We start from the raw sequence: 56,631 nt of genomic DNA on the forward strand, positions 1-56,631 counted from the left end.
TGAATTAGAGGCAGCAGTTGAAAAGAAACTGAACACTTATGGGGTATCCCCGGGACGGTTGACCATCGGAATGAAGGATCCAAACGATATCCAGCAGCAGCTGTTGGAGGATATTCCGGATCTGTTATGGATCGGGGTGAAAAAACAAGGGACAAGCTACCATTTGTACGGTGTGAAAAAGACCAGGCATGATACGAATCAGGACAACCAGCCCTCCAACCTCGTCGCATCAAAGAAGGGGATGATCGTTCAGACCTTTATAAAAAAAGGCCGGCCGCTTGTGTCTGTCTATGATGTCGTAAAGAAAGGACAGGTCCTCGCCACAGGTGAACTCGTCGAAGAAGGGGAGACGTTTGTCCACACAGAGGGGGATGTCACAGCGGAGACATGGTACAGGGTGGAGCAGGAGCTTCCCCTTCAGCAGATCATAACACTCACTGACGGCACAGTTGAAACCGAGTATCACTTGAAAATTGGAGGCTGGTCTGTTCCGGTATGGGGGTGGTGGCGCGGAACAGATGGAAGCTACAGAGACGAAAATGTAACAACAGACTGGAGGGTTTTTTCTTACTCACTCCCTTTGAACATGAAGCGCGTAGACCATTTCGCCATTGATACAGGAGCGATGGAATCATCCCGTAAGGAAATAGAGAAAATAGGACGGAAGGCTGCGGGGCAGAGCCTGCTGCAGGAGCTTGAACCGGGAGCAGAAATCAAAGACGAAAAAGTTTTGCACCTTAGTGAGGAGCATGGTAAAGTAAAATTAATCCTATTGTACAAAGTTTATGAAAACATTGCAGAGACCAAGTATATTAGTCAAGGAGATTGAGTATGCCGGAAGAGTTGAAAACAATGGACATCCAATTGGATAATACAACAGAAACTCTGGCCCTGTTCGGGACAGAGGACCGTAATTTGAAGCAAATTGAAGAACAGCTGCAGGTGACGATCATCTCCCGCGGCGGCCAGGTCCGGGTGTCCGGGCAGGCGGAACATGTTCAATTAGTTGAGGATATTCTTCTGAGTGTCCTTGCTCTGATCCGTAAAGGACTTTCCGTAACAGAGCGAGACATTGTCTACGCCGTGGAACTGGCTAAAAAAGGAAAAATCAATCAGTTTGAAGCGTTGTTTGAAGACGAAATCACGAAAAACTCTAAAGGTAAGTCCATCAGGGTGAAAACTCTCGGACAGCGGAATTATATTGCTGCCATTAAAAATCATGATCTTGTATTCGGAATCGGCCCGGCCGGAACCGGAAAAACATACTTAGCTGTCATTATGGCCGTCAATGCCCTGAAAAACGGAGACGTAAAAAGGATCATCTTGACACGCCCTGCCGTTGAAGCCGGGGAAAGCCTTGGTTTCCTGCCCGGGGATTTGAAGGAAAAAGTGGATCCTTATCTACGGCCGCTGTATGATTCTCTTCATGACGTTTTCGGAGCAGAACACACAGCAAGACTGATTGACCGGGGAACGATTGAGATCGCCCCGCTTGCCTATATGAGGGGCCGTACCCTGGATGATGCGTTTGCCATTCTGGATGAAGCGCAGAATACCACCCCTGAACAAATGAAAATGTTCCTCACCCGCCTTGGCTTTGGATCGAAGATGATCATCACCGGGGATATTACCCAGGTTGACCTGCCGAAAGGTGTCAAGTCCGGGCTGCGTGTAGCTGAAGAGACGCTTGGCTCTGTCAAAGGTGCATCGTTCATTAAGCTTGATCAGTCGGACGTTGTCCGTCACCCGCTTGTACAGAGAATCATTGATGCATATGAAGGCGATAAACAATAAGACCCTCCCCGGGTCTTATTTCTTTTTGTGTCCGCTTACCATGAACCATTTGCCTTGGAGCATGACACCCTATATGATAGGGGTAGAGGGGAGCTTTTCACTTGGAAAAGCGGGTTTATGGCCGGAAAGAAAAAGATCCATCATAACATCCCCTGCAGCAGACGCAGTTACTTTACATGAGGCTGAAGAAGCCCTTAAATAAGGAGGAAGACAAGTGATCACCATTGATTTTCACGATGAAACGAACTCTGTAGACGAAGCTTTTGTTGATATGATCCAGCGCATACTTGAATTTGCAGGCGGACGGGAAGGCATCACCGGAGATGCTGAAGTATCGGTAAGCTTTGTTGACAATAAAGAAATTCAGGAACTCAACCGCAACTACCGACAAAAGGATGAGCCGACAGACGTCATTTCCTTTGCCATGCAGGAGACAGGGGAAGGCGAAGTGGACATCCTGGATGAAAACCTGCCAATGATGCTCGGTGATATCGTCATCTCTGTGGACAAGGCCAAGGAGCAGGCGGAGGATTATCATCACTCTCTGGAAAGGGAATTCGGCTTCCTTGCTCTTCACGGATTCCTTCACCTGCTGGGATATGATCATCTGAATGAAGAGGATGAAAAGAAGATGTTCACCCGCCAGGAGGACATTCTCCGTGAATTCGGGCTCCAGCGATCCTAAGAAAAAAGGAATAGGATTTGCCTATGCATGGAGGGGCATCAAACTGGTCTGGACATCGGAGCGGAATTTCCGCATTCATGCTGCGGCTGCCATCCTTGCCTTAACAGCAGGCGGAATTCTGCGGTTATCCTTAGTGGAATGGGCTGTACTTACGGTTACAATTGCTTTGGTCCTGACATTAGAGATGGTTAATTCCGCTATTGAAAAACTGCTGGACCACCTCCATCCGGACCGTCACCCTGCCGTGGGTGCTGTCAAGGACGTGGCAGCAGGGGCCGTACTTACGGCTGCCGGTGGATCTGTGGTCGTAGGTGTTTTCCTGTTCGGGCCTAAGCTCCTTGCTTTATTGATGTAACGGTAAACCTTACGGGATGTTATAATAGAATACAGAAGAACCTAAAGGTTAGATTTTATTGGAGGAACATGTATGACAGAGAATTTCAAATCAGGCTTTATTACGATTGTGGGCCGTCCGAACGTTGGTAAATCCACGTTCATGAACCGCGTAATTGGTGAGAAAATTGCCATCATGAGTGATAAGCCGCAGACAACAAGAAACAAAATCCAGGGTGTCTACACCGATGAAGAATCCCAGATGGTCTTTATCGACACCCCTGGTATTCATAAACCAAAGCACAAACTCGGCGATTTTATGGTGAATACAGCTGAAAATACGCTTAATGAAGTGGATGCCGTCCTGTTTATGATCAATGCAGAAGAAGGATACGGGCGCGGGGATCAGTTCATTATCGATCGCCTGCAGCGCGTGAACCAGCCTGTCTTCCTGATCATCAACAAAATCGACCGGGTTCACCCGGACAAGCTGCTGCCGTTGATCGAGCAGTACAAGGACATGTATGATTTTGAAGAAATCATCCCGATCTCCGCTCTCGAGGGTAACAACGTCAACCATCTGCTCGGGGTTTTAAAAAGCCATCTGCCGGAAGGTCCGCAGTTTTATCCGGAAGACCAGATTACCGATCACCCGGAGCGGTTTGTCATCAGTGAATTCATCCGCGAAAAAGTGCTTCACCTGACGAGAGAGGAAATTCCGCATTCCATTGCTGTGGTCATTGAAGGGATAAAGCCCAGGGAAGATGCTCCCGGCGTTTATATCCAGGCGGCCATCATCGTGGAACGCAAATCTCAAAAAGGGATCATTATTGGGAAGCAGGGCAGCATGCTGAAGGAAGTCGGCAAGAGAGCCCGTAAGGATATTGAATCCCTGCTCGGCAGTAAAGTGTATCTTGAACTGTGGGTGAAAGTACAGAAAGACTGGCGGAACAAGCAGATTCAACTCAGCGATTTCGGTTACAGGGACGACGAATATTAAAGGTTGGAAAAAATTAAGCCTTATAGATCAGGCCGGGGAAAGCAAGATAAGCATGTAAATGGTATCAGCGAATAAAAGAAAGGCGGTGTTTCTTGTGCTCGACAACCTTTCATGGAATGTTTTCAGGCAGACGGGAAGTGTGGAAACTTACTTGATGATGAAAGAATTTGAGTCGCAGGATCAACAACAGTCTCAGGAACCATTTGCTTCCTCCCCTGATCCCCTGACAACGAATGATCAAAATTCGTAAACGGAGCAGGTGATACACTTGATGGACAAAGTGGAAGGCCTTGTGATCCGTACTAATAATTATGGGGAAACACATAAGATAGTCACGATGATGACAAGGGAGAAAGGGAAAATAGGTGTCATGGCCAGAGGCGCTAAGAAGCCGAAGAGCCGGATGGCATCTGTATCCCAGCCGTTTATTCACGGAATGTATCTCATACAGTCAGGATCCGGACTTGGATCTATGAGCCAGGGGGAAATGTTATCTTCCCTCCGTTCCATCCGCGAGGATATTGTCAAAACAGCCTATGCTTCCTACATTGCAGAGCTGACCGACAAGCTCATAGAAGAAAAACAACCGGATCCTTTTCTTTTTGAACAGCTTCTGCAGACGATGGTGTGGATGAATGAAGATAAAGATCCGAACATCCTCACTATGATGTATGAATTGAAGCTTTTTAAAAAGGCCGGATTTGCACCGGTGGTCGATCACTGCCTGAACTGCGGCAGTACAGAAGGTCCGTATTCCTTTTCCATGTCCGAAGGCGGTCTTCTCTGTTACCGCTGCAAGCATATCGATCCCGGAGCCTACGGCCTGCCGGATCCGCTGCCAAAGCTGCTGCGTGTATTTTTACATATTGATGTAAAACGACTCGGACAGATTACCATGAAGGAAGAAAATAAAAAGCTGCTCCGTCAGCTGATGGATGAATACTATGACCGTTACGGCGGATATTTTATCAAATCCAAAAAGTTTTTGAAGCAGCTTGATTTATTTTCTGAGTGAGGTTTGACAGCATCCTTGCAACTAGAGTATGATTCTAATATCAAATATACGTACTGCAGTGAAAGAGAGGAGTAGCTGAACTCCGTTCTCCACAAGCGAGCCTGAGCCGGTGAAAGTCAGGCGGGAACCATTCAGTGAAGGCGCTCTGGAGCAGTTTTTTAAAGTGGCTTTTCTACATAGAAGAGCAATTAGGGTGGAACCGCGGAAATCCCGTCCCTATGTCTGATTCAGGCATAGGGGCGGGATTTTCTTTATCCGCTCACTTTCTAGGAGGAGGAAAAGACTTGAATATTCAAGATATGATTTTAACCCTGCAGAATCACTGGTCCAGCCAGGGGTGTCTGCTCATGCAGGCTTATGATACGGAAAAAGGGGCAGGAACGATGTCTCCGATGACGCTGCTTCGAAGCCTTGGTCCGGAACCTTGGAACGTAGCCTATGTAGAACCTTCCCGTCGTCCGGCTGATGGACGCTATGGCCAGAACCCAAACCGTTTGTACCAGCACCATCAGTTCCAGGTCATCATGAAACCATCTCCGGATAACATTCAGGAGCTGTATTTAGAATCCCTGCGTGCCCTTGGCATCGATCCATTGAAGCATGATATCCGCTTCGTTGAAGATAACTGGGAAAACCCGACACTTGGAGCCGCCGGCCTTGGATGGGAAGTATGGTTGGACGGTATGGAAATTACTCAATTCACGTACTTCCAACAGATTGGTGGATTGGAAGCGAAGCCGGTGTCAGCGGAAATCACGTACGGGCTTGAGCGTCTGGCGTCCTATATTCAGGATAAGGAAAATGTTTTTGATCTGGAATGGACCAACGGCGTGACAGTAGGAGACATCTTTACACAGCCGGAATACGAACATTCCGTTTATACGTTCGAAGCGTCCGATGAAAAGATGCTCTTTGATTTGTTTGCAACCTATGAGAAAGAAGCGGAACGCATCATGGAAGAGGGACTCGTGTTCCCTGCGTATGATTACGTGCTGAAGTGTTCGCATACGTTCAACCTTCTGGATGCTAAGGGCGTCATCAGTGTCACAGAGAGGACGGGATACATTTCCCGGGTCCGGAACCTTGCCCGTAAAATTGCGAAAACCTATGTAGAAGAAAGGGAACGCCTCGGATTCCCAATGTTGAAGAAAGAAGGTGGAGCAGATGAGTAAGACTGTATTATTTGAGCTCGGCCTGGAGGAGCTTCCTGCCCGTTTTATTAATGATGCTCTTGCCCAGTTGAAAGATAAGACAGAGAAGTGGCTGACAGATAACCGGATCCCTTTTGGTGATATCCACGGCTTTGCCACACCAAGAAGACTGGCTGTCCAAATCACAGAAGTCGCTGATAAGCAGCCGGACCTTGAGGAAGAGGCGAAGGGTCCTGCTAAAAAGATCGCCCTCGATGAAGAAGGGAACTGGTCGAAGGCAGCCATTGGATTTACAAAAGGGCAGGGCAGAGACGTCGATGATATTTACTTCAAGGAAATCAAAGGTACAGAATATGTGCACGTGCGTAAATTCATTGAAGGAAAGGAAACGGCCGCCCTGCTTGAGCAGTTTGGAGAGGTTTTTCTATCTCTGAATTTCCCAAAGAATATGCGCTGGGGAGACCGTGATCTCCGTTTTGCCCGTCCGATCCGCTGGATGGTGGCTTTATTCGGGGAACAGGTGATTCCTTTCCAAATCGAGAACGTTCATACAGACCGCCGGACATTCGGCCATCGTTTTCTTGGATCAGAAACAACCATCCCGAGTGCGGATCACTACGAACAGACGCTTTCTGATCAATACGTTATGGCTTCTGTGGAAAAGCGTCAGGGTCGAATTGTAAGCCAGCTTAAACAGCTGGAAGAGAAACAGAGCTGGAAGCTTATGATAGATGAGGAGCTTCTCGAAGAAGTGACCCATCTGGTGGAATATCCAGCTGTTTTCAGCGGAGCATTCTCAGAGGAATTCCTGGAGGTGCCTGAAGAAGCATTGATTACATCCATGAAAGAGCACCAGCGTTATTTCCCTGTCCGCTCCCATGATAACAAGCTGCTGCCATATTTCGTCGGTGTGCGTAATGGGGACGACCAGAACATTGATATCGTAGCCCGTGGAAACGAAAAGGTGTTGAAAGCACGCTTGAAAGATGCGCAGTTCTTTTATGAGGAAGACCAGAAGGGAAGCATCGATGAGAAGATGGAGAAGCTTTCCCGTATGGTTTATCAGGAGGAACTTGGTACGCTTGCGGATAAGGTTCAGCGTATAACAGCCATTACTGGTAAACTGAGTGAATGGCTCGGCCTGAGTGAAGAAGAAAAACAAAAAGCTACGCGTGCTGCGGAAATCTGCAAATTTGACCTTGTCACCCAGATGGTCGACGAATTCACCGAGCTTCAAGGAGTGATGGGTGAGAAGTATGCCCGTCTGTTTGGGGAAGATGAGGAAGTGGCTGCGGCTGTCAATGAACACTATATGCCTCGGCAGGCCAATGGTGAAGTGCCATCATCTACGATCGGATCCATTGTGAGCATTGCAGATAAACTCGATACGATCGTCGGAAGTGTTTCTATCGGTCATGTACCAACAGGATCTCAGGACCCATACGGGTTGAGAAGACAGGCCCTTGGTATTCTTCAAACGCTGAACAGCCGTGGCTGGTCCGTGTCCGTTGAAAAACTGATCGATCTTGTTCATCAGTTCTATATCGAACTTGAACTCCCGACAAGATCGGAAGAAGAGGTTCACAAGGATCTTCATGAATTTTTCCGTGTCCGTGCCGCCTATCTGCTACGTGAAAATGAAGTGGATCCAGACATCGTGGAAGCTGTTCTCGCACAGGGTATCGGTCACTTCCCTGTTGCAGGGCGAAAAGCGGATCTGCTTGTTGAAAAACGGAATGAGCCCTCTTTCAAACCTGTGCAGGAAGCCCTCGGCCGTGTATTGAATTTAGCTGAAAAAGCCGATGCAGAGGAAGTCCATCCAGAACTGTTTGAAAGCAAGGAAGAACAGCAGCTTTACGATGTGTTCCAAACGGTCCATGAATCGTACAGCCGTCAGATGTCTGAAGGCCGTGTGGAAGAGGCACTGGAGACCCTGTCCGGACTGGCGGAGCCGATTCACTCCTTCTTTGATGCGGTCATGGTCATGGCAGAGGATGAAAGAGTCAGAGCCAACCGACTCGGCCTGTTGAAGCAGATGGCTGGAGATATTTATCAGTATGCCGATCTGACACGAATCGAGTGGAAACAGCAGTTCTAAGCACCCTTCTTTTGCCCATTCAGGAAAATGAGGTATAATAGTGAATAGTATGTCACATTCAGTGTTCAGGGTGGTGAGAACTTGGAATTATCAAACCGGCAGGAGCAGATTATTCAAATTGTGAAGGATAATGGACCGATTACCGGAGAGAACATCGCAGAAAGACTGGAATTAACACGGGCGACCCTGCGTCCGGATCTTGCTATATTAACGATGGCAGGCTATCTGGATGCGCGGCCCCGGGTGGGTTATTTTTTCACGGGGAAAACAGGTTCTGAACTTTTCACGGAAAAACTGAAAAAGTTCAAAGTGAGGGAATACCAGTCCCTCCCGATAGTTGTAGAGGAAGACGTATCGGCGTATGATGCGATCTGTGCGATGTTTCTTGAAGATGTCGGAACATTGTTTGTCACGAACCATAAATCCCATCTTGTCGGCGTCCTTTCCAGAAAGGACCTGCTGAGGGCAAGCATAGGATCGAAGGACTTAACGTCCATCCCGGTCCATATCATTATGACGCGTATGCCGAATATTACGATATGTGAGCCTGAGGATCTCCTTTTGGACGCCGCCCAGAAGTTAATAGAAAAACAGATCGACGGACTGCCGGTCGTGAATCCTGCAGAGGATGGGCTTGAGGTCGTTGGAAGATTAACGAAAACAAATATAACCAAAGCCCTTGTAGAACTTGCACGCGATCAGCATATTTGATTCAGGATTAGGAGGGGCAGTATGGAGAAACCATTAATTTATGTACTATCCGATTCCGTAGGGGAGACCGCTGAGCTTGTTACAAAGGCTTGCTTGAGTCAGTTTGATGACGGACCTTTTGACCTTCAGCGCATCCCGTATGTAGAAGATAAAGGGACGATTAACGAAGCTGTCCTTCAAGCGAAAGAGCACGATGCCATGATCGGCTTTACCCTTGTCGTTCCTGAATACAGGATTCACCTGAAACAGGAAGCCGAAAAACACGGGGTCCGCTGTGTTGATATTATGGGGCCGATGATGGAAGCGATGGAAAGTCACCTCAAAATACAGCCGAGACTGGAGCCGGGTCTCGTCCACAAGCTTGATGAGGATTATTTCAAGCGGGTGGAAGCCATTGAATTCGCTGTCCGGTATGATGATGGCCGTGACCCGCGGGGCATTTCCAAGGCAGATATCGTTTTGATCGGCGTATCCCGAACGTCCAAAACTCCACTGTCCCAGTATCTTGCTCATAAGAGGCTGAAAGTGGCAAACGTCCCGATTGTTCCGGAAGTCCAGCCACCGTCTGAATTGTTCCGGGTGGACCCGGAGAAATGCATCGGCTTGAAAATCAGTGCAGAAAAGCTGAATGATATCCGGAAGGAACGTTTGAAATCCCTGGGACTCGGTGATCAGGCTACATATGCCAACCTTGAACGGATCAGCCAGGAGCTGGAGCATTTCAACAGAATAGTCGATAAAATCGGCTGTCCGGTTATTGATGTCTCTAATAAAGCTGTAGAGGAAACGGCGAATATCATTATGAATAAGCTGAGGAAAGATGCTCAGGAATAATGCAGAATCTCAAAAAGTCGCGCTTTGATTAAGCGCGGCTTTTGTTGGGAAGAATGAAATTAGGTAAAATTAGACATAGCATTCACAGGAGAAATGTATTATAATATTTTTTTGTGGAAAAATCCTGACAGGTCCGTTTTCATATCTGCAGGATCCTTACTCCTTACGCACATTGTCTATTTTTCAGAAAAATAAAACATTTGCATTTTAGGAGGATTCTACCGCTTGCTGTAGAAATATTGATACTATGCCAAAAATACATCGAACGATCTGGGTAGACGCAGACAGCTGTCCCGTTCAGAAGGAAATCGAGGAAATGAGCGCGGAGTGCGGCGTGACGGCCAGATTCATTGCTACGGTAAATCATTTCAGTACAGAGAAGTCACAGGCATCCTGGACCTTTGTTGATGATGGTTCCCAGTCTGTAGACCTTTACATTTTGAATGCAGCTGCCAGGGGAGATGTGGTCATTACGCAGGACTTGTCGCTGGCTGTTCTTCTGACCTCTAAAGGGGTTTATGTGATGACGCCGCGAGGAAAACTGATAAAGGAAACCGATGCGGATCACATTATGAACCAGAAGTTTATCCGGCAGCAGACGATGAAGCAGAAGCGTAAATGGAAGGGGCCTTCCGCCTTTACGGACAAGCACAGAGAAGAGTTCCGGGAAACTTTCCAATATTTGTTGTCTGATCATGAAGGAATTTAGCCTTTGGAAGAGAATAATTGAGTAGTATGGTGATCATATGGCTGGACACATTCCAGAAGAAAAAGTAGATGAGATTCGGAAATCAGCCGACATTGTGGAAGTGATCGGCGATTATGTTGACCTCAAAAAGCAGGGAAGAAACCATTTTGGCCTTTGTCCATTCCATGGGGAAAACACTCCTTCTTTTTCCGTTTCACAGGATAAGCAGATTTTTCATTGCTTTGGTTGTGGAAAGGGAGGGAATGTCTACACCTTCCTTATGGAAATGGAAGGATACAGTTTTATACAGGCACTCAAGCAGCTTTCTGAAAGCACGGGTGTGGAAATTCCAGAGCAGATTGCTGATGAGAACCACACCGGGGCGGATAACCAGGAATCACAGGCGATGCTTGAAGCACACCAGTGGCTGACAAAATTATACCATCATTTGTTAAAGAATTCCAAGGACGGCCGAAAAGCCTATGAATATCTTTTGGACAGAGGGTTCACAGAAGAAACCATCCAGAAGTATCAGCTCGGTTATTCGCCGGATGATAAGGACTTCGTCGTTACCTTTCTTGAGAAAAAAGGCTTTCATCCCCAGACGATGGTCAAAGCCGGCCTGTTGAGTGTGAATGATCAGGGGAACTATGCCGACCGCTTTCGCGGAAGGGTCATGTTTCCGCTGCGCAACCACCTGGGGAAGACCGTGGCTTTTGCCGGAAGAGCTCTTGGAGATCAGCAGCCCAAGTATTTGAATAGTCCGGAAACGGAACTCTTTCATAAGGGCCGGCTGCTTTATAACTTCGATCTTGCCCGGTCCTCCATACGTAAGGAAAAAACCGTTGTCCTATTCGAAGGGTTCGGGGATGTTATATCCGCTGCCCAGTCGGGTATCCCTTATGCAGTAGGGACCATGGGAACATCGCTTTCCAGTACACAGGCCAACTTGCTGAAAAAGTATACGGATCAGATCATCGTCTGTTATGACGGTGACCGTGCAGGGATTGAGGCGGCTGTCAAGGCTGCCAGACTGACAAAGAGCATCGGTTGTCAGACGTTTGTAGCCCGTGTACCCGACGGTCTGGACCCGGATGACTTCATCCAGCGGCACGGCGGGGACCGTTTCAAAAAGGAAGTGCTTGATACCAGCGACACGTACATCTCCTTTATGATGAGTTATCTCCGCAGGGATTATAACCTGCAGGTGGAAGGAGATCGTATCGCCTATATCGAAAAAGTACTACAGGAGATTGCCACTCTGGATCGTGCGGTCGAGAGAGAGCATTACCTGAATGAGATGTCGTCTGAATTTCAGTTATCTCTGGAAACCTTGAAAGAGGAAATCAGTCAGATAAGAAGTCAGCAGGGTGTGAAGGATAATGAGCCAAAGAACCGATATACTAATCCTAAGAGGGAAACATCGGTTCAGAACAAGCTTCTTCCTGCATTTCATAATGCGGAAAGAAAGCTGATTGCATATATGTTGAAAGATCCCTACATTGCTGATAAAGTTCAGGAGGAAATAGGAGGGGCTTTTAATATAGAAGACCATCAGGTCATTGTCACACATCTTTACGCATATTATGAAGACGGCAATGAATCAGATATCAGTCAGTTCGTTGAAATGATTGAGGATATGTCCATCAAAAACCTCGTGATCGAGCTCGCAATGGCGCCCGTCAGTGAGGAAGTATCCGATCAGGAAATCCATGATTATATGGAGCGGATCCGATTGGAAAACTGGGATCGAACGGATATTAAGAGCCTGGAATCCGAGTTGAAGCGGGCTGAACAGCAGAACGAGCCGATCAAGGCCGCGGAAATTGCGATGGAGATTATAAAACGGAAAAAAGAATTAAAAGCGTAATCAGGTAGAGTTTGGATAGATTGTTGGAAGGAGGGGGACTTATGGCAGAGAAGAAACAACAGCCATCACGTTCTAAAGAAACTGAAAATCAGACGGAATTGACACTGGAGCAGGCCAAAGAGCAGGTCGTAGAGTTAGGGAAAAAGCGCGGAATCCTCGCGTATGAAGAGGTGGCTGAGAAATTATCCAGCTTCGAACTCGACTCCGATCAAATGGATGAATTTTACGAGCACCTGAATGAACAGGGTGTAGAGGTCATCGGTGATTCTGAATCGGACCCTAGTATCAAGCAGCTTGATAAGGAAGAGGAATTCGACCTCAATGACCTGAGTGTGCCTCCAGGTGTGAAAATCAATGACCCGGTCCGTATGTATTTGAAAGAAATCGGCCGCGTCAATCTATTATCAGCCAAAGACGAAATCAGTCTTGCCCAGCGTATAGAAAATGGGGATGAGGAAGCGAAAAGGGATCTGGCAGAAGCCAACCTTCGTCTTGTTGTAAGTATTGCCAAGCGTTACGTCGGCCGTGGTATGCTTTTCCTTGATCTTATCCAGGAAGGGAACATGGGTCTGATTAAAGCGGTTGAAAAATTCGATTACCGCAAAGGTTACAAATTCAGTACCTATGCTACATGGTGGATCAGACAGGCGATTACCCGTGCGATTGCCGACCAGGCACGTACCATCCGTATTCCGGTTCACATGGTGGAAACGATTAACAAACTAATCCGTGTTCAGCGGCAGCTTCTTCAGGACCTCGGCCGCGAACCAACACCAGAGGAAATTGCTCAGGATATGGATCTTACACCGGATAAAGTCCGTGAAATCCTTAAGATTGCCCAGGAGCCCGTATCACTGGAAACACCGATCGGGGAAGAAGACGACTCCCATCTTGGTGATTTCATTGAGGACCAGGAAGCAACCTCCCCATCTGACCATGCCGCCTATGAACTATTGAAGGAACAGCTTGAAGACGTCCTGGACACACTGACAGATAGAGAAGAAAATGTCCTGCGCCTCCGTTTTGGACTTGATGACGGACGTACGCGAACACTCGAAGAGGTCGGAAAAGTGTTCGGAGTAACCCGGGAAAGAATCCGGCAGATTGAAGCGAAAGCTCTTCGTAAGCTGAGACACCCGAGCCGCAGCAAACGCCTGAAAGACTTTATGGAATAAGAACAGCCGTAGACTCAGGGTTCTTTTACAACGCCTATGTAGGAGGATCTTGAGTTTATCTGTGTTTTGGAGGAAAGTATGCAGGATGAGCGTACGAAAACCATCATTCATGAGATTCAGTATTGGAAAGAAAGCAGGCTTCTCCCCGCGGAATACTGTGACTTTCTTTTGGCGTTGTACACCAAAGGCGAGGAAGAAAAACCCGGCCATGCTCCTGTACAGACCGTACAGCTGCTGGTCCCGGCCTTTGTTCTGCTCAGCCTGTTTATGATACCCCTTACATTACTTGTCATTTATTTTACTCAAATGGGGTTCATAATGCAAACAGGGCTTTTGTCGTTTTTTGTAGGGTCGGTATGGTTTATAAGTGGATGGTTACACTATAAACGGACCGACTGGTATTTGATCCCTTTTGTCAACGGTCTGTTGATCCTTCTAACGATGTCCATCTTCGTAGTGGATCACTGGACAACATCCGTCCAGGCTGTCTACATAACGATGCTGTTTCATTTTCTTATCTGGATCAGCCTCGGAATGTTCATGAAAATCAGGTTTTTGTTATGGAGTGGCGTAACCGCTGTCATTTTATGGATCATTTTCATTGTTTTATAAGTTTTCGGTGGTTAAGCCTTTAATAAGTAACGGTTTTCATATAAAATAAAAATAGTCGAATAGACGCGAAAAATTCATATAGGGAATACATAAGGAGGTTGCCATTCATGAGAAAGAACCCTGTGATCCCATTTGCAATTATCGCTGTACTGGGGATCGTAGCCATGATCATTGTTTCTTCTGCCGGTATCAACCAACGTGAAGCGATTCAAAGCGAGGAAGAAGGCGGCGGAGAACAGACGGAAGAAACTGCATCCGCTGATCCGGAAGAAATGTACCAGAACAAGTGTTCAAGCTGCCATGGCGGTGACTTGAGTGGAGGCGCAGGTCCGAATCTTCAGGAAGTCGGCTCCCGTTATTCAGCAGAAGAGATCCAGGACATTATCATCAATGGTAAAGGATCACAGATGCCTGCAGGTCTTTATACCGGTGAGCAGGCCACTCAGCTGGCAGAATGGCTCGCTGAGAAAAAATAAGAAGTACGTGAGAAGCTTTCTGCTGCTGTCAGAAAGCTTTTCTTTATGAGAGGAACGATTTTTTATGAATGTACACCAACTATCCGAACGGCTGGCAAAGGTAGCGGAATACCTGCCTGCTAGAGCTGTATTCGCTGATATTGGGTCTGATCATGCCTATCTGCCTTGTTATGTCTGTTTAAAGGATCCACAGGCACAAGCGATAGCCGGAGAGGTTAATCAAGGCCCTTATGACAGCGCCCTGAATGAAGTGAAAGCCCATGATCTTCAATCCAGGATTGATGTCAGATTGGGAGACGGTCTGGAAGTGATCCAGCCTGGAGAAGTAAAGCAGATCACCATCGCTGGTATGGGAGGGCCGTTAATCCGGGATATCCTGGACAGAGGCAGGGATAAATTAACAGCCGTTAACCGCATCATCGCCCAGCCGAACATTGACGCACGCTCGATCCGTCAATGGTTTTACACGCATGGATACAGCCTGATTGACGAACAGATTATGGAAGAAGGTGGGCACATCTATGAAATCCTCGCAGCGGAAAAAGGGGACCCTGCCACTGCTTATGAATCCGCTGACTTGGAAAAAGAGCTTTGGCTCGGCCCTTACCTTATGAAGGAAAAGTCAGCAGCGTTTAGGAAGAAGTGGCGTGAGGAAATGATCAAGAAGGAATATATCCTGGATCAAATGCAGAAGGCTGCCACTGTCGATGCAGTAAAAGTGGACACGCTTCAAAAGGAAATAAAATCGCTGCAGGAGGTTTTATCATAATGAATAAAGTAACAGCCCGGGAAATCATAAAAACATTGGAAACGTGGGCTCCCAAAAGCTTTGCTTATGACTGGGACAACGTAGGGCTGCAGGTAGGCAGTCTGAACAAGCCGGTGCAGAATGTCATGGTAACGCTTGATGTTGTTGAAAGTGTAGTGGATGAGGCGGTTGAAAAAAAGGTGGATCTTATCATTGCCCATCACCCTCTGTTATTTGTGAAACTTCATCAAATCAATGTGGATACGCCAAAAGGACGGATAGTGCAGAAGCTTCTTAAACACGACATTACGGTTTATGCGGCGCACACGAACCTGGATGTTGCAGAAGGCGGAGTGAATGATGTGATGGCAGACCTTCTCGATGTTAAAAACCGCCGGCCTTTGATTCCGACAGAAACGGAAAAGCTTGTGAAACTGGCTGTTTTTGTCCCTGATTCCCATCTGGAAGCTGTACGGGATGCGGTGAGCGAAGCAGGGGCCGGCTTTATCGGTGATTACAGCCACTGCACCTATCAGGTTTCCGGTGAAGGGACGTTCAAACCACAAGAGGGTACAAATCCTTTTATTGGGGAGCAGGGCCGGTTGGAGCAGGTCCAGGAGAAACGTTTGGAAACCATCGTTCCGCAGAGTAAGCTGTCTAAAGTTCTTCAAGCGATGGAAAAAGCCCATCCATATGAAGAAGTGGCTTATGATCTTTATCCTCTTCTCAATGAAGGCAGGAGCCTCGGAATTGGAAGAGTGGGCCTGCTGGACGAGCCAATTTCTCTTCAGGACTTTGCTGACAAAGTGAAGGAGCGTTTTGATGTCCCTCATGTGCGTGTGGCAGGGAAAATGGGAAAAACCGTACAAACGGTCGCCCTTCTGGGTGGAAGCGGAGAAAAATATATCCATAAGGCGAAGAGCAGCGGAGCGGATGTATATGTGACTGGAGATATGACCTTCCATATGACCCAGGATGCTGTGGAGATGGGCTTACATGTGATTGATCCCGGTCACCATGTTGAGAAAGTGGTCTGCGTAAAAGTACAGCAGTATCTTGAGGAGCGCTGCAATAAAGATGGAGCATTGAACATCCTGGTGTCCGAAGTAGATACAGAACCCTTTACAATCCAGTAAAAAAAGGATGAAAGCGGGAAGCTTTCATCCTTTTTATTATCGTTTCACTTTTTTGCGTGCTCTTACAGGAGGGAGAATTTTCTTCTGTTCGACCTTGGATTCACGAATCCAAGTAGCATCGTCCTCATGGTCAAACTGCTCAATGAATTTGATCACTTCTTTTGTGATCGGCGTAGGAGTTGAAGCACCGGCGGTTACGGCTACTTTATGGACACCTTCCAGCCATTCCAGCTGAATTTCGGTTACATCAGCAATCCGGTAGGCGGTGGTTCCAGCTTTTTCTTTGGATACCTGGGCAAGCCTGTTGGAGTTATTGCTCATCGGGTCACCAACAACGAGCGTCAAATCGGCTTCACCTGCCTGTTCTGAAACAGCTTCCTGGCGTACCTGTGTTGCCATGCAGATTTCCTGCTGCTTCTCAAGCTGAGGGAACTTTTCCTTGGCTTTTTCCATGACATCATAGACGTCCCATTGACTCATCGTCGTCTGGTTGGTAATCATAAGCTTATCATGATCCAGCTCCAGATTCTCAACATCCTCTTCAGTCTGTACAAGGTGGACCTTTCCGGGAGCGACGCCCATCGCCCCTTCCGGCTCAGGATGTCCTTTTTTACCGACGTAGATGACTTCAAATCCTTCCGCAACTTTTTTGCGGATCAAGTTGTGGGTGTTGGTAACATCCGGACATGTGGCATCAAGAACAGTCAGTCCTTTATCGCGCGCCCTTTCCTTTACCTGCGGGGAAACGCCGTGGGCCGTGAAAATAACCGTACCTTCATGAATACCTTCCAGCATATCGCTGCGGTTTTTACCATCGACAGTGATGATGCCTTCTTCTTTGAAGGCTTCAGTCACATGGGAATTATGGACAATCATACCTAATATATAAATCGGGCGCGGCAGATTCTGGTCTTTTGAGGCATTTCTCGCAATGACCATGGCATCTACGACTCCGTAACAATAACCGCGAGGGGCGATTTTAATAACTTCCATTGATTAACGTCCTCCTCTTTATCCAATCGAACAACTTTTAAGATACCATCTTCATTATAAAGGGTAAAGCGTAAGTTGACAAAGAAAGCGGTGGTCAGACAACGTTATCGTGCAATTTAGGGCGCACTCTATTATAATAGGGAAGGAACATTTTACATTAAAGGAGAACGGACATGAGTAAGCATACTTTTGAACAATACGCAATTTCCTCTACAGTAAGCAGAATTGTAGAAGGGTTGGGCTTTAAACAGCCGACGCCGATCCAGCAGCAGGTGCTGCCGCCGGCATTAAGAGGGGAAAGTTTGATCGGACAATCCCACACTGGATCCGGTAAGACACATGCCTATCTGCTGGCATTATTCAGCCGCATGGATGAAAACGCTGATGCCGTACAGTTTGTCATTACAGCACCGACACGTGAACTGGCCATCCAGATTCATGAAGAAGTAAAAAAAGCAGTGAAGCACGCAGGTAAACAAGAGATCTGGCGGTCCAAGCTGTTGATCGGTGGAACGGATAAACAGAAGATGGTGGAGAAACTGGCTTCCAATCCGCCACACATTGTTGTAGGAACACCGGGCCGTATACTCGATATGGTCAAAGAGGAAGCCGTAGACCTTTATCAAGCAAAATCGTTCGTTCTGGACGAAGCGGATTTAATGCTGGACCTCGGATTTATCGAAGAAGTGGATCAGATTCTTGTTCGCATGGCCGAAGACGTACAGATGCTTGTTTTCTCTGCAACTATTCCTGAACGGCTGCAGCCATTCCTGAAGAAATACTTGACCAATCCGGTCCATATTCAAATCGAGGACGATAAGCCATCTCCGGAAACGATGGAGCACCGGCTGATTCCTCTCCGACATAAACAGCCTGGAGAAGTAATCATGGATATCACGAAGGCGATTCAGCCTTATCTCGCCATTATTTTCACGAATGGAAAAGGTCTTGCAGACGAACTGGCGGAGGACTTGATGAGCCGTGGATTAGAAACAGGCGTCCTTCACGGAGGCTTGTCCCCGCGTGAGCGTAAAAGAGTCCTGAAAGAAATCCAAAACCTTCGTTATCAATACATCGTAGCGACCGACCTTGCTGCGCGTGGCATTGATATCCAGGGTGTGAGCCACGTAATCAATGCCCAGATGCCGAAGGAAGAGGAATTTTATATACACCGTGTCGGCCGGACAGCAAGGGCCGGGTTGGAAGGTACAGCGATCAACCTTTATCAGGAAGCCGATCTTCCATTGATCCAGAAACTTGAGAAGAAGGGGTTGTCTTTCCAATTCTATGAAGTGAAACAAGGAGAATGGAAAGAAGTCAATGCCTATAATGAGCGGCAGATCCGTGAAAAGAAAGAAACGGATCTGGATAAACAGGCGAAACAGCTCGTCCGTCGTCCGAAAAAGGTGAAGCCGGGCTATAAGAAAAAGATGAAAAAGCAGGCGGAACAAAATAAACGCAGATTGAAGCAGAACCGCTTTAAAAAGAAATAAGAAAGGGTCGAGATCGTCATGGTTAAAATTGGTTCACACGTATCAATGAAAGGGAAGAAAATGCTTCTTGGGGCAAGTGAAGAGGCAGCTTCCTACGGATCCGGCACATTTATGATTTATACAGGCGCCCCTCAAAATACGCGCCGTCGTCCAATTGAAGAATTGAATATCGATGCGGGACAGGAGCATATGAAGGCTAACGGTATTCAGGATATCATTGTGCATGCCCCCTATATCATTAATGTAGGTAATACGACCAAGCCGGAAACCTTTCAGCTGGGTGTTGATTTCCTGCGCAGCGAAATTGAGCGTACAGAAGCGCTGGGAGCAAGACAAATCGTTCTTCACCCGGGGTCCCATGTAGGTCAGGGAGTGGAAAAGGGTCTTCCGAAAATCATTGAAGGGCTGAATGAAGTCCTTCATAAAGATCAAAATGTCCAGATTGCCCTGGAAACAATGGCCGGCAAAGGCTCTGAAATTGGAAGGAGCTTTGATGAGCTTGCGCAGATTATTGACGGAGTGACCTTGAACGAAAAGCTTTCCGTCTGCATGGATACGTGCCACATTCATGATGCGGGCTACAATGTAGTGGAAGATTTTGATGGCGTGTTGAACGAGTTTGATAAAATTGTCGGACTGGACCGCCTGAAGGTCATTCACGTCAATGATAGTAAGAACATTCAGGGAGCAGCCAAGGACCGCCATGAAAATATCGGCTTCGGTCATATCGGCTTTGATGCCCTTCATCAGGTGATTCATCACCCGCAGTTGAAGGATCTGCCTAAAATTTTGGAAACCCCGTACGTCGGGGAAGATAAGAAGAACAAAAAGCCCCCGTATCGATTTGAAATCGATATGGTTAAACAAGGGACGTTTGATCCGGGCCTAAAAGAAAAAATTCTACAACAGTCATAAGAAAAAGGCGGGGGTCTTGTACCTTCCGCCTTTTTTTATTTCAGCCAGTCCTCGACCCCGTACTCCTTCGCCAGTTTATGAAGCAGTTTATTTACAGAGCGAGCCGTGTCTGCGGAGGTCAGCCCGGCCAGTTTCTTCAACATTTTCTTCCGGCCGTCCTTTTCAAAAGGGTTTTCCTTATTCTTTTTCAACGCTTGAACAATAGCCTGTGCCTCTCCCTCGGTAATCGGTATCCGATACTTCCTGCTGTATTGAAGCAGTTCTTTGACGGTTAACTGCTTCAATTTCTGGGTAATGAACTGTTGGGCCATCTTCTTCATCACGTCATCACCTTTTTCCCCTGTTTCATACACCATATGAATTGTGGGAATGATGTGTGTTTTACAAAATATTCACGCGTGAGTAGATAAATTGAAATCAAACATCCATTCGGGTAAGATGGCGCAATGGGTTTCATTGGCTCTTATGTAAAAGGAAGAGTCATGGGAAGGAGTGAACAGAATGAGGGATCAAAAGCCAATCATTCGAACGGTCTTTGCTATGCTGTTAATGAGTCTTGTCTTTATAACTTATCATCAATGGCATCAAAACGAACAGCAGGCACTGGCAGATGAAAATAAAACGCTGGAGCAGAACCAAGAAAAGCTTGAGGGAGATAAGGAAAAGCTGTCTTCTGTCAACGATTATTTGAAGGAGCAGTCTTCAGAGAATAAACAAAAAAATGGATATCTGACTTGGCCGGGGATTGAAGACCAGGCTGATATTCTGGTACAGGAAAGTGAGGGAGCCTTCAAGAAGGCATGGGCCATGTATTTAGTGAAGGAGTCCAAACGCTATGATTTGGATCCATACCTCGTATATGAGTTGTTGAAGGTGGAAACGGGCGGGACATTTGATCCTGAACTTGTAGGACCTGAAACAAAGTATGGTCGTGCCTATGGCATGTCTCAGTTCATGAAGAATACAGCGCCGTGGATTGCGGATATGGCCGGGCTTCCATATGAAGAGGAGCTGTTGTTTGATCCTTATTATTCCATGCAGTTATCCCTGGTTTATCTGGATTATTTAAACAGCCGTTATCAAAACTGGGACGAGGCATTAACCGCTTATCACAGGGGAATGTCAGGTCTTGAACAGTATAAAAGTGAACATGGACATGCGGAGAGCTGGTATGCCGTAGAGATTCAGGAAAACGCTGAAGCTCATACCACACTGGCTTCAGCTGAATAATGATAAAACCGGATGATCTCATCCGGTTTTTTTCTGCCATCAAATCCCTTCGTTAAATACAGAAGAAATGTCACATAATATAGGTGATTCTCCATACAGAAAGTGAGGGAATTCGCATGTACGATCCAAAAGAAACTGTTGAGAATCAAACGGAAAATGCGCCCCATTACGGGGACGCACGGGAACAGGTTCATGAAGATGAGCCGACAACGGAGCAGGTGCTGGATGAAGCGTTTGATGAAATCCAGGACAGCGATTTAAGAAAAGAATCCGGGTATGACAAGGTGGAGTCCGTGGATGACCATGGCCGCGGCCCTTATCAGCCTGTTTATGGCGACAGTTATGAAGAGGAATTTGCCCAGGAGGCCGCTGTCGGTCCCATTGATGAACCAATGAATAATGGTGAGCAGGAAACGACGATGGAGGATGATGTGAAAGTAGGAATGGGCTGGCTAGGGCTGTCAGCCGCTATTCTATCCTTCTTTTTTGCTCCACTTATTCTCGGTGCCGCAGGGATTATTCTTGGGATTGTCGGGAAGAGAAGGGGAGCTGATACTCTTGGAAACACGGCGATCATTATCAGTGTCGTTTCCATTGCCTTTTCTCTTTTCTTCGCTCCGTTTATCAATTTCCTGTAAAAAAAGGGTGGACCATTATGGTCCACCCTTTTTTATCTTAGGATTGCTGCTGTTCAAGCTTTTTCTGACGCTCTTTCTCATAGTGCTCTTCAGCAAGTTTATCTACTTCTTTTTTAAGTTCTTCGACCATGATGTCCTCAGGAACTTTCCGGATAATTTCTCCGTGACGGAAGAGAAGGCCTTCCCCACGGGCACCGGCGATACCGATATCAGCTTCACGGGCCTCGCCTGGTCCATTTACTGCGCAGCCAAGAACAGCTACTTTAATGGGAGCCTTGATGGTCTGGATGTATTCCTCAACCTCGTTGGCGATGGAAATCAAGTCGATTTCAATACGACCGCATGTTGGGCAGGAGATTAGCGTGGCAGCGTTGGACGCAAGTCCGAAAGTCTTCAGAAGTTCCTTCGCTACTTTTACTTCCTCTACAGGGTCAGCACTTAAACTGATACGGACGGTGCTTCCGATTCCTTTGCTTAAAATGGCACCAAGACCGGCAGCACTTTTTACAGTACCTGCGAAAAGCGTCCCGGATTCTGTAATACCAAGGTGAATCGGGTAATTGAAAGCGGCTGCTGCTTTTTCGTAGGCATCAATCGCCAGTTTTACATCAGAAGCTTTCAAGGAAACGATGATGTCGTGGAAGTCGAGATCTTCAAGAATTTTAATGTGGTGAAGGGCACTCTCAACCATTCCATCAGCCGTTGGATAACCGTATTTTTCAAGGATGTGACGCTCAAGGGAACCGGCGTTGACTCCGATACGGATGGGAATCCCTTTTGCTTTTGCTGCTTTTACGACAGCTTCAACTTTTTCGCGCTTCCCAATGTTCCCCGGATTGATCCGGATTTTATCCGCGCCGCCCTCGATCGCTTTCAATGCTTTCTTATAATCGAAGTGAATATCGACAACAAGCGGTATATTGATGCGTTTTTTGATTTCAGGGATGGCGTCAGCAGCACGATCATCAGGGCAGGCCACACGGACGACCTGGCACCCGGCTTCTTCCAGACGTTTGATCTCAGCTACAGTAGCCTCCACATCATGGGTCTTCGTCGTGGTCATGGACTGAATGACAACTTCATCAGAACCACCTATAGTAAGGTCCCCGACTTTCACGGGACGAGTATCTTTTCTGTGCGTAATTGGCATGAATATCGCTCCTTTAAATTAAAAAAAGGGTTGCAGGATGTTTTTCCAATCTTCATTATAAGGCTAATGGCCGGAAATGAGAAGTAAGGACTCTTAAAAGCCCCGGATTTCACGTTAAGTTTGTGTAAACAGATTGGATTTCCTCGACGTGAAAAGTATATCACGAGAGGAAACGGAAGAAAATTGTTATCATTTGAAACATAGCACCACAGTCGTTCGTATGTATAGTAATAGAAGAGAGGGTGAGCGGTTATGCTTCAAACAGACTGGATAGCACTCCTGATTACATTTTTAGGAACAATGTTCCTGATTGGTGAGCTGCTTGTTAACATGCGTGGGGTTTTTGCTGTGCTGGGGCTTGGATTTATTACCGTGTTTTTTTCCAGTTACCTGGCTGTCGATATGTTCATTATCATGATGTTTGTTTACTTTCTAGGTCTTACACTTATGATTATTGATGGAAAGCTGATTAATGATGGAACGCTTGCCACTATAGGTGCAGCAGCGATGATTACAGCTGTCGGTTTCAGTGCGCCCAACTGGACGGCGGGATTATACAGTGTCATCGGTGTCATTGCCGGAGGTTTTTCTGCCCTCATTTTTCTCAAGGTTTTTAAGCGGAGAAACATGTGGAACAAAATGGCGTTGAATGATCAGATGACCTCGGAAATGGGCTACAATTCCATGAATGAATCCTATCAGAAGCTTTTAGGGAAAACAGGGTCTGCACAGACGGATATGCGTCCTTCCGGTACGATAGAGGTAGATGGAGAGGACTACAGCGCTGTTTCGAACGGACAGTGGATTTACAAAGGGGAGCCGGTGACGGTCGCCTCTGTCGACGGTACTAAAATCATGGTTAAAAAGGTTCAGAATTAACAATTGTTCACGTATTCTTCATCATTTCTTAACACTTCATTGTCATCATTTATTTGGATGATTATTCAAATGACAATGGAGTGTTTTCTAATGAACTTTAAAAGAAAGACCGGCTTATTAAGATTCACACGGGGCGGATGGCCTCTTCAGGTAAGGCTGACGCTCCTGATTATTTTACTTGTTCTTCTCTCTGTATCTGCAACTGGTTTTTTTTCCTATACGAAAGCAGAGGAAAACCAGCTGGCTCTTGTGCAGGACCGATTGGAACGTGAACTGCTAGTAGTTCAGGATGTAGCGCAGCAATTGATGTATGCCTTTGTAGGGGATCAGCAGGAATTCAATCAGCGTTTTCAAGGCTATGCAGATGCACAGAAAGCTCAGATGCAGCAGGATGGTCTGACAGCAGATGCATACCTGTTCACTGAACAAGCTGTGTATTCCTATCCAGACTTGACTCCTGTTCCTTCCTTTACCGAAGAGGAAGTAGAGGAGGTTTTAAGTAAGGAAAATGGCACAGAACAGTGGACGACAAATGGAGAATCGTTTGTGTATTCGTTTGCCCCTGTCCAGGAGCTGCAGGGGATCTATGTTCTTGGTGTGGCAGAAGAGGATATTATGAAAGAAGTCGATCAAATGGCCTGGTATACGTTTCTGATAGGAGCTGGGACGGCGGTTGTAGCTGGAGTCATGGTTTCCTATATTATTCGAAAGACTGTCCGTCCCCTTAAACAGCTGGAGGAAATGATGGGGAAGATTGGTGAAGGGGTGATCGGGGAAGCATCGGCTGTAAAAACGAGCCTGCCGGAGGTCCGGTCATTAAAAATCAGTTATGAGAAGTCCATTACCACTATTGTAGATATTCTTTCTACGGTAAAAGCAGCCGTCCAAAACCTTGATCAAGGGGGAAGCCGCATGGATGAATCGGCGCGGGTCCTTGATCAATCCCAGCGGGCGTTAAAGGAAGAGCTTCTTAAAGTAGATAGAGCCGCTGCCGAAACAGAAGGATTTATGGAGGATCAGCAGGAAGTCTTTCGTGAACTTTCTCAAGTTTTCTCCCATTTGAAATCAGCCATGGATAACATGATGGAAAGACAAGGGCAGATGAACCAGTCGGCTGCTTCCGGTAATGCCGGGGTGGAGCGCGTGGAAAGCTCCTATATGAGTATAAGAAGAGAACTGACAGAAATAACATCAAGAGTAGAATCTTTTCAGAGCTATATGCATTCGGTACAGGATTCGGGAGCTAAAATCCAAGAGCTGGCTGAGCAGACGAGGATGCTTGCTTTAAATGCTTCCATTGAGGCAGCGGGAGCCGGAGACCATGGCCGGGGATTTGCTGTTGTAGCCAGGGAAGTGGGTAAGCTGGCCGATCTATCCCGGCACACGGCCTTGAACATCGATCAAAGAATGGCGGATCTCATCGAGCTTGGAGCAGACTTTTCTAAACAGTTCAGGCGCCTTTCTGTTGAAATGCATGATCAGCAGAAGCAAATGGATATTTCAAAAGCGGCTTTCCGAGATCTTTCCTCTGGAATGGAAACGTTCAACGTACAATTAGAATCCGCATACCTTCATTTGGTGGATGGAGAAGAAATGATGCCACGGATGCAGAAGATTATAAGAGGGATGGAACGCCTGACAAGGGACCAGTCCTCGTCCATTGACCATTTAGCACAGGCATCAGAATGGCAGGAGGAAAATGTGAGAATGACGAAGGAATTCATAAGAGAATTGGTCGTTCTGACTCGGGAACTGTCCGACATGATTACAACTAAACAGTTGGTTTATGAAGGTGGGGAGGATTTTTCTGCGCCTCATGCTTCGTAAACATCGAATGTTTTGAAGTACCTGTACATATCGAAGGCTTCCTTGTAAAAGGAGGCCTTTTTTGTTTTAGAAAAGACTGATATGCATGGCACCTAAGGTGGCTTGTACCCCGGGGGCAGTCTTTACAAGAAAAAACGCCAATGTAAATTTAATGTTAAGTTTTCTATTTCATCTTTACAAAAGAATCGTAGTTCGTTAATAATGGATGAGGTGTTTTAAAGAGAGACATACAGAAATTTTGGATGAGGAAAGGGTGGAAAACATGGAAATCGATGTGCAGCAGATGATATTTGAATTCATCGGCGGGCTAGGTATTTTCCTGTTTGGAATTAAATTTATGGGGGACGGCCTCCAAAAAGTAGCCGGAGACCGTTTGAGAGAGCTTTTAGACCGTTTTACCAGTAATCCGTTAATGGGTGTCATTGCTGGTGCCGTAGTAACGATTCTCGTTCAGAGTAGTTCTACAACAACCGTTCTGACTGTTGGATTGGTTAACGCTGGATTTATGACCTTTAGACAAGCCATCGGCGTTATAATGGGTGCCAATATTGGGACGACATTTACCGCATTCATTATTGGTATTGATATTAAAGAGTATGGACTGCCGATCCTGGCTCTAGGTGCCCTTTTGATTTTCTTCTTTAAGAATAAGAAAGTATCCAACATCGGCCAGACCGTTTTTGGACTCGGTGCTTTATTCTTTGGTCTTGAATTAATGAGCGGAGGAATGAAGCCGCTGCGTTCCCTTGAAGCATTCAGGGAACTGACACTCAGTATGAGTGAAAACCCTGTACTTGGTGTTGTGATCGGTACACTGTTCACAGTAATCGTACAAAGTTCCAGTGCTACGATCGGTATTCTGCAAGGGCTGTTTGGAGAAGGCCTTGTAGATATACAGGCAGCTTTGCCGGTGCTTTTTGGAGATAACATTGGAACAACCATCACAGCTGTCATTGCAGCGATTGGAGCAAGTGTAGGGGCGAAGCGTGCCGCTTTTGTACACGTGATTTTCAACGTACTCGGTGCTACCGTTTTCCTCATTCTATTGAAGCCTTTTACCTTATACGTGGAGTGGCTCCAGAACTATATGGACCTTGGGCCGGAGATGACCATCGCTTTCGCGCATGGATCATTCAACATTGCCAACACGGTGGTCCAGTTCCCATTCATCGCTGTTCTGGCGTGGATTGTTGTTAAACTCGTACCAGGAAATGATTCCCTGATTGAGTTCAAGCCTCAGCATCTGGATCCAATCTTTATCGAGCAGTCTCCTTCTCTTGCGCTTGATCAAGCGAAAGAAGAAGTGATCCGCATGGGTGAATATGCCTATAAAGGATTGGAAGAAACGAGTCTGTATTTAAACAATAAGCAGCAGAAGCATTCAGAAATTGCGATGCAGATTGAAGATGCATTGAATAACCTTGATCGGAAAATTACTGATTATCTGGTTGATCTTTCTCAAGCATCCCTTACGGACGAAGAAAGCCGGAAACACTCAGCTCTCATGGATTCTGTCCGTGATCTGGAGCGGATCGGGGATCACTTTGAGAACATCATCGAGCTCATCGATTATAAGAATTCCAACAAAGTAAATCTTACTGCTCAAGCTGTCGACGACTTGAATACAATGTTCGATCTGACATTGATGACAGTGAAGCAGGCAACAAAATCCCTTGAAAACATGAGCCGTGAGGAAGCACTCGCTGTTGTCCAGAAGGAAAATGAACTGGACCGGATGGAACGAAGCTATCGTAAGAAACACATCATCCGTCTGAATGAAGGGGTATGTACAGGACAGGCCGGTATCGTCTTTGTAGATATGATCAGTAATCTCGAACGAATCGGAGACCACGCTGTGAATATCGCAGAAGAAGTACTGGGAGAAAAAGAGAGTCTGTAATGAACGAGGTGAAAGCTTAAAAAAGCTTTCACCTTTTTTTATAAAATCCTTGCCGAGCCGTCAATTGCATGGTATATTATTTTTGTCGCTGAAAACGGGTCGAAAAAATAAATTGACACAGTGATACATAAATGGTATATTAATTAAGTCGCTTACAGAGCGAATATGGCGGTGTAGCTCAGCTGGCTAGAGCGTACGGTTCATACCCGTGAGGTCGTGGGTTCGATTCCCTCCACCGCCACCATACATATGATCTTATCTATAAACATGGCGGTTGTGGCGAAGTGGTTAACGCACCGGATTGTGGTTCCGGCATTCGTGGGTTCGATTCCCATCAGCCGCCCCATGTGGACCCTTAGCTCAGCTGGTTAGAGCTATCGGCTCATAACCGATCGGTCGCAGGTTCGAGTCCTGCAGGGTCCACCATATAGATTCCGGAGGAGTACCCAAGTTTGGCTGAAGGGAGCGGTCTTGAAAACCGCCAGGGGGTTTACGCCCCGCGGGGGTTCGAATCCCTCCTCCTCCGCCATCTTTTCTTTTATTATAAAAGAATATATAAAACAGCATACTTTTATGGCTCGGTAGCTCAGTCGGTAGAGCAACGGACTGAAAATCCGTGTGTCGGCGGTTCGATTCCGTCCCGAGCCACCATTTTGAATGAACAAGCGATGTGCTTGTTTTTTTTATGTTTAAGACCGATACATAAGGGAATTTATAATACCGGAAGATATTCCATTTCTTTGCCTTGCAAATCAGTTGCAACCGGCAGGTCTGTTTGATAATGTAAAACAAGAGGCAGAGGCTTCTTATTTTACATACTATTTTAAAGGAGGAGTTACATTATGGCTAAATTCGAACTACCAGAACTACCTTACGCATACGATGCACTGGAACCAACTATCGATAAGGAAACAATGAACATTCACCATACGAAGCACCACAACGGATATGTAACAAAGCTGAACAACGCACTTGAAGGACATGCTGATCTTCAGGACAAATCATTGGAAGAGCTTCTTTCCAACAACCTTTCAGCTGTACCGGAAGATATCCGCACTGCTGTGCGCCGTAATGGCGGTGGTCATGCCAACCACAGTCTTTTCTGGACGATCATGTCTCCAAATGGCGGCGGTGAGCCGGCAGGGGATCTTGCTACTCAGATCAACGACACATTCGGAAGCTTTGATCAATTCAAAGAAAAATTCGAAACGACAGCAACCGGCCGTTTCGGTTCAGGCTGGGCTTGGCTTGTAGTCAATAATGGCAGCCTGGAAGTGATTGATACACTAAACCAGGATTCTCCGATCATGGAAGGTAAAACACCTATCCTTGGCCTGGACGTATGGGAGCATGCGTACTACTTGAACTACCAGAACCGCCGTCCGGATTATGTTTCTGCATTCTGGAATGTTGTAAACTGGGATGAAGTAGCGAAGCGCTTCGATGCAGCTAAATAATCTTATGAAGAATATGTGAGAGAGGGACGGATATTTCCGTCCCTCTCTTTTTGTATATCTCCATATGTTCTGAAAACACTAAAGGAGAACATAAAGGAGACATGCATATGATGAGTAAGCTGCGCACATGGCTGAGCCGCCAAAACGTTTCTAGAGATTTATTATTGTTACTTCTCATTGGAGGCTTGTACTCCCTCGGAATATTCTTATCCAGTACCTTTGTGAACATATACTTATGGAAGCAGTCCAACAGCTACACGGATATCGCTCTTTACAACCTCAGCATATACATTTTTCAGCCGCTTACCTTTATCGTTGCGGGACGGTGGGCAAAAAAGATGGACCGTGTCATTGTGCTGAGAACAGGAGTAACAGTCCTTTCGTTATTTTTCCTGACTGTGCTGGTTGTGGGGGAACGGGCAGCTTCCTTCAACTTGATGCTCGGTGCCCTGCTCGGAATCGGTTACGGTTTTTACTGGCTTGCTTATAACGTACTGACTTTTGAAATCACAGAGCCGGACACAAGGGATTTTTTTAACGGCTTTCTCGGTGTCCTGCAGTCGCTTGGCGGTATGACAGGACCTCTTTTGGCCGGCTTTATTATTTCACGTCTCAATAACTTTACAGGGTATACTGTGATTTTCAGTGCTTCGTTTGCCTTATTTATTGTAGCGGTACTCGTGAGTTTTGGGTTATCAAGAAGAAAAGCACGGGGGAATTTTTCTTTCCGGCGGATTATAACCGAGCGGAAACATAATGTAGACTGGAAACGTATTTTGAATGCTCATGTAGCCCAGGGGTTCAGAGAGGGGACTTTTTTGTTTGCTGTATCCATTTGGATTTTCCTGCTTACAAAAAATGAACTGTCTCTCGGAGTTTTTAATTTGGTCTATTCCGGTTTTTCATTTATGTTTTATTTTCTTGTCAGCAGATGGGTGAAACCGAAGCGGAGGAAAACATCGATCTTTATCTCAGGACTCTGCTTATATGTCAGTGTCGTCATCCTTCTATTCAGCAGCACGATGCCGCTGCTTTTATTGTACGCAGCTGTTGCCGGAGTCTTCTTTCCGTTGTTGTACGTACCATATGTGTCTCTCACCTATGATGTCATCGGGAGATCGTGGAATGCGGCCGAAATGCGGATCGAGTATATCGTAGTTCGGGAAATTTTTTTGAATATGGGAAGAGTTCTATCCATCCTCGTCTTTTTAGGGGCCATTACATTTATCCCACCGGAAACGGGGATTCCTTACATTCTGCTCCTTGTCGGCGGAGGACACTTCCTGATTTACTTTTTCATTCGAGGTATTGATTCGAAACCTCCCCGTGTCACACATAATTGAAACCAAACACCCATGAGCTTCTTCTATTCTTAGGACCTGAAAAAATGGTATAATAGCAGAAGGATTTTGAAAGAAGGAGAGGAGTTCATGGGGAAAAACAAACGACATAAAGATAATACACACCTTCCCTTTCGGTTGAACGTGGTGTTTTTTATTGTGTTCGTCTTATTTGCCGGGATCATTCTGCAGCTTGGTGTTATTCAAATATTGAACGGCGAAGAAGCACAGGATGAAATTGACCGCACCGAAAATACAACAACGACCATTTCTGTGCCGCGGGGTGAAATGTATGATCGTAATGGCCAGGTGATTGTTGATAATGAACCGTTATACTCGATTACGTATACACCACCCAAAGGGGTGCAGGCCGGGGACAAGCTGGAACTTGCTCAAACATTGTCCTCTTATATAGATATGGACTATGAAAACCTGACAGATCGTGACTTGAAGGAATATTTCTATCTGCAGAATGAGCAGGAGGTTCGTGATCGTGTAGAAGATCAGGTGACAGAAGATATGGATAACGGTGATGTATATCAGCTTCAGCTGGACAGCATTACAGAAGAAGAGATCTCCGGCTACGATAATCAGACGAAAGAAGTCATCGCTGTGAAAAAGGAGCTCGATCAGGCGTATTCCCTGGCGCCGCATGTAATTAAGAATTCAGATATTACAGAAGCGGAATATTCCGCGGTGGCAGAAAATCTGGCGAAGCTTCCCGGCGTGAATGTAACTTCAGACTGGGAACGTACATATCCGTATGAGTCCACATTCCGCAGTTACCTCGGAAGTATCACATCCAGTGAGCAGGGTCTCCCTAAGGATGATCTTGATTATTACATGTCTTTGGATTACAGCCGCAATGATCGTGTAGGTACAAGCGGACTTGAACAGGAGTATGAGGATGTTCTCCGGGGGACGAAGGAAAAGGTCCAGTATGAAACGGACAGCAACAACACCGTGATCAATTCCAAAGTCATCCGTGAAGGACAGGCAGGAAAAGACCTTCAATTGACACTTGATATGGAGCTTCAGGAAGAAGTGAATAAAATCGTCCAGGAAGAGCTTCAGTCAGCAATCGTCAATGCGCCTTCTCTAAACCGTCATCTGGAGAATGCCATTGCTGTCGTTTCCAATCCGCAGACAGGAGAAATTCTGGCGATCAGCGGACAGACCTACAACCGCAGTCCGGAAGAAGGAGAGGACCGTTTCACAGATACCTCCCATCAGGCGTTATACAATGCCTATATGCCGGGGTCAACGGTTAAGGGAGCGACGGTTCTGACAGGCCTCCATGAGGGTGTCGTTACACCGAATACATGGATCAATGACAAACCGATTACCATAGCCGGCAGACAGAAGGCGTCATACACTTCAGGAATTGGATCTGTTAACGATATATCTGCCCTGCAGCAATCCTCCAACGTCTACATGTTTTTCCTTGCCATGTATCTTGGTGGAGAAACAAGCAATCAATATAATATGAATGCTTTAAAACTGGAAGATGGAACGTTGGATAAATTCATTTACAATTTCAACCAGTTTGGGCTGGGCGTTACAACTGGAATTGATTTTCCGTATGAAGCAACTGGAGTCAATGGTACACTTCAAAACCCAGGAGAAATCCTCGACTTTTCCATCGGGCAGTTCAATACGTATACAGCAATGCAGTTGAATCAATACGTCTCGACGATTGCAAATGGCGGCGACCGTATTCGCCCAAGCCTGGTCAACAGTGTCCACGAACCATCCAGCAGCGATGGACTCGGTCCGGTTTATAAAGATTATACGCCGGAGGTGCTGAACCAGCTTGATATGGATTCGTCCTATATTGAGCGGGTACAGGAAGGGTTCAGGCAGGTGGCCCAGACGAGCGAAGGAACGGCGAGCTCAATATTCTCAAAGCAGCCCTATGCCCAGTATGATATGGCTGTGAAGACGGGGACGGCACAGGCGTCTAAAACTGTTTTCAGTGAAGATGGAGAGAGAACCACCTACGATGAGCTTCTGAACAAGACATTGGTCGGCTATGCTCCATCGGATAATCCGGAAATTGCCTTTTCCATCATCTCCCCTTACCTGGGAGAAGGGGCAACAAGTACGTTCAGCATCAGCAATAACATTGGTGCCCGGATCGGTGAGGCGTACTTCGAGTTGAAAAAAGCAAGGGAAAATGGAACCGCTGAAGAAGGACCGGATGAACAAGAGAATAACAATGGAGAAGATGCAGAAACTGAGGAGTGATACACAACGTATCGCTCCTTTTTTTATACAAAGACGGAGGGAATAACGTGAAAACAAGTCAATTCTCAATCTTTTTCGCTAAAAAACCTCAATTTACAAAAGCTTTACGTTTCATTCATATGTTATTAAAACTCCGTCGTTAGTATAGAAAATGTGAGTTGGCCAAGCGGCCGACGGCATTAAATATCCGTAAACAATAGGGGGAGAAAGAAATGAAAAACTTCAAGAGTTTAGCATTAATGCTCGCATTCATCCTTGTAGTAGGAGTGCTTGCAGCATGTGGTGGTTCCGAGGAAGGCAACACAGAAGAACAGGACAGCACAAGCGGTGAAGGTTCTGGAGAAGGAAGCTCCGAAGAAGTATCCGGCCCAATCGACATTGATGGTTCTTCAACTGTGTTCCCGATCATGGAAAACTTAACTTATTCCTATCAGCAGGAACAACCGGAAGTTGACGCGACATTGAACTCTTCTGGTTCCGGCGGTGGATTTAAAAAATCTACAGTTGGTGAAATTGATCTAAGTAACGCTTCCCGTGAGATCAAGGAAGAAGAAAAAGCAATCGCTGAAGAAAATGATGTTACTCTTGAGCCTATAGAGCTGGCTTACGATGGTCTTTCTGTAGTAGTGAGTGCTGAAAATGATTTCGCTGAAGAGCTTACAATCGATCAGCTTAAGCAGATTTTCCTTGATTCTTCTGACGCTCAAATGTGGTCTGACATTAACCCTGACTGGCCTGAAGAAGAAATCAAAATCTTCAGCCCTGGTCATGATTCCGGTACATTCGACTACTTCAACGAAATTGTTCTTGAAGAAGAACCGATGAAAGAAGGCGAAAACACAACTCTTTCTGAGGATGACAACGTTCTTGTACGTGGAATTAAAGACAATCCAAACGCTATCGGATTCTTTGGATATGCCTACTATGCTGAAAACCAGGACAGCCTGAAAGCTCTTGCCATTTCTGAAGGTGAAGGTGAAGCTGTTGAGCCGAATCCGGAAACAATCCAGGATGGTTCCTATACGCCGCTTTCCCGCCCGCTATTCACATATGTAAACGTGAATGCTTATAAAGAAAAAGCACAGGTTCGTGACTTTGTAGAGTACACGTTGAACAATGCTGGTAAAGCAGCTGAAGAAGTTGGTTATGTAGCTCTTCCAGACGAAAAATATCAAGAACAGCTTGATACAGTTCAAGGCTGGGCAGAGTAAGTTACTTTAAAACCTAACAAGGAGGGTGAGGCTGAATCCAGTCTCACCTTGCCTTATGGATGAGAGGAGTTTAATGATGGACAAAGGTTTACAATCAGAGGGGAATATGATTGACGTCCAGCAGATGATTGAGAACAATAAGAAAAAGAAAACGGTCGGTGAAAGAATAGAGAAAATCATCCCGTTTTTCCTGTTACTTTGTGCAGCGGTAAGTGTTCTCACGACACTGGGAATTCTATTTACTTTATTAAGGGAATCCATCGGATTTTTCTCCGATGTTTCAATTGTTAATTTCTATACAGGTACAAACTGGTCTCCGTGGTCCGGCGAATATGGGGTTGCTCCGTTAATCGGTGGTACGCTGCTTGTTACGCTGATTGCAACACTTGTTGCAGTTCCACTTGGACTAATGGCAGCCATTTTCTTGAGTGAGTATGCGAATGATAAAGTTAGAAGGATCATCAAGCCTATCCTGGAAGTACTGGCTGGTATTCCTACAGTCGTCTACGGATATTTTGCTTTGACGTTCATCACTCCAATGTTTCAATCCATTATTCCTGATCTTGGAATTTTCAACGCTTTAAGCGCAGGGGTTGTCGTAGGTATTATGATTATTCCTATGGTTGCATCCCTTTCTGAAGATGCCATGAACTCTGTTCCGAATGCTCTACGCGAAGGTGCGTATGGACTGGGTGCTACGAAATTGGAAGTTGTATTTAAGGTCGTTCTTCCAGCCGCTCTTTCCGGAATCGTTGCGTCTATTGTACTTGCCATTTCCCGTGCGATTGGGGAAACAATGATTGTAACGATTGCGGCCGGCGCTACACCGAATCTTACTTTCAACCCGACGGAGTCCATCCAGACGATGACTGCTTTTATTGTACAGGCTGCAACAGGGGATACGACATTCGGATCCACGATCTATTACAGCCTTTATGCAGTAGGGATGACCTTGTTTGTATTCACCTTGGTCATGAACCTGATTGCCCAGTACATTTCGCGTAAGTTCAGGGAGGAATATTAATGCTTGGACAGAATGAACAAAATATGAAGAAGCGCATGGAAGGCAGAGTAGCCGCGAATAAAATCTCCATGGTTTTATTCGGACTTGCTACAGCTGTCGGCCTGATCGTTCTAGTTTTACTATTTTACCGTGTATTGACTCAAGGGGTTGGATACCTCAGCTTGGATTATATTTTGAACTTTCCTGCACCGTACCCGGAAGAGGCAGGGATATATGCCGGCTTGATCGGATCGATTTTCTTAATGATCATCGTTGCCGTGTTTGCCATCATTATTGGTGTGGCAACAGCCATTTATCTTGAAGAATACGCACCACAGAACCGCTTTACAGACTTTATTCGTGTGAATATCCAAAACCTTGCCGGCGTACCGTCGATTGTTTTTGGACTTCTGGGATTAACTTTCTTTGTCTATATGTTCAGCTTTGGGTACACCCTTCTTGCGGGTGGTTTAACCATGGCGCTTCTTATTCTTCCTGTCATTGTTGTGGCAGCGCAGGAAGCTGTACGGTCTGTACCGTCTGAGATCAAGGAAGCTTCCTATGGAATGGGAGCCTCCAAGTGGCAGACGATTGCCCGCGTTGTACTTCCAGCGGCAATTCCAGGAATATTGACAGGCGCGATCATTGCCTTGTCACGGGCCATTGGGGAAACAGCTCCGTTGATTATTGTAGGAGCAGCAACAGCTATTTATACACTGCCGGATTCACTGCTTGCGAAGTACACAGTGATGCCGATTCAAATTTATAACTGGACGGGCAGACCACAGGAAGAGTGGCAGTATGTAGCCGGTGCGGGAATCATTATTCTACTGGCTGTCCTGCTTTTGATGAACTCGATCGCTGTCTTGATCCGGAACAAATATCAGAGACGCTTTTAATTAGGATGAGGAGGGTTTCATTATGAGTAAAGTAATGGAAGAGAAAACAAACGTGAGAAACGAACAGACAAAAAAACCTGAAGTGAAATCAGAGGTTAAAAAAGAGAAAACCAACAGCATCATCGAAGTGAATGATTTGAATCTATGGTACGGATCCGATCAGGCTCTTTATGAAGTAAGCATGGATATTCCACAGGAGCGGGTAACGGCTATAATCGGACCTTCAGGCTGTGGTAAATCCACGTTCCTAAAAACATTGAACCGTATGGTTGAAATGGTGCCGATTGTTAAAACATCAGGTTCTATTAAATATCGAGAACAGGATATCTTCAGCAGCAAATTCAAGGAAGAATACCTTCGTACAAAAGTAGGGATGGTTTTCCAAAAGCCGAACCCGTTCCCTAAGTCCATCTATGACAACGTTGCTTATGGTCCGCGTATTCACGGTGTGAAGAAGAAAGAAATTCTTGATCAGATTGTTGAAAAGAGTCTGAAAGGGGCAGCTATCTGGGATGAGTTGAAAGACCGTCTTCATGAAAATGCGTATGGATTGTCCGGTGGTCAGCAGCAGCGTGTATGTATCGCTCGTGCCCTCGCTGTAGAACCTGACGTCATTCTTATGGATGAGCCGACTTCAGCCTTAGACCCTATTTCTACAGCAAAAGTAGAGGAATTGGTTCAGGAACTGAAGGAGAAGTACAGCATTGTCATTGTCACACACAACATGCAGCAGGCAGCGCGTATTTCTGATAAAACGGCCTTCTTCCTAAATGGAGAGCTTATTGAATAGCCGATACAGATAACCTGTTCCAAAACCCTCAGGATAAGCGTACAGAGGATTATATTACAGGACGGTTCGGCTAATTCAGGAAGGGGAGATTCTATGTCCATTCGTGTTCACTTTGAGGGAGAACTTGAAAGTATAAAAGAACAAATTAAAGATTTAGCTATCGATGCCAAGTATTCCCTAGATACAGCTATCCATCTGTTGTATCAGGGTGATGTAGAGGCGGCTGAAAAATTAATTGAAAATGATGCGGTAATTGATTCTAAAGAAGAAAAAATCAATGATGATGCTATTTTGATGCTTGCCAAGCAGCAGCCGGTTGCCCGCGATTTACGAAGAATCGTTACAGCTATTAAAATTTCTTCTGATTTGGAGCGGATGGCCGATCACTCTACAAACATTGCCAAGGCGACGATTCACCTTGGAAAGAATCATGGGATAGAGATTGATCCTGAACTGCGTGAAATGGCCATATTAGCGATGGATATGGTGGATTTAGCTGTAAAGGCCTTTGAATACGAAGATATTTCGCTGGCAAATAAGCTTGCTGAAATGGATGATGTCGTTGACCGGAAATGTGGGGATGTAGTGAAGCAGATGCTTGCATTTACAGCCATCAACCCCGAACAGGTGCAGCATGTCATGCAGATGGCTTATGTTGCAAGGTATATAGAACGTTATGCTGATCACATCACAAACATTGGTGAAAATATATTTTACCAGGTCAAAGGGAGAACGTATGATTTAAACTGATAAAAAGCGTCTGGATACCTACATCCAGACGCTTTTTTGTAGTAGCTGTAAAAAACTAAAGAGACCGTTAAAGCGTGAGCTCTAACGGTCTCTTTATAGACGTTTATTTTGAAGTAATGGCTCCGGCAATTTCCTCCAACGACATTGTTGACTTGACCGTGGCCTGGCCGATTTGAATGTACCGGCTGTAATCGCCATCTTCCATAAATGCAGTAAAATCATCCGCATCCTCAATAATGCCGGCATCCACTAATTTCCCGCCGATTTCGGGAGTTGTCGTCCCTTCGGCAATATCAATGGTATACGTTGTATCCCCGGAACTGGATGGTTCTGCTTTTTGGGTTGAGGGATTTTCTGCTTTTACCGCTGCCCATTCCTCATTGGAGAGTACCCGGTATCCGGACTGCTCCAGATCGTCCATCATATCCTGTTCACTCATAGATTCTGTAATCACTTCCGCTTCAGGGGATTCCGTATTCCAGTATGTTATTCCTAGAACAGCGGTTGATGTCAGTAATCCTATGGAAAAGGCCTGTATCCACTGCTTCATGATTGAACTCCCTGCTTCGGTCGATGGACCATGGCAAGAACCTCATCTTCACTCAAATTCGTCTGCTTCGCTATGTAATGGGTTTTATAACCCTTTTGATACATGGTAAGCACCGTATCTGCTGCATTCTGTGGTGAAGGCCTGCTTGTTTGCTTTTGATTGTGCTGATCGACAATTTCCTGTGTTAAATCGCCAGCAAGCAATTCTTCTTCAAGGACTTTCATTTTTTTCTTCATTTGATAATCGTTCTGCATCATTGTCAAGTTCATCTGTTCCATTTGATTCTCCAACTGTTTGATGCGGTCTTTAGCAAAGAAGGAAAGAATGAAAAAAACAATAGCTGCGCCCGCCAGCGCTGCAACTGCATAAAGCATAATATCACTCCTAAACGAATCCCTGTTTATTTATATCATACAAATCCCGGCATGGCTATGGGATATTCAGCCGTTTTTACTGGAATATTCACTTGAAAGAAGGGAAGGTTTTTGTTATTATGAGTAAGTCTGATAATGTGAATAAGTCAGTGATTAGATACCTAGGAGGAATGAACATGCGTGTAAACATTACACTTGCCTGCACTGAAACAGGTGACCGCAACTATATTAGCACTAAAAACAAACGTAAAAACCCTGAGCGCATCGAGCTTATGAAATACAGCCCGCGCGTTGGTAAGCACACACTTCACCGCGAAACAAAGTAAGCAGTAGGATTTATTCCTACTGTTTTTTTTATACATATCGGAGGTGACGGGATGGATAAAACAGCGTACCGCTTTAAAGGGAAAAGCATCCTTCATAACATATCATTAAGAGAGAAACAGTCCATTGAATCATCCATGTATCAGAGCTTGTTCTCCAGTGAAGAATGGAAAAAAGCCAAGATTATCGGAGTCACTCTTTCGCAGGACCATGAATGGTCTACAGAGCCGATTATAGAAGAAGGCTGGAAAGCAGGGAAGACCATTGCGGCGCCCCGGTGTCTGCCTAAGGAAAAGCAGCTGGAATTTTATCAGCTGGACAGCTACAATCAGTTGGAGCGCGTTTACTTTGGATTGAGGGAGCCGGTGCGCGATAAAGATTGGTTCGTTGAAAAAAATGCCATTGATCTGCTGCTTGTTCCCGGACTGCTGTTTGATTCCAAAGGATACAGAATTGGTTATGGTGGTGGGTACTATGACCGTTTTATTGAAGGCTTCCGAGGGAAAACGATGATGATTGCTTCAGAAAAACAGCGGGAGGATATCCTTCCATTTGAGGACTATGATCAGCGTGTGGAATATGTACTCACAGAAAAAGGGATTCATTCCACCTATACTCTGTAATACAATGCTGGTTTAAAAATCAAAAGAAGCTTGTATAAGGGAAGGGAGCTGAACAGAAACTAGGCGTATCCAATCACAAATGAGGTGGCTTACATGCGTCTATTCTTTCGGTGGATCTTCATTATCGGGTCTTTGACTACAGCGTTATACAAGTATCGTTACCAAGCCCTGGATATAGTCACGAGATTTCCTGCCCTGCGCCGGATGCTTGTACGTTTTTCTATGAATATCCCTTGGGTGCGGCAGAAATTTCTATCCCAGATGTTTCGGGGGCACTCTTGAAGCGGTCAGGTTATCCTGGCCGTTTTTTATATTTACAGTCAGGTAGTGTGAATGGCTGTGCAGGTGGGAAGCGTGGTAATATGAAAGGTGCAGGGAGGGACCGCCATTGTTTATTGAACAGGAATATTACCTCTGGAAAATGGCTGACTATATGGTCCAGGTTCATCATTTCCAGGTACTCCATGTGAATACGAGTCATGGGGAGATATGGCTGGAGAAAAAAGTGAATAAAAAAAACCATGTGTTCAGGCTTTCTCATAAACAGCTGAATTGGAGAAATGAGCTGGCGAGGGAATTGGAAACCGGGTATCGGCAGCTCAATCAAAACCGGTCTCTTTTTCGCGGAGGGAAGCTTGAGTTTCACATGGTATTCGTATCTGAACATCCTCCTGTTGACGAGTGGGAAGATACTGTAAAGGATTATAAAGGTCGAAAAATCCCATTGCATTTGTATTATATGAATGATGAAAACAAGGAACAGGCACTGGCTGATCTTTTTCAACCATTAGACATCGATAAGCCTGTAATCGACCGAAGTATGGGGGCAGAGGAAATGGAAGCCTCCCTTCCTTATATGAAGCATCAGCTCGTGAAGAAACAGAGAGAACAAAGAGAGGCTGCAGCTTCCATTTTTGATTACGGTCGTCCCCGATTGACCTATGTTCTGTTAGCCGTAAACATTTTGGTCTTTCTTTATCTGGAGATGATCGGAAGCACAACCTCCGTTGAAACGTTGATTTCCTATGGTGCCAAATATAACCCGGCTATTATGGATGGAGAATGGTGGCGGATCTTTACGTCGACCTTCCTTCATATTGGCTTCATCCACCTCTTTATGAACATGCTGGCCTTGTATTATTTAGGTTCTGCAGTAGAGAGGATTTACGGCACGGTGCGTTTTGCCGTCATCTATTTTGCCGCAGGCCTGTTCGGAGGCATGGCAAGCTTCATGATGAATCCTTCGGTCGCTGCCGGGGCATCGGGAGCTATCTTTGGGTTGTTTGGGGCACTATTGTTTTTCGGTGTTCAGTACAAGCAGCTGTTCCTCCGGACGATGGGGTATAACCTCATCGTAATTATTGGGATCAATATTGCTTTTGGTGTGATGGTTCCCCAAGTGGATAACGGCGCCCATATTGGTGGATTAATTGGAGGTTTTACAGCGTCTGCAATGGTCCATATGCCTGCGCATTCCATGAAAAAATGGCAGCCCGCTGCTGCGCTGCTTTATATTGGAGCCATGGCAGCTATGGTATATCTTGGTATCACAGGCGTATTTAATGGGGAGCAGGCCAGGGTGGTTGTTGAGGAAGTAAGTGAGTTGAACGAACAGCAGTCCTACGGGGAAGTAATCCAACGAACCACCCAGGCTCTTGAGGACCCGCAGGGCTATGAGGCGCAACTCCTTTTCCACAGGTCCTTTGCCTATCTGCAGTCCGGGGAGTCGTCAGAAGCCAAAGACGACCTTGAGCAGGTCATATCCATTGCGCCGGATCTGGCAGAAGCCCACTACAACCTGGCCCTTCTGCTTCAACAGGATGGTGAATTGGAAAAAGCGGCTGAACGGGCGTCCACAGCCGCTGAATTAAATCCGGACAACACGAACTTCCAACAGCTGAATAAAGAATTAGCTCAATAATATTGAATGAGCTGATGCTTTTTCCCTGTATCATCTTCGTATAATACAATTAAATGCTTCCCATTCTTGTCAAACAGAATCAGGGGAATGTAACTTTGAATCGGATGCGATGATTTTGTATCGCTTATACCCAGCACATAATTTTTATACAGCCCTTCCCATAGTTGCCCTTTGATGCGTTCAGAATCAGCTTCATTTGTCCCGGGGAAGGGCTTGTTGTTGTAATCAGCAAGTTCTGTAAGAGCGACCGCTGTATATTTATCCCGTGGAATTTGATAATGGGTGATAAGCTCCTGCCACTGGGCTTCAATCTGTTGTTGAATAGAATGATCGAGCCTTTGTTTCCATTCCTTCTCCTCCTCGGTTCCCGGCTGCTTAAAAGCGGTTCGGAGCGAGTGGGGGGAATCGATGACGTACAGTTCATCCTTGGAGGTGGCCTGCATACTCTTAATTTCATTTTCACCTTCATGTACCTCTCCGTGGTGAAAGGAAACCGCCTGATATTTTTGACTGTCTTCGCCATGGAGCGACGTCTCTTTTTCAATGACGTCTGCATTCTCCTTCCACTTCGATACAACCCCTTTCAATCTTCCATTCACGTAAAGCAGGGAAACGTCCTGCCTTAAATACACAGGATTTTCACTTTTGGAAGCTACCTTCCAGGATACTTTGTATTCATCCTCGTCTTCCTCAGCGTCGTAGTCAAGAGCGGTTCCAAATGATTCGAATGTTTCCGATTGATCGATAGGGAAATATTTGATGACGGGCTGCTCTCCAGTCTGGGTAAATAATGCCAGGGCGACTGCCAGAGTCAGCAGGCCCAGCACCCAGTAGATCCACACTTTTTTCATTCGACTCTCTCCTTGGCCTGTCACAATCTTGAATTAGTAAAGGATATGTATTGAAAAAGCAGGACATGCCTCTGACCTGGAACTTCTACATGAACCTTTACGCATGAAATCGGGGGTTTGTAGGAAAATAAAAGATAGCACAGGAGAGTGTAAGGAGGCAGGCGCGTGGAAGAACAAAAGGATCAGCGATTGTTTGACAGTTATGAAGAAAACGTAGCGTATATGAGAAAACGCCTCGGCGTGGATGAAAGCTTTGATATGGTTCATCTTGACCTGGTTTATGCCGGCCGGGGGATGTCCTTGTTCTTTATCGATGGTTTTGTGAAGGATGATATTCTTCACTATTTAATGAAGCTATTGTCCCGTCTGGAGCCAGAGCAGCTCGATCCCGATCCTTTAGATAAATTATTGAAAACCCATCTTCCCTACGTAGAACTGGGGCAGGAAAAAGATATGAATCAGGCGGCCAATCTCGTTCTGGGAGGACCGACAGCCCTTCTTGTAGAAGGGGTCGACGAGATCATTATCATCGATGCCCGGACCTACCCCGTACGCGGGCCGCAGGAACCAGATCTGGAGAGGGTTGTCCGTGGCTCCAGGGACGGCTTTGTAGAAACGATTATTTTTAACACCGCCCTGACTAGAAGGCGTGTGAGGGACCGGTCCTTACGAATGGAGTATCTGCAGGTCGGGAGAAGGTCGCTGACAGATGTTTGTATCTGTTACATCAAGGATATTGCCGATACAGATCGAGTGGACCATTTGAAAAGGGTGCTGCAGGAAATTGATACAGACGCTCTTCCTATGGCGGAAAAGACGATCGAAGAATATATCAGTGGGCAGCATTGGAATCCCTACCCTGTCATTCGTTACACGGAGCGGCCGGATACAGCGGCCGCTCACTTGTATGAGGGACATATCCTTGTCATTATTGATGGATCTCCAAGTGTCATGATTACTCCGGCAACGTTCTGGCACCATATGCAGCATGCGGAGGAATACAGGCAGAAACCATTGGTGGGGGCTTATTTACGGTGGGTCCGCTATTTTGCGTTTTTTGCATCTATTTTTGTTCTGCCCCTGTACTTCTTATTTTCAAAAAATCCAGACCTGCTGCCGGAATCCCTTTCTTATATCGGTCCGACAGAAGCGGGAACCATCCCATTGCTAGTGCAGTTCCTTTTTGCTGAGATTGGAATAGATATGCTGCGGATGGCCGCCATCCACACCCCGTCTTCTCTTGGGACAGCTCTGGGGCTCGTGGCTGCCATATTAATCGGGCAGGTCGCCGTGGAAGTCGGGCTCTTTTCAAGTGAGGTCGTGCTGTATCTCGCTCTTGCTGCGGTTGGAACATTTGCTACGCCAAGTTATGAGGTCGGCCTGGCGGACCGCCTTTCCAGGCTCGCGCTTCTTTTGGCTGTGGGACTTTTCGGCCTTAAAGGGTATGTGATCGGGATTACGTTCTGGCTGATCTACCTCACGCGGATGCAGTCGTTTAAAACGCCGTATCTCTGGCCGTTTATGCCGTTTTCCTGGAAGCCCTTAAGAGATGTGCTGCTGCGTTCTCCCATTCCATTGAAAAACAGACGACCGGCATTTCTTCATCCGAAAGACCCTGACCGCTGACGGCCGGGGTTTTTCTTCATTTTCAATCGGACCGACTCTTGCTATAATAGGAACTGGTGATAAAATATGAAAACGATTTACGATGTTCAGCAGTTTTTAAAAAAATTTGGAACGATCATATATATTGGTGATCGGACAGCTGATTTAGAAATGATGGAAGATGAGATCCGGGAGCTCTATCAATCCCAGTGTATGACAACAGAAGATTTTCAGATGGCTTTATTGCTGCTCCGCAGTGAAATTGCCCGGGAGAGAGACCGGCAGGAGGGGGACAATAGACGATGAGCGGACACGTGTACATAGGTGCTGATATCGGCGGTACAACGATTAAGCTTGCTTTCATTAATGAAGAAGGACAAATTATGAAAAAGTGGGAAGTTCCGACGAATACAGATGACAAAGGAGCGGCCATTCCTGATGACATTGCCGAAGCCATTGAGCAGGTCCGGGCGGAGCTGGGCATCAATCCGTCACAAATTATGGGAATCGGTGCAGGAGCTCCTGGATTTGTGGAAACTTCATCCGGTTATATTCATGAGGCTGTAAACATAGGCTGGAAAGATTTTGACTTTGGCCAAATTTTAAGTGGACTGACCGGCTATGACGTTTGGGTCGATAATGATGCCAACCTTGCAGCACTCGGAGAGAACTGGCTCGGAGCAGGGCGCGGATGTAAAGAACTCATTGCGGTTACGCTTGGAACTGGAGTAGGCGGAGGTGTGATCGCCAACGGCAGTGTATTGAATGGAGCGAATGGCACAGCAGCAGAACTCGGCCACGTGACGGTCATCCCGGAAGGTGGGGCCCCTTGTAATTGTGGGAAGACCGGATGTCTGGAAACAGAGGCGTCAGCTACAGGGATTGTTAGAAAGGCGAAAGTGGCAGCGGAGAACCATGATGACTCTGCTCTTCATTCCCTTATTCAATCCAATGAGCTTACAGCTAAAGATGTCTTCCAAGCTGCTGCGGAGGGTGACGAAGCGGCATCGGTTGTTCTTCATCAGGTAACCGATGTGCTTGGTATGGCGATTGCCAACATGGCGATCGTTATCAACCCTGAGAAAATTGTCATCGGCGGAGGGGTTTCGCAGGCTGGTGATCAACTGCTGAATCCCTTGAAGACGGCATACCGTAAATATGCTCTCTCCAGAACGGCGGAAGCGTCCACTTTTGAATTTGCAGAACTTGGAAATGATGCCGGGGTTATCGGCGGAGCCTATCTTGTGAAAAAGAACAAATGAAAAAAGCTGGAGCCTTGTCGGCTCCAGTTTTTTTGTGGGGATTCGGTTCATATAAAACATTCTTCATTCTGGAGGAGAGATCCATTATGATGGAATAGGCAGATGGACCTTATTAAAACTGGTAAAATCAGGGTAATAAAATTTGAAACTTTTATGGTACAATAGACGTCATATATAAAGTGACGGTTTAATATTGATAATAAGTGGAAAATGTAAAGTTAAATAATAGCTATGGTTAAAAAATGTAAAGATATGGCCATAGATGTACTAGAGGAGGAACCACCATGCAATTGAGAAATATTCGCATGCCTTTATTTATGATTGCTACGGTTTTGTTTGGTATTAAAACATACATCGTTTACCGATTTATGTTTGATTTATCGATTGAAAACCCAATGCAGGAATTGATCCTGCTGTTTAATCCTATTGCGAGTGCCTATTTGATTTTCGCCATCAGTGTATGGATGAAACCAAAGAATCAAAGGAAATACTTACGGTGGACCGTGCTTCTCGGTTCTTTTATTTTGTTCGTGAACTTGATCTTCTATCGGAATTTCACAGATTTCATTACCATTCCTGTATTGTTCCAGGGGAATAATGCAGCGGACTTAACAGGGAGTTTCCTTACGCTTCTGCATATCGAAGATGTTTTCATTTTTGCCGATGCAGCCATCGTCTGGTACTTGAGCAGACAGAGGTTTGATTTGACTGTAAAGCTTCCTAAGCGTGGGAAGATCGCTGCAACAGCCGTCACTTTTCTACTGCTGGCCGGCAATGTCGTCCTTGCTGAAATTGAGCGTCCGATGCTGTTTGTACGTGCGTTTGACCGCGAGTATCTCGTCAAAAACATAGGCATCTTTAACTATCACGTGTATGATGCGACCATGCAGACAAAAACGAGAGCGCAGAGAGTATTCGCTGATGGTAGTGAAATCAGTGAAATCGAGACCTATCTTCAAGAGAAATCACCGGATGAAGCTGATAAAGATGCTGAATTGTACGGGATCGCTGAAGATAAAAATGTAATTTTCGTCAGTGTGGAATCTTTCCAGCACTTTTTATATGATTCAGAAATCAATGGAGTAGAGACCACACCTTTCCTGAACGAATTGAAGGAAAGCAGTGATACGGTTACGTTTGAAAACTTCTATCATCAGACTGCCCAAGGGAAAACGTCTGACTCAGAGTTTATCGTTGAAAATTCGTTGTACCCTCTTGGCAGGGGAGCGGTGTACTTCACCCATGCGGGGAATGAGTACCATGCGCTTCCTGAAATCCTCAACAATGAAGGATATGAAACATCCGTTTTCCATGCTAACAATGGAAGCTTCTGGAACAGGGATGTGATGTATGACAATATCGGATACGATGAGTTCCACGATGAACAGTCCTTCGAAGTGACACCGGAAAATTCCTTTGGGTGGGGACTTGAGGATAAGGCGTTTTTTGAGCAGTCGATTGATTATTTGAAAGAGCAGGAGCAGCCGTTTTACAGCAAGTTTATTACGCTGACCCACCATTTCCCTTTCGAACTGCCGGAAGAAAAGGCGCATATCGACAAATACGATTCCAATTCCAATACGTTGAATGCATACTTCCAGACCGCAAAGTACACAGATGAAGCACTTGAACAGTTTTTCCAACAGCTGAAGGATGCAGATCTTTATGAGGATTCCATTATTGTTATGATGGGTGATCACTACGGCATTAGTGATTTTCATAATAAAGCGATGAGTCAGTTCCTTGGAGAAGAAGTAGATCCATTCGTTCAAACACAGCTGCAGCGTGTCCCGTTCATGATCCATATTCCAGGGTATGAAAATGGGGGCGTGGAGGATAAGGTCGTCGGGCAGATTGATGTGAAACCGACGCTGCTGCATCTCCTGGGGGTTGATTCCGGAGGGGATATGACCTTTGGTGACAACATGTTTTCTGAGAAGAAAAAAGATTTCATCGCCCTCCGGGATGGAAGTTTTGTGACGGAAGAGTATGTCTATACCAGTGAGACATGCTATGACAGGAAAACCGGGGAGCCGTTGGAAGAAGGGCTGATGGAAGCCTGTGAACCTGTGAAGCAGGAAGTGGACCAGGAGTTGAACTACTCTGATAACATTATCTACGGAGATTTATTCCGGTTCTATGATTTTAAATAATAAGAAAAGCCTGTACAGTGAACTGTGCAGGCTTTTTTTCTGCTGCATAAATGTTTCTTCGGAAGGGTAAAGATAGGCAGATAGATGAAAAAGGGGGAAGGGCTGTGTTTCGTTTTGAACACGTCAGCCAGCAGCCGCTGGAGGATTTGAACTTTACAATTGAAAAAAAAGACCAAGTCATTTTATTCGGCCCATCAGGAGCTGGAAAAAGCACGCTGTTATTTTTATTGAATCGACTGAATGATCCCGAGAAGGGGACCATCTATTTTAAAGATGCGCCTATCTCTGAACATCCTGTAACAGAATTAAGAAAAAAGGTGGGACTGGTCCTGCAGGCGCCGAATTTGTTTCCCGGAACGGTTCTGGACAATTTGAAATATGGTCCAAGCCTTTTTGATGAGTGGCAGGAAGAGGACGGCAGGAGGCTCCTGGATTATGTGCAGCTGCCATCCAGCTATTTGGAAAGGAATGTCGATCAGCTGTCCGGAGGAGAAAAGCAGCGGGTCTCTCTGGCAAGGACACTTGCGAATTCACCGGATGTCCTGCTCCTCGACGAACCAACAAGTGCACTGGATTACCGGACGGCTGAAGAAATCGAAGAAGTGTTGGAAGGGCTCATACAGGAACATGAACTGACGATGGTGATGGTTACCCATAATTTGAATCAGGCCCGGCGGCTTGGAACGCGCGGCCTTTTTGTTGCTGATGGAAAGCTTCAAGAGGATGGAACCATCCCGGAAATGTTGGAGAACCCGGAAACGGAACGGCTTCGTGAATTTTTGGAACAGTAAGGATGTGGTGAAGGTTGGCTCCTGAAATATCAAATCAGTCATTATTATTTTTAGTAATCTTTGTCATCGTCCCGCTTGCTTTGTCTTATTTTTATCAGCTTGGAGTCAGTAAAAGTGTATTGTGGTCAACATTCAGAGGGACTGTGCAGTTGTTTGCCATCGGCTACATCCTAACCTTTCTATTTGAACTCCCGGCCTCTTATGGTATTCCTTTTATGCTCTCAGTCATGATCATTATCGCTACTTTTCATGCCAGACAACGGGGAAAAGAGCTGCCTTATGTCGGCTATGTCTTATTCGCCGGTCTGGTTGCGATTGAGGCAGGAGTGCTCGGTCTCTGGCTGATTTTTGACATGATCCAGTTCAAGCCCTCAGAAGTCATCCCGATGAGTGGGATGGTCATTGGAAACAGTATGACAGCCATGGGACTGGCTCTTGAAAGGATGAAGAGTGAGTTCAAGGAAAATAATGGTCGGCTGCTGGCGGCTTTATCACTCGGAGCGGAGCCGAAGCAGGCCTCGCACTTAATCGTACAAAAAACACTGCATGCTTCATTAATCCCAAACGTAGACCGGTTGAAGACCATTGGTCTTGTGCAGCTCCCCGGAATGATGACGGGTTTGATACTCGGAGGTGTATCTCCGGTCATGGCGATTAAATATCAGCTTGTGATTTCCCTGAGTATCTTTTCTTCTGTATCCTTGAGCTCTATGTTTATTACGCTCGCTATGTATAGGTATTTCTTTAATAGGGAGAAGCAGCTCCTCCAGTCGGAAGAGGAAATCCGCAGTTCCAGATCCTAAAAAAAGCAGGCTCTTCATCAGAAGAGCCTGCTTTTTCATTTAAGCAAAGAGATTGTACCAGATTGTCATGACAGAGAACCAGCCAAAAACTAAAGCTGATGCCCCTGCAAAAAGGACAGCGAAAAAGTTTTTTGTTTTCAGTTCGCGGAAAATTGCAAAGACACAAAGAATTGTAACAAGTAATAGAAGAATAGCTGTTACCAAATTCAGCACCTCCCGGCTCACTTTTCTTTATTATCATCCCAAAACCATGGATGTTATACTATATGTAACGAACGTTGATACTCATATATTTTATAGTATTATAAGGAAAATGTCGAGTTATCTCTCCGTATTTTCTGAAAATCAAAAAGAGGTGGATCCTATGATGAAAATTTCCCGTCTTCCCTTAGGACCGGTATCCACAAACGCTTACATTATTCATGAGAATAAAAAAGCGCTGGTTATCGATCCCGGCGGTGATTACAAAAAGCTGGAAAGTTATCTCCAGGAAAGAGAACTGGACGTGAAAGCGGTCCTTCTTACTCATGCGCATTTCGACCATATCGGTGCCGTTGATGAGGTGAGGGAGGCATATGGTGCTCCTGTTTACATACACGAAAACGAAGCCGGGTGGCTCGGAGATCCTGAAAAAAATGGTTCTCAGCTGTTTGGGCTTGGCCGGATAACAGCGGCTCCAGCGGATGAGTTCCTTAAGGAAGGACCGATGGAACTGGAAGGCTTTCCGTTTGAAGTGCGTTTTACTCCCGGTCATTCACCCGGCAGCGTGTCCTTTGTGTTTAGAAATCAAAGGTTTACCATCGCGGGTGATACTCTCTTCCAGCGCGGCATTGGGAGAACGGATCTTCCTGGTGGAAGCCGGGAGGTGCTGGAGGACAGCATCCGGACGCAGTTGTTTTCGCTGCGGGCGGATATGCGGATTTTCCCCGGACATGGACAACCGACAACAGTGGGCGAAGAGATGGAAGAAAATCCTTTCCTGAACTAAAAAAAAGCTGTTATCCATTGAACTGGATAACAGCTTTTTTTCTAGTGTCCACCAAACCCCGGTACCAGAATAAACGAACAGTAGTAAGTAAAACCAATCATAAAGACTGTCAGGTATGAGAAGAATATGTACACATACATACGTTCTGACAGCTTAAGATACCCAATAGTAAGGAAAAAAGCCGTTTGAACTAGTGAAAGTAGAGATGCTTCCACCATATCACCGGTATAAAACATGACAGCGAAAATACCTGTCCAAAAGGCCAGAACTCGAAACATACGATCCATGCTTTTTTCCCCCTCCTTTTCTGTCGTTAAACCATCACCCATATTATATACGACCCTGAAATAATTGTAAATAAAACGGATACATGTTCCTTTGTGTAGTATATGTATATCCGTTAACGCTTACTCGTAATCGTCCTGATTCAGTACGAACCTTTCTTTTTCTCATCAGACCTTTGATGGACAGTACGTATATCTTTCGCGGAGTGCTGCGGAATGATGCAGAAAAATGCCTTAGAATTGTGAACATTTTATGTCAAGTGAAGAAATGTGTTTAAAATATTGTACAAAGGTTATACAATCACTGTACAACAAAAAACACACAGCGAGGAGAGCTGAGCATGGAAGAGTTGAAATTTTATACCTACCCGAGTTGCACGTCCTGCCGCCGAACGAAGTCATGGTTGAACAGCCAGGGGGTCGTTTTTAACGAACAGCACCTGTTCCGTGAAACTCCTACAGCCGATGAACTGAAGCAGATTCTCGCCCTTACAACAAACGGAATTGATGAGATACTAGCCAAAAGAAGCAAGGAATTCAAGGCTTTGGATATTGATGTAGATGACCTTTCCCTCAATGAATTTTTGAACCTTGTGATTGAAAAGCCGAAGTTGCTGCGCCGTCCGATTTTGACAAATGGAGAAAAGGTTGTCATTGGTTATGATCCTGAGGGATTGCGTGGAATTACAGATAAACGCGTGGAATACACGGAAAAAATTTCATGAACTTACTTAATGGTGCACCTGAATGGAGGTGCATTTTTATTTGTCTGGATATTGGAAAGTGACGACATATTTACTTCCCGATTCGTTTACGGATAATTCCCAGCTGCACTTCCATAACGTTTCTGTTTCTTTCCTGCAGTCGGCAGCAGCTGTTCCGTTGGCGGTACGGTAGGAATAGGGAAAAACCGCTTCGCTGTCCTGTGCTAGTGTCAGCTCAGTGTTGATGTAGTGCCGTGCTCTCTCCAGCAGATGCTTTTTTGTAATGCCATATTGATGGCTTTGTGTAAGCCTTTGGTGGTTTTCAAAGGAAGCAGCTGTGAATGATACAAGAAGGACAAAGACAAGGGTAACCATCAGGACCCATGGGAAAATCATGCCGGATTCATTTTTTGTGAGGCAGATGAACCACCTCTTCAAAGGTTTCCTCATTTGTTAAACCCACCTCTACAGATACCGTAAAGTCTTTTTCGATATACGACAGGTTTTTAACGTTTTCCAGAAGGATTTCGTATCCCTTTCCATTTACCGTTCGTTTAATCGTGGATCCGTTTTTGGAGATTTCGATAGTCCGGTCATCCTTGTCTGTAATGACAAGGACGTCCCGGGTGAAGGTATACGTCTTAGACTGACTTACCTCCTCATAAAGAACATGGGTGAATTGTTCCACAGCAAATTCCTCCGTATAGCTGCTCATACCTTTGATGAGAGGAAAGACAGGACTGATGAAGGCTGTCACGATTGTCAGGATCGTCAGACTCAGGACAACCTCCGTGAAGGTATAGCCCTTATTCGGGCGGAACATCATACAGGCAGAACTTATTTTCGCGATTTTTGGTATCCTTCCAATAGGCACAGCCCTTGCCACCGCCTTCCTCTGTGAATATCAGTGTGACTGGGTTGTGAATTTGATACACTTTTGTGTAAGGGTAGGGCCGGTTCTCTTTGAGGTGAAGGTGATATTCATCGTATAAAAGGGAAACAGCTTCCCGTTCCCATGATAGAGCAGCCCTGCCGTTTTCGAGTGAGATAAGAGCCGGGAAGAGGGTGAGAAGAAGCACCAGCAGGACACTGAACGCTGTAACGGTTTCCAGAAGAGTAAACCCGTTAGAGTTTCTCAATTCTCATCCTGCTCGTCCCAAAAGGAAACGTGATTTTATACGTAGCATCAGGTGATGAAATTCTCATCGTCCCGGCTTTCCGGATGACCCCCTGCTGGTTGAAGTAAACGTTATAGGGAAGTGTCAGCATTTCAATCGTCCACCCTTCAGGCAGTGTAGTTTTTGTGATGGTTTCCCTGTGAAGGGAGTCGTAAATATAATAGTATCTCCGGCTTGTATTAAAACGGAGTGAATGGTACGCATGATCGTTCATGGATAAGTGTTGAATGAGGTATACATCTTCCTTGAATTGTTCCAGGACCTGCGCAGCCTTTACTTGCTCATAAGTGGAGCGGTGGACCGGAGTCAGGCAGAGGATCAGCACAGACCATGTCAGCAGGACAAGAAGCGTTTCTGTCAGGGTAAATCCTTTATTCCCCCGCAGCTTCCACTACCTCGCCGTTTGTAATGGTCAGGGCTGTACCATCTGGACATTCAGTTGTCTTGATGTATTCAGCTGTTTTCAACTCTTCAATGGTCGGAACAGCATTGTTTTCGACTTGATAAGCTTCCATCTGAGCTTCCACCGTCACTTTTAAGGCGTCACATCCTTTAGTTCTGATATTTTCTGTGTTCTGCGACAGATTGGGGATGGTGATGATCAGCAGAACAGAAATCACGAGCAGAACAATCAGCATTTCTATCAGCGTAAACCCTTTTTCATTTTTCCACATAGGTCGATCTCCTTTATTTATAATTGATTCATCCATTGGTAGAGGGGCAGCATAATAGCGGCATAGACCATTACAATGACAAAAGCAATGCCGACAAAAAAGACAGGCTGGATCCATTGGATGGATTTCTGGATTTTTTCCTGCATGAGGGTCATGAGAAATTCCGAGAACAGATCCAGTTCGTGCTTGAGAGCATGCATATCATTGGTATGATGGAACACATCCGTGAGTTCTTTTCGTAACAAACGGCATTGGTGAAGGGAAGCGGATATGGTGCTCCCTTCAGACAGGTTTTCTAGAATGTTCGTACAATAATAGGACAGGATGTCATACTGCTTGTGCTCCTTGACCAGCATAAGGGCATCCTTCAGAGGAAGGCCGGCTTGGAAAAGAGAGGCCAGGTGAGAGGAAAAGAGAAAAGAAAGCCTGTAGGAATGATACATACGCAGTGGAGGAAACCTTTCGATCACCTTCATTTTTTTCTCAAACGGCAGCATTGGGATGAAAACAGCGAGCCCTGCCCCTAGAATAAGGATAGCGGTAAACAAGATGCCGGCAGTGTTTAATCCATGGTTCATAAGGTGCATAAGCGTCAAAGAAGAACTTTCCTGATCAGCAAACAAGATAGTGAAATTAGGAATGATTGTCCTTTTCATAATGATAAAAGTAAGGAAAAGGAACAGAAGAAGGAAAACGGGGTAGCGGACAGCCGCGAGAAATTTCTCTTTGTATTCTTTCTTCATAAGAAGAAGTTCACGGCACTGTTTAAACGTTTTAGGAAGGTCATCCTGGTACTGACTGAAGGAGAGGTACTGGGTGACGGTATTGGAAAAATGGGCTTTCTCCAGCGCAAGGCTTAAGGTGTCACCTCCTTTCAGCACTTCAATCAATTGATGGCTGACTGGCTTGAGGCGCGCGTCCCATCCTGTCATAGAGAGGGAATCGAGCAGGGGGTATCCTTTTTCGAGGATATGACTCAACCTGTGAAAAAAATCGATCTGCAGTTGAATGGAAGGGCCTGGTGTTCGTTTAATCGGCCATTTCTTCCTCAGAAATGAAGCCGAGCGCATAAGCTTTCCTCCTTAGTTGTTCGAAAGTATGAATATAGGCGGGACTCCCGTTCAGAGCCTGGAGCAGCTGACCGCCCTCCAGTGTTTCAAGAATGGCCGCACGTTTAGGGAGGCGGTCTTTTCCAGTAAGGGAAACCAGCTGCTGAGCGGCGATGGCCAGGAGCGTCTGTTCCATTTCCACTTGTTGAATGTTCATTTCCTTCAGCCTGTGCAGGGTTCCCTCGGCATTTTTAGCGTGGATTGTACTGATGACGAGATGCCCGCTTAAGGCCGCTCGGAAGGCGAATTGAGCGGTTGCCTGATCACGGATTTCACCAACCATGAGGAGATCAGGATCATGTCTGAGGGCTGCTTTCAACCCGGTATCATAGGTGATGCCTGCACGCTCATTCACCTGTACCTGGATGAGGTTGTTAATATTTTTCTCAATAGGATCCTCGAGAGTGATGGCCTGATACGAACTCTGCGTCGTCAGGGCTTGAAGAAGGGCATATAAGGTCGTGGTCTTTCCACTGCCGGTCGGGCCCGTGAATAAAATCATACCGCTGCGGTGATGAAGCCATCGTTTTAACCGTTTTCCTTGATGAGGGAAAAGAAATAACTGTTCCAGCGGGGTATGATCCATGGGATTGAGGATTCGGACAGCGAGGCTTTCGGAGTCCTGGATAGGAAGGGTAGAGAGACGGAGGTCAAAGAGACTGCTGCCGGAGCGGTGTTGAAAGGTCCCGTTCTGCGGACGTTTCTGCTCACCGATATCCATCCCGGATGTGAACTTAAAGTAGGAGAGTATTTTTTGATACAAAGGCATAGGAAGACTGGAGTGGAAAATTCTTTCGCCGTGGATCCTGAAATAAATGGAGCATGATTCGCGGTAGGGGGAAAAGTGGATGTCCGAGGCGGACTGCTGTACTGCGGAGACGATCAGGTCATAAGCATAAGTCGCAATGGATTTCAAAGGGTTATCACCTCATTTATATCGTGGTTAAATAGAAGTATTCGACATAAAGTGAAAATATCCTGCATGGAAATGGGAAAGGGGAACAAAATGATTTATTTAATTGGTTTTATGGGAAGTGGAAAATCAACCATCGCTTCAAGGCTTGCAGAGAAACTGCAGTGCTCCTGCATAGAAATGGATGAAAGTATTGAGAAGCAGGAGGGTCTGACTATCCCGGAAATGTTTGCTCAGCATGGAGAAAGCTATTTCAGGGAAAAAGAACGGGATTTTCTGCGAAGTTTAGAGGGTGAAGCTGTTGTTTCCACCGGAGGCGGTGTCATATTGTCCAAGGAGAACTGTGAGATGATGCGGGAGGGCACCGTGATCTACCTTCATGCCGGATGGGAAACCATTGTGCATCGATTGAAAAATGATACATCCCGGCCGTTATGGTCAGGCGACGAATCGGAGAAAAAGCAGCGTTTTGAAGACAGGCTTAAGCTTTATAAGGAAGCCGCTCATCATGTGGTTGTCGTGGACGACAAGGCTCCAGAAGTCATTGCTGAGGAAATCGCCGCACGTCTAAAATGATGAATTCCCGGGCATACTCATTGTAACTGATGCTTAAAAGAGGGGATTTTATGAACCAAAATGATTATGTAAAGTTTTTGACTCAGGAAATGGTCAAATACATGCAGTTGTCCAAAGAAGAAAAGAAACAGCGAAAGCGGGAAAAACCTTCAAAGAAATCGTCTGTTTACTGGTTTGGATTGATTCCCCTTGCCATACGCATGTTCAAAAGGAAACGGAACATCTCTCATCATTGAAAAAGCCGCTGGTCATCAGCGGCTTTTTTGATGGATCCAGGGAGCACTTGTTTCCTGAGAAATATAAAACAAACCTCCATTAACCACTTCAAGCTTAATGCAGGGCTTATAGCGGGTATCCATCTGGTCACGTTCCTTCGTGAACGACTCGAGATCGATGTCTTCCGACGCATAAAAGGACTCAAGCAGCGCTGTTTCTCTTTGTAAATGTTGATGGGATTCCACAGCCCATTGATTATTTTGTGATGAAATATACGTCTCCACGTGCTTTTCCATCCGTCTGTATGCGTTGGAAAGAGAAATGACAGGCGTCATGGGAAACGTATAGTCTGATACAGTGTTTCCAAACGGGACCATTTCCAGTTTTTCCATCATCTTCAGCATCATCGTTCCATGAATGAGATTCAATCCGATAGATAGTGGCTCATCCCGTGCCTGTTTCCCTCGGTAATGCAGCAGGAAGTTGACGACAAGCCACGGACTTACAGCTGTATGACCTGCATTCTCCGGCGGGATCCGCTCATACAGCCGTGCAGTTTTTCCTTTATTGATGGCTGTTTGATAGAGGGCATGCAGTTTAGGTGTTCCGGCATGAAGGTAGATGCCTTGTTTCTGACTCCCATCCGTCTGGGTGAACGTGAGGCGCATCGGTTCGCCTTCGCGGCCCATTTTTTTCATATAGTGCCAGTAAAAGGGGCGGTTCATGATCTCTTCATCCATCTCACTCGTCAACTGGACGGTGAAATGAGTCGAACCTTTTTCAAGAACCGGACAGTTATATGCGGCGAAAAAATGTTCAACAAATGCAGCGTAGGGGTGGGGAACGCTCAACTGGATTCTCTCCTTTCATTAACCGTATGTTCAACGTAACTGACAAGATTTTTTAACTTAATGTCCATTTCCCCCTGACTTTCGGACTGTTTGACAATCGACTGTATCTGCTGCTCAAACGTCCCGCCGGGAATCTGCTCCAAGATGTGATCCAAATCCCCGACCGCATTCTTAAAGACCTCAATTTTTTCGTATAGCATGTGCATAATGTGGTCCTCAATCGTGTTTTCTACAGCAAAATTGTAAATGTTTACATCATACTTTTGTCCGAAACGATGGATTCTTCCAATACGCTGTTCAAGACGCATGGGATTCCAGGGGAGGTCATAGTTGATCATATGGTGGCAGAACTGGAGGTTGATGCCTTCTCCGCCTGCTTCTGTGGCGACCATCACCTGTGCTTTGTTTTGAAAAAGCTGTTTCATCCAGTCACGCTTGCTCTTGTTAAATTTCCCGCTGAATGGAACAGAGGTGATCCCATGCTGCTGTAAATACCACTGCAGGTAAAACTGGGTGGCTCTGTATTCGGTGAAAACGATGAATTTCTCATCTTTTTCCTTTATCAGATCCACCATACGTTCAGCTTTAATGTGGTGGGGAAGACGGCCGAGGGCCTCAATGAAATCATCATAAACCGCTTGTTTTTCAGGTGGGGCTTTCTTCTTCAATTGGTTCAAAGACATGTAACAGGCTTCCCTTGAAGAACACAGCTCTTTGGCCAGGGTCAGCCATGTGAACGAAGGATGATCAGCTTTTAACTGTTCAAGGGATTGGTACAGTTCGGCTTCTTCATTTGTAAACGTCAGTCTTTCATTCCTCACTCTGCGTTTAGA

The 56,631-nt window shown here is 45.8% G+C and carries 62 protein-coding genes, 5 tRNA genes, 1 pseudogene and 1 other annotated feature (2 of these 69 only partly in view); of the genes and pseudogenes, 51 read left to right on the forward strand and 17 right to left on the reverse strand.

Annotation, left to right across the window (positions count from 1 at the left end):
• The 18 genes from yqfD to H615_RS0111955 all read left to right on the forward strand — a co-directional run.
• On the forward strand, positions 1–829 hold the 3' portion of the coding sequence (gene yqfD / locus H615_RS0111870; protein ID WP_027955359.1) for a sporulation protein YqfD. It extends 353 nt beyond the left edge of the window; 829 of the gene's 1,182 nt are visible here — the last part of the coding sequence; its start codon lies off the left edge, out of view; the stop codon is at positions 827–829.
• A 2-nt stretch (positions 830–831) separates the two neighbouring features.
• Entirely contained in the window at positions 832–1,794 is a 963-nt protein-coding gene (locus tag H615_RS0111875) for a PhoH family protein (protein ID WP_027955360.1), read from the forward strand.
• Positions 1,795–2,011: 217 nt separating this feature from the next.
• Positions 2,012–2,479 (forward strand): rRNA maturation RNase YbeY, encoded by a 468-nt coding sequence (gene ybeY, locus H615_RS0111880; RefSeq protein WP_027955361.1) that lies wholly within the window; start codon positions 2,012–2,014, stop codon positions 2,477–2,479.
• Positions 2,454–2,834 carry a diacylglycerol kinase gene (locus H615_RS0111885; protein WP_027955362.1) on the forward strand — a complete coding sequence of 127 codons (381 nt, stop codon included), beginning with the start codon at positions 2,454–2,456 and terminating at the stop codon, positions 2,832–2,834. The genes ybeY and H615_RS0111885 overlap by 26 nt, the downstream gene beginning before the upstream one ends.
• Before the next feature lie 72 nt (positions 2,835–2,906).
• Positions 2,907–3,812, forward strand: a complete 906-nt coding sequence (gene era, locus H615_RS0111890) for a GTPase Era (protein WP_027955363.1) — start codon at positions 2,907–2,909, stop codon at positions 3,810–3,812.
• 58 nt (positions 3,813–3,870) lie between these two features.
• The gene (locus H615_RS21290; protein ID WP_035532030.1) at positions 3,871–4,062 is read left to right on the forward strand and encodes a YqzL family protein; all 192 of its coding nucleotides are present in this window, start codon (positions 3,871–3,873) and stop codon (positions 4,060–4,062) included.
• Between the two features lie 18 nt (positions 4,063–4,080).
• Positions 4,081–4,827 carry a DNA repair protein RecO gene (gene recO, locus H615_RS0111900; protein ID WP_027955364.1) on the forward strand — a complete coding sequence of 249 codons (747 nt, stop codon included), beginning with the start codon at positions 4,081–4,083 and terminating at the stop codon, positions 4,825–4,827.
• Positions 4,828–4,876: 49 nt separating this feature from the next.
• Positions 4,877–5,048 (forward strand) — a binding site (T-box leader).
• 63 nt (positions 5,049–5,111) lie between these two features.
• Positions 5,112–5,999 (forward strand): glycine--tRNA ligase subunit alpha, encoded by an 888-nt coding sequence (gene glyQ, locus H615_RS0111905; protein ID WP_027955365.1) that lies wholly within the window; start codon positions 5,112–5,114, stop codon positions 5,997–5,999.
• Entirely contained in the window at positions 5,992–8,076 is a 2,085-nt protein-coding gene (glyS, locus tag H615_RS0111910) for a glycine--tRNA ligase subunit beta (RefSeq protein ID WP_027955366.1), read from the forward strand. Before glyQ ends, glyS begins: the two co-directional genes overlap by 8 nt.
• A gap of 81 nt (positions 8,077–8,157) precedes the next feature.
• Complete coding sequence (ccpN, locus tag H615_RS0111915) at positions 8,158–8,787, forward strand: transcriptional regulator CcpN (RefSeq protein ID WP_027955367.1); 630 nt, start codon at positions 8,158–8,160, stop codon at positions 8,785–8,787.
• 21 nt (positions 8,788–8,808) lie between these two features.
• On the forward strand, positions 8,809–9,621 hold the full coding sequence (locus H615_RS0111920) for a pyruvate, water dikinase regulatory protein (RefSeq protein WP_027955368.1): 813 nt from the start codon (positions 8,809–8,811) through the stop codon (positions 9,619–9,621).
• 247 nt (positions 9,622–9,868) lie between these two features.
• On the forward strand, positions 9,869–10,330 hold the full coding sequence (locus H615_RS0111925; protein WP_027955369.1) for a DUF188 domain-containing protein: 462 nt from the start codon (positions 9,869–9,871) through the stop codon (positions 10,328–10,330).
• A 37-nt stretch (positions 10,331–10,367) separates the two neighbouring features.
• On the forward strand, positions 10,368–12,179 hold the full coding sequence (gene dnaG / locus H615_RS0111930; RefSeq protein WP_027955370.1) for a DNA primase: 1,812 nt from the start codon (positions 10,368–10,370) through the stop codon (positions 12,177–12,179).
• Positions 12,180–12,220: 41 nt separating this feature from the next.
• Entirely contained in the window at positions 12,221–13,354 is a 1,134-nt protein-coding gene (rpoD, locus tag H615_RS0111935) for an RNA polymerase sigma factor RpoD (protein WP_027955371.1), read from the forward strand.
• 78 nt (positions 13,355–13,432) lie between these two features.
• On the forward strand, positions 13,433–13,966 hold the full coding sequence (locus tag H615_RS0111940) for a hypothetical protein (RefSeq protein WP_027955372.1): 534 nt from the start codon (positions 13,433–13,435) through the stop codon (positions 13,964–13,966).
• Positions 13,967–14,073: 107 nt separating this feature from the next.
• Positions 14,074–14,442 (forward strand): cytochrome c550, encoded by a 369-nt coding sequence (gene cccA, locus H615_RS0111945; RefSeq protein WP_027955373.1) that lies wholly within the window; start codon positions 14,074–14,076, stop codon positions 14,440–14,442.
• A gap of 64 nt (positions 14,443–14,506) precedes the next feature.
• Positions 14,507–15,211, forward strand: coding sequence for a tRNA (adenine(22)-N(1))-methyltransferase (locus tag H615_RS0111950; RefSeq protein WP_027955374.1), 705 nt, complete (start codon positions 14,507–14,509; stop codon positions 15,209–15,211).
• The gene (locus tag H615_RS0111955) at positions 15,211–16,326 is read left to right on the forward strand and encodes a Nif3-like dinuclear metal center hexameric protein (RefSeq protein ID WP_027955375.1); all 1,116 of its coding nucleotides are present in this window, start codon (positions 15,211–15,213) and stop codon (positions 16,324–16,326) included. The genes H615_RS0111950 and H615_RS0111955 overlap by 1 nt, the downstream gene beginning before the upstream one ends.
• Before the next feature lie 36 nt (positions 16,327–16,362).
• Here H615_RS0111955 and H615_RS0111960 read toward each other — a convergent pair whose 3' ends face one another.
• Complete coding sequence (locus tag H615_RS0111960) at positions 16,363–17,319, reverse strand: 4-hydroxy-3-methylbut-2-enyl diphosphate reductase (RefSeq protein WP_027955376.1); 957 nt, start codon at positions 17,317–17,319, stop codon at positions 16,363–16,365.
• 173 nt (positions 17,320–17,492) lie between these two features.
• Between H615_RS0111960 and H615_RS0111965 the strand changes: the two genes are divergently transcribed.
• Entirely contained in the window at positions 17,493–18,812 is a 1,320-nt protein-coding gene (locus tag H615_RS0111965) for a DEAD/DEAH box helicase (protein ID WP_027955377.1), read from the forward strand.
• An 18-nt stretch (positions 18,813–18,830) separates the two neighbouring features.
• The gene (locus H615_RS0111970; protein ID WP_027955378.1) at positions 18,831–19,727 is read left to right on the forward strand and encodes a deoxyribonuclease IV; all 897 of its coding nucleotides are present in this window, start codon (positions 18,831–18,833) and stop codon (positions 19,725–19,727) included.
• 35 nt (positions 19,728–19,762) lie between these two features.
• Here the strand turns inward: H615_RS0111970 and H615_RS0111975 are convergent, their stop codons facing one another.
• Complete coding sequence (locus H615_RS0111975; RefSeq protein WP_027955379.1) at positions 19,763–20,047, reverse strand: DUF2624 domain-containing protein; 285 nt, start codon at positions 20,045–20,047, stop codon at positions 19,763–19,765.
• 181 nt (positions 20,048–20,228) lie between these two features.
• Between H615_RS0111975 and H615_RS0111980 the strand changes: the two genes are divergently transcribed.
• Positions 20,229–20,957 (forward strand): lytic transglycosylase domain-containing protein, encoded by a 729-nt coding sequence (locus H615_RS0111980; protein ID WP_027955380.1) that lies wholly within the window; start codon positions 20,229–20,231, stop codon positions 20,955–20,957.
• A gap of 116 nt (positions 20,958–21,073) precedes the next feature.
• The gene (locus tag H615_RS0111985) at positions 21,074–21,595 is read left to right on the forward strand and encodes a DUF4190 domain-containing protein (RefSeq protein ID WP_027955381.1); all 522 of its coding nucleotides are present in this window, start codon (positions 21,074–21,076) and stop codon (positions 21,593–21,595) included.
• Positions 21,596–21,632: 37 nt separating this feature from the next.
• Here H615_RS0111985 and ispG read toward each other — a convergent pair whose 3' ends face one another.
• Positions 21,633–22,739 carry a flavodoxin-dependent (E)-4-hydroxy-3-methylbut-2-enyl-diphosphate synthase gene (ispG, locus tag H615_RS0111990; protein ID WP_211225372.1) on the reverse strand — a complete coding sequence of 369 codons (1,107 nt, stop codon included), beginning with the start codon at positions 22,737–22,739 and terminating at the stop codon, positions 21,633–21,635.
• A 258-nt stretch (positions 22,740–22,997) separates the two neighbouring features.
• On the opposite strand from ispG, the gene H615_RS0111995 reads away from it, so the two are divergent.
• From H615_RS0111995 to phoU, 16 genes and pseudogenes are all read left to right on the forward strand, one after another.
• Positions 22,998–23,624: an NfeD family protein gene (locus H615_RS0111995; RefSeq protein ID WP_027955383.1), complete on the forward strand. Its 627-nt coding sequence runs from the start codon at positions 22,998–23,000 to the stop codon at positions 23,622–23,624.
• A 90-nt stretch (positions 23,625–23,714) separates the two neighbouring features.
• A complete protein-coding gene (locus tag H615_RS0112000; protein WP_027955384.1) occupies positions 23,715–25,451 on the forward strand; it encodes a methyl-accepting chemotaxis protein in 1,737 nt (578 codons plus the stop codon).
• 262 nt (positions 25,452–25,713) lie between these two features.
• Positions 25,714–27,351 (forward strand): Na/Pi cotransporter family protein, encoded by a 1,638-nt coding sequence (locus H615_RS0112005; RefSeq protein WP_027955385.1) that lies wholly within the window; start codon positions 25,714–25,716, stop codon positions 27,349–27,351.
• A gap of 167 nt (positions 27,352–27,518) precedes the next feature.
• Positions 27,519–27,595, forward strand: a tRNA-Met gene (locus H615_RS0112010).
• Between the two features lie 26 nt (positions 27,596–27,621).
• A tRNA-His gene (locus H615_RS0112015) sits at positions 27,622–27,697 on the forward strand.
• A gap of 3 nt (positions 27,698–27,700) precedes the next feature.
• Positions 27,701–27,777 (forward strand) — tRNA-Ile (locus tag H615_RS0112020).
• Between the two features lie 10 nt (positions 27,778–27,787).
• Positions 27,788–27,880 (forward strand) — tRNA-Ser (locus H615_RS0112025).
• Between the two features lie 46 nt (positions 27,881–27,926).
• Positions 27,927–28,002 (forward strand) — tRNA-Phe (locus H615_RS0112030).
• A 191-nt stretch (positions 28,003–28,193) separates the two neighbouring features.
• Entirely contained in the window at positions 28,194–28,808 is a 615-nt protein-coding gene (locus tag H615_RS0112035) for a superoxide dismutase (protein ID WP_027955386.1), read from the forward strand.
• A gap of 107 nt (positions 28,809–28,915) precedes the next feature.
• The gene (locus tag H615_RS0112040; RefSeq protein WP_027955387.1) at positions 28,916–30,151 is read left to right on the forward strand and encodes an MFS transporter; all 1,236 of its coding nucleotides are present in this window, start codon (positions 28,916–28,918) and stop codon (positions 30,149–30,151) included.
• Positions 30,152–30,238: 87 nt separating this feature from the next.
• Positions 30,239–32,395: a peptidoglycan D,D-transpeptidase FtsI family protein gene (locus tag H615_RS21295; protein ID WP_035532036.1), complete on the forward strand. Its 2,157-nt coding sequence runs from the start codon at positions 30,239–30,241 to the stop codon at positions 32,393–32,395.
• A gap of 212 nt (positions 32,396–32,607) precedes the next feature.
• Positions 32,608–33,606, forward strand: coding sequence for a PstS family phosphate ABC transporter substrate-binding protein (locus tag H615_RS0112050; RefSeq protein WP_027955388.1), 999 nt, complete (start codon positions 32,608–32,610; stop codon positions 33,604–33,606).
• A gap of 76 nt (positions 33,607–33,682) precedes the next feature.
• A complete protein-coding gene (gene pstC / locus H615_RS0112055) occupies positions 33,683–34,630 on the forward strand; it encodes a phosphate ABC transporter permease subunit PstC (RefSeq protein ID WP_035532038.1) in 948 nt (315 codons plus the stop codon).
• The gene (pstA, locus tag H615_RS0112060; RefSeq protein WP_027955390.1) at positions 34,630–35,508 is read left to right on the forward strand and encodes a phosphate ABC transporter permease PstA; all 879 of its coding nucleotides are present in this window, start codon (positions 34,630–34,632) and stop codon (positions 35,506–35,508) included. The genes pstC and pstA overlap by 1 nt, the downstream gene beginning before the upstream one ends.
• Positions 35,509–35,530: 22 nt before the next feature.
• Positions 35,531–36,372 (forward strand): annotated as a pseudogene (gene pstB / locus H615_RS21300) (phosphate ABC transporter ATP-binding protein PstB).
• Between the two features lie 19 nt (positions 36,373–36,391).
• A complete protein-coding gene (phoU, locus tag H615_RS0112070) occupies positions 36,392–37,048 on the forward strand; it encodes a phosphate signaling complex protein PhoU (RefSeq protein WP_027955391.1) in 657 nt (218 codons plus the stop codon).
• 103 nt (positions 37,049–37,151) lie between these two features.
• Here the strand turns inward: phoU and H615_RS21840 are convergent, their stop codons facing one another.
• Both H615_RS21840 and H615_RS22630 read right to left on the reverse strand, forming a co-directional pair.
• Positions 37,152–37,598, reverse strand: coding sequence for a hypothetical protein (locus H615_RS21840; RefSeq protein WP_027955392.1), 447 nt, complete (start codon positions 37,596–37,598; stop codon positions 37,152–37,154).
• A complete protein-coding gene (locus tag H615_RS22630; protein ID WP_027955393.1) occupies positions 37,595–37,972 on the reverse strand; it encodes a DUF6115 domain-containing protein in 378 nt (125 codons plus the stop codon). Before H615_RS22630 ends, H615_RS21840 begins: the two co-directional genes overlap by 4 nt.
• Before the next feature lie 176 nt (positions 37,973–38,148).
• On the opposite strand from H615_RS22630, the gene rpmG reads away from it, so the two are divergent.
• The 3 genes from rpmG to H615_RS0112095 all read left to right on the forward strand — a co-directional run bounded on the left by rpmG (position 38,149) and on the right by H615_RS0112095 (position 40,840).
• On the forward strand, positions 38,149–38,298 hold the full coding sequence (rpmG, locus tag H615_RS0112085; protein ID WP_027955394.1) for a 50S ribosomal protein L33: 150 nt from the start codon (positions 38,149–38,151) through the stop codon (positions 38,296–38,298).
• Positions 38,299–38,349: 51 nt separating this feature from the next.
• The gene (locus tag H615_RS0112090; protein ID WP_027955395.1) at positions 38,350–38,919 is read left to right on the forward strand and encodes a 5-formyltetrahydrofolate cyclo-ligase; all 570 of its coding nucleotides are present in this window, start codon (positions 38,350–38,352) and stop codon (positions 38,917–38,919) included.
• 388 nt (positions 38,920–39,307) lie between these two features.
• On the forward strand, positions 39,308–40,840 hold the full coding sequence (locus H615_RS0112095; protein ID WP_027955396.1) for a rhomboid family protein: 1,533 nt from the start codon (positions 39,308–39,310) through the stop codon (positions 40,838–40,840).
• Here H615_RS0112095 and H615_RS0112100 read toward each other — a convergent pair.
• Entirely contained in the window at positions 40,834–41,691 is an 858-nt protein-coding gene (locus H615_RS0112100; RefSeq protein ID WP_027955397.1) for a hypothetical protein, read from the reverse strand. The two genes, H615_RS0112095 and H615_RS0112100, sit on opposite strands and share 7 nt — an antisense overlap.
• Positions 41,692–41,913: 222 nt before the next feature.
• Between H615_RS0112100 and H615_RS0112105 the strand changes: the two genes are divergently transcribed.
• From H615_RS0112105 to H615_RS0112130, 6 genes are all read left to right on the forward strand, one after another.
• Complete coding sequence (locus H615_RS0112105; protein ID WP_051254696.1) at positions 41,914–43,317, forward strand: spore germination protein; 1,404 nt, start codon at positions 41,914–41,916, stop codon at positions 43,315–43,317.
• Between the two features lie 66 nt (positions 43,318–43,383).
• Positions 43,384–43,602, forward strand: coding sequence for a YqgQ family protein (locus H615_RS0112110; RefSeq protein ID WP_027955399.1), 219 nt, complete (start codon positions 43,384–43,386; stop codon positions 43,600–43,602).
• Positions 43,599–44,558: an ROK family glucokinase gene (locus H615_RS0112115; RefSeq protein WP_027955400.1), complete on the forward strand. Its 960-nt coding sequence runs from the start codon at positions 43,599–43,601 to the stop codon at positions 44,556–44,558. Before H615_RS0112110 ends, H615_RS0112115 begins: the two co-directional genes overlap by 4 nt.
• Positions 44,559–44,842: 284 nt before the next feature.
• Entirely contained in the window at positions 44,843–46,711 is a 1,869-nt protein-coding gene (locus tag H615_RS0112120; protein WP_027955401.1) for an LTA synthase family protein, read from the forward strand.
• Positions 46,712–46,815: 104 nt separating this feature from the next.
• Entirely contained in the window at positions 46,816–47,502 is a 687-nt protein-coding gene (locus tag H615_RS0112125) for an ABC transporter ATP-binding protein (RefSeq protein ID WP_027955402.1), read from the forward strand.
• A 14-nt stretch (positions 47,503–47,516) separates the two neighbouring features.
• On the forward strand, positions 47,517–48,305 hold the full coding sequence (locus H615_RS0112130; RefSeq protein ID WP_027955403.1) for an ABC transporter permease: 789 nt from the start codon (positions 47,517–47,519) through the stop codon (positions 48,303–48,305).
• 39 nt (positions 48,306–48,344) lie between these two features.
• Here H615_RS0112130 and H615_RS22095 read toward each other — a convergent pair whose 3' ends face one another.
• A complete protein-coding gene (locus H615_RS22095; RefSeq protein WP_084163120.1) occupies positions 48,345–48,509 on the reverse strand; it encodes a DUF2759 domain-containing protein in 165 nt (54 codons plus the stop codon).
• A 160-nt stretch (positions 48,510–48,669) separates the two neighbouring features.
• Between H615_RS22095 and H615_RS0112140 the strand changes: the two genes are divergently transcribed.
• Positions 48,670–49,293, forward strand: a complete 624-nt coding sequence (locus tag H615_RS0112140; protein WP_084163121.1) for an MBL fold metallo-hydrolase — start codon at positions 48,670–48,672, stop codon at positions 49,291–49,293.
• Positions 49,294–49,334: 41 nt separating this feature from the next.
• On the opposite strand, the gene H615_RS0112145 is transcribed toward H615_RS0112140, so the two are convergent.
• Positions 49,335–49,580 carry a DUF2626 domain-containing protein gene (locus H615_RS0112145; RefSeq protein ID WP_027955405.1) on the reverse strand — a complete coding sequence of 82 codons (246 nt, stop codon included), beginning with the start codon at positions 49,578–49,580 and terminating at the stop codon, positions 49,335–49,337.
• A gap of 338 nt (positions 49,581–49,918) precedes the next feature.
• Between H615_RS0112145 and H615_RS0112150 the strand changes: the two genes are divergently transcribed.
• Entirely contained in the window at positions 49,919–50,302 is a 384-nt protein-coding gene (locus tag H615_RS0112150; RefSeq protein WP_035532041.1) for a Spx/MgsR family RNA polymerase-binding regulatory protein, read from the forward strand.
• A gap of 36 nt (positions 50,303–50,338) precedes the next feature.
• On the opposite strand, the gene H615_RS0112155 is transcribed toward H615_RS0112150, so the two are convergent.
• From H615_RS0112155 to comGA, 7 genes are read right to left on the reverse strand one after another with little or no spacing between them, the layout of a single operon-like run.
• Positions 50,339–50,719: a hypothetical protein gene (locus H615_RS0112155; RefSeq protein ID WP_169516201.1), complete on the reverse strand. Its 381-nt coding sequence runs from the start codon at positions 50,717–50,719 to the stop codon at positions 50,339–50,341.
• The gene (locus H615_RS0112160; RefSeq protein ID WP_027955408.1) at positions 50,685–51,107 is read right to left on the reverse strand and encodes a competence type IV pilus minor pilin ComGF; all 423 of its coding nucleotides are present in this window, start codon (positions 51,105–51,107) and stop codon (positions 50,685–50,687) included. The genes H615_RS0112155 and H615_RS0112160 overlap by 35 nt, the downstream gene beginning before the upstream one ends.
• Positions 51,088–51,420 (reverse strand): prepilin-type N-terminal cleavage/methylation domain-containing protein, encoded by a 333-nt coding sequence (locus H615_RS0112165; protein WP_027955409.1) that lies wholly within the window; start codon positions 51,418–51,420, stop codon positions 51,088–51,090. The genes H615_RS0112160 and H615_RS0112165 overlap by 20 nt, the downstream gene beginning before the upstream one ends.
• Positions 51,407–51,784: a hypothetical protein gene (locus H615_RS0112170; RefSeq protein WP_051254690.1), complete on the reverse strand. Its 378-nt coding sequence runs from the start codon at positions 51,782–51,784 to the stop codon at positions 51,407–51,409. The genes H615_RS0112165 and H615_RS0112170 overlap by 14 nt, the downstream gene beginning before the upstream one ends.
• A 46-nt stretch (positions 51,785–51,830) precedes the next feature.
• Positions 51,831–52,133 (reverse strand): competence type IV pilus major pilin ComGC, encoded by a 303-nt coding sequence (gene comGC, locus H615_RS0112175; RefSeq protein WP_027955411.1) that lies wholly within the window; start codon positions 52,131–52,133, stop codon positions 51,831–51,833.
• 17 nt (positions 52,134–52,150) lie between these two features.
• Positions 52,151–53,203, reverse strand: coding sequence for a type II secretion system F family protein (locus H615_RS0112180; protein ID WP_027955412.1), 1,053 nt, complete (start codon positions 53,201–53,203; stop codon positions 52,151–52,153).
• Positions 53,163–54,158 carry a competence type IV pilus ATPase ComGA gene (gene comGA, locus H615_RS0112185; protein ID WP_027955413.1) on the reverse strand — a complete coding sequence of 332 codons (996 nt, stop codon included), beginning with the start codon at positions 54,156–54,158 and terminating at the stop codon, positions 53,163–53,165. Before comGA ends, H615_RS0112180 begins: the two co-directional genes overlap by 41 nt.
• 90 nt (positions 54,159–54,248) lie before the next feature.
• On the opposite strand from comGA, the gene H615_RS0112190 reads away from it, so the two are divergent.
• Entirely contained in the window at positions 54,249–54,731 is a 483-nt protein-coding gene (locus tag H615_RS0112190) for a shikimate kinase (protein WP_027955414.1), read from the forward strand.
• Positions 54,732–54,781: 50 nt separating this feature from the next.
• Entirely contained in the window at positions 54,782–54,967 is a 186-nt protein-coding gene (locus H615_RS0112195; RefSeq protein WP_027955415.1) for a YqzE family protein, read from the forward strand.
• Between the two features lie 15 nt (positions 54,968–54,982).
• Here the strand turns inward: H615_RS0112195 and H615_RS0112200 are convergent, their stop codons facing one another.
• Together H615_RS0112200 and H615_RS0112205 are read right to left on the reverse strand one after the other, a co-directional pair.
• Positions 54,983–55,798, reverse strand: coding sequence for a YqhG family protein (locus H615_RS0112200; RefSeq protein ID WP_027955416.1), 816 nt, complete (start codon positions 55,796–55,798; stop codon positions 54,983–54,985).
• Positions 55,795–56,631, reverse strand: partial view of a DEAD/DEAH box helicase gene (locus tag H615_RS0112205; protein WP_027955417.1) — the 3' portion only. It continues 807 nt past the right edge of the window; the window shows 837 of its 1,644 coding nt (coding positions 808–1,644); the start codon falls outside the window, past its right edge; it ends in the stop codon at positions 55,795–55,797. The genes H615_RS0112200 and H615_RS0112205 overlap by 4 nt, the downstream gene beginning before the upstream one ends.

Source organism: Halobacillus kuroshimensis DSM 18393, from assembly GCF_000425705.1.
GTDB classification, from domain to species: Bacteria; Bacillota; Bacilli; order Bacillales; family Halobacillaceae; genus Halobacillus; species Halobacillus kuroshimensis.

What these genes read in the sequence shown, in the direction of transcription:
- H615_RS0112000 (WP_027955384.1), top strand. Translation starts at nt 23,715, where the DNA reads ATGAACTTTAAAAGAAAGACCGGCTTATTAAGATTCACACGGGGCGGA.
- cccA (WP_027955373.1), top strand. Translation starts at nt 14,074, where the DNA reads ATGAGAAAGAACCCTGTGATCCCATTTGCAATTATCGCTGTACTGGGG.
- era (WP_027955363.1), top strand. Translation starts at nt 2,907, where the DNA reads ATGACAGAGAATTTCAAATCAGGCTTTATTACGATTGTGGGCCGTCCG.
- H615_RS0111955 (WP_027955375.1), top strand. Translation starts at nt 15,211, where the DNA reads ATGAATAAAGTAACAGCCCGGGAAATCATAAAAACATTGGAAACGTGG.
- H615_RS0112035 (WP_027955386.1), top strand. Translation starts at nt 28,194, where the DNA reads ATGGCTAAATTCGAACTACCAGAACTACCTTACGCATACGATGCACTG.
- H615_RS0112040 (WP_027955387.1), top strand. Translation starts at nt 28,916, where the DNA reads ATGATGAGTAAGCTGCGCACATGGCTGAGCCGCCAAAACGTTTCTAGA.
- H615_RS0112100 (WP_027955397.1), bottom strand. Translation starts at nt 41,691, where the DNA reads ATGAAAAAAGTGTGGATCTACTGGGTGCTGGGCCTGCTGACTCTGGCA.
- H615_RS0112090 (WP_027955395.1), top strand. Translation starts at nt 38,350, where the DNA reads ATGGATAAAACAGCGTACCGCTTTAAAGGGAAAAGCATCCTTCATAAC.
- H615_RS0112105 (WP_051254696.1), top strand. Translation starts at nt 41,914, where the DNA reads ATGAGAAAACGCCTCGGCGTGGATGAAAGCTTTGATATGGTTCATCTT.
- H615_RS0112005 (WP_027955385.1), top strand. Translation starts at nt 25,714, where the DNA reads ATGGAAATCGATGTGCAGCAGATGATATTTGAATTCATCGGCGGGCTA.
- rpoD (WP_027955371.1), top strand. Translation starts at nt 12,221, where the DNA reads ATGGCAGAGAAGAAACAACAGCCATCACGTTCTAAAGAAACTGAAAAT.
- H615_RS0112110 (WP_027955399.1), top strand. Translation starts at nt 43,384, where the DNA reads ATGAAAACGATTTACGATGTTCAGCAGTTTTTAAAAAAATTTGGAACG.
- comGC (WP_027955411.1), bottom strand. Translation starts at nt 52,133, where the DNA reads ATGTGGAAAAATGAAAAAGGGTTTACGCTGATAGAAATGCTGATTGTT.
- H615_RS0112190 (WP_027955414.1), top strand. Translation starts at nt 54,249, where the DNA reads ATGATTTATTTAATTGGTTTTATGGGAAGTGGAAAATCAACCATCGCT.
- H615_RS0111980 (WP_027955380.1), top strand. Translation starts at nt 20,229, where the DNA reads ATGAGGGATCAAAAGCCAATCATTCGAACGGTCTTTGCTATGCTGTTA.
- rpmG (WP_027955394.1), top strand. Translation starts at nt 38,149, where the DNA reads ATGCGTGTAAACATTACACTTGCCTGCACTGAAACAGGTGACCGCAAC.
- H615_RS0111920 (WP_027955368.1), top strand. Translation starts at nt 8,809, where the DNA reads ATGGAGAAACCATTAATTTATGTACTATCCGATTCCGTAGGGGAGACC.
- H615_RS0112120 (WP_027955401.1), top strand. Translation starts at nt 44,843, where the DNA reads ATGCAATTGAGAAATATTCGCATGCCTTTATTTATGATTGCTACGGTT.
- H615_RS0112145 (WP_027955405.1), bottom strand. Translation starts at nt 49,580, where the DNA reads ATGGATCGTATGTTTCGAGTTCTGGCCTTTTGGACAGGTATTTTCGCT.
- H615_RS21290 (WP_035532030.1), top strand. Translation starts at nt 3,871, where the DNA reads ATGGTATCAGCGAATAAAAGAAAGGCGGTGTTTCTTGTGCTCGACAAC.
- H615_RS0111950 (WP_027955374.1), top strand. Translation starts at nt 14,507, where the DNA reads ATGAATGTACACCAACTATCCGAACGGCTGGCAAAGGTAGCGGAATAC.
- H615_RS21840 (WP_027955392.1), bottom strand. Translation starts at nt 37,598, where the DNA reads ATGAAGCAGTGGATACAGGCCTTTTCCATAGGATTACTGACATCAACC.
- H615_RS0111975 (WP_027955379.1), bottom strand. Translation starts at nt 20,047, where the DNA reads ATGAAGAAGATGGCCCAACAGTTCATTACCCAGAAATTGAAGCAGTTA.
- phoU (WP_027955391.1), top strand. Translation starts at nt 36,392, where the DNA reads ATGTCCATTCGTGTTCACTTTGAGGGAGAACTTGAAAGTATAAAAGAA.
- pstC (WP_035532038.1), top strand. Translation starts at nt 33,683, where the DNA reads ATGGACAAAGGTTTACAATCAGAGGGGAATATGATTGACGTCCAGCAG.
- pstA (WP_027955390.1), top strand. Translation starts at nt 34,630, where the DNA reads ATGCTTGGACAGAATGAACAAAATATGAAGAAGCGCATGGAAGGCAGA.
- H615_RS0112180 (WP_027955412.1), bottom strand. Translation starts at nt 53,203, where the DNA reads ATGCGCTCGGCTTCATTTCTGAGGAAGAAATGGCCGATTAAACGAACA.
- H615_RS0111970 (WP_027955378.1), top strand. Translation starts at nt 18,831, where the DNA reads ATGGTTAAAATTGGTTCACACGTATCAATGAAAGGGAAGAAAATGCTT.
- H615_RS21295 (WP_035532036.1), top strand. Translation starts at nt 30,239, where the DNA reads ATGGGGAAAAACAAACGACATAAAGATAATACACACCTTCCCTTTCGG.
- H615_RS0112160 (WP_027955408.1), bottom strand. Translation starts at nt 51,107, where the DNA reads ATGATGTTCCGCCCGAATAAGGGCTATACCTTCACGGAGGTTGTCCTG.
- H615_RS0112050 (WP_027955388.1), top strand. Translation starts at nt 32,608, where the DNA reads ATGAAAAACTTCAAGAGTTTAGCATTAATGCTCGCATTCATCCTTGTA.
- H615_RS0111960 (WP_027955376.1), bottom strand. Translation starts at nt 17,319, where the DNA reads ATGGAAGTTATTAAAATCGCCCCTCGCGGTTATTGTTACGGAGTCGTA.
- H615_RS0112150 (WP_035532041.1), top strand. Translation starts at nt 49,919, where the DNA reads ATGGAAGAGTTGAAATTTTATACCTACCCGAGTTGCACGTCCTGCCGC.
- dnaG (WP_027955370.1), top strand. Translation starts at nt 10,368, where the DNA reads ATGGCTGGACACATTCCAGAAGAAAAAGTAGATGAGATTCGGAAATCA.
- H615_RS0111985 (WP_027955381.1), top strand. Translation starts at nt 21,074, where the DNA reads ATGTACGATCCAAAAGAAACTGTTGAGAATCAAACGGAAAATGCGCCC.
- glyS (WP_027955366.1), top strand. Translation starts at nt 5,992, where the DNA reads ATGAGTAAGACTGTATTATTTGAGCTCGGCCTGGAGGAGCTTCCTGCC.
- H615_RS0111925 (WP_027955369.1), top strand. Translation starts at nt 9,869, where the DNA reads ATGCCAAAAATACATCGAACGATCTGGGTAGACGCAGACAGCTGTCCC.
- H615_RS22630 (WP_027955393.1), bottom strand. Translation starts at nt 37,972, where the DNA reads ATGCTTTATGCAGTTGCAGCGCTGGCGGGCGCAGCTATTGTTTTTTTC.
- H615_RS0111965 (WP_027955377.1), top strand. Translation starts at nt 17,493, where the DNA reads ATGAGTAAGCATACTTTTGAACAATACGCAATTTCCTCTACAGTAAGC.
- H615_RS0112115 (WP_027955400.1), top strand. Translation starts at nt 43,599, where the DNA reads ATGAGCGGACACGTGTACATAGGTGCTGATATCGGCGGTACAACGATT.
- H615_RS0111940 (WP_027955372.1), top strand. Translation starts at nt 13,433, where the DNA reads ATGCAGGATGAGCGTACGAAAACCATCATTCATGAGATTCAGTATTGG.
- H615_RS0112195 (WP_027955415.1), top strand. Translation starts at nt 54,782, where the DNA reads ATGAACCAAAATGATTATGTAAAGTTTTTGACTCAGGAAATGGTCAAA.
- H615_RS0111995 (WP_027955383.1), top strand. Translation starts at nt 22,998, where the DNA reads ATGCTTCAAACAGACTGGATAGCACTCCTGATTACATTTTTAGGAACA.
- H615_RS0112140 (WP_084163121.1), top strand. Translation starts at nt 48,670, where the DNA reads ATGATGAAAATTTCCCGTCTTCCCTTAGGACCGGTATCCACAAACGCT.
- H615_RS0111875 (WP_027955360.1), top strand. Translation starts at nt 832, where the DNA reads ATGCCGGAAGAGTTGAAAACAATGGACATCCAATTGGATAATACAACA.